The following is a 48,571-nucleotide window of genomic DNA, read 5'->3' on the forward strand; positions in this document are numbered from 1 at the left end:
AAAGTTTATCAACTGGATTGTCTTTGTCATCTGTAAAAGAACCACCCTTATCTGCAATAAAAGTAACTCTCTTATATCCATCTGGAATAGGATCATCCTTGTCCTTAACTTCAATAATTCTTACGTCCTTGTAGAAGAAATTAATTTCATCAAGTCCAGTTTCATTTATGCCAGCAAAAGTATCTGTATCTTCAAAGATATCGAAGAATAATTGTTGTTGTGGTTTGTCATTTAGAACCCAACCAGGAATTTTTCTGTAGTTTCTAGCATCATAGTGACGCTTGCCATTTACCACTGTTTCACTAGGAATAACGGCATATTTTTCTTTTATCTTTGAAAATTCTTCTTTATTCTTTGAAAGAAGTTCTTTATACGCCTTGCTCTTTTCTTCTGGAGTTTTGGAAGTATCATTTTTTATTTCTTGATAAGCAGCTTTAGCCTTTTCCATAAAGGCTTCAACTTCTGCTTTTCCTCTTTCATCAAGATAATTTACTTGGTAAACTCTTTCTTTAAATGGCTTGTAGAAAAATTCAAAGCGATTGTTCTTTTCCTTAGGATTATCAACTAAATCCCCTGTTTCAGGGTCATGAACTTTTTCTGGCTCAACTCTTAAAATTTGGTTGTAGGAGTTATCTCTATTAGTTTCATCCTTATAAGTTTTATAATCTGAATTTGCATTATAAAGTGCATCCCACTCAGCTTGTGGAACTAGCAAATATTTGTCACCCTGTCTACTTGCAAGACCTGTTGTATAAGATCCAACCCTTCTGTTATAAAGATTTTGTATTTCTTTAGATTCTTCCTCATAATTCAAATTTAAGAAGTGATGTATAGATTCAACTGTTATTAGGTCTTGTTTGTTCCAAATTGCTCTAAGATGAACATTAGATACAACTTTATTTCCAAAGTGATACATTTCAGGTACTTTATACAAGTCCTTATAACTTGTATCTTCAGTTTTGGTGTCAATTCCATTTTCATCTTTTGTGTATTTTACAAATTCCCAACCAGCAAAGTTGTAGCCAGGTCTTGTTGGTTCAATAATATTGTTGTTGGCATCTTTAGGTTCTTTTAAAGTCATCTTGTGGACAAGATTAAAGGTGTTGGATTCACCATCTACTTTTTCTGGATATGTGTGACTTACTCCATCTATTTCAAGTTTTTTAGATTCATTTGTAATATTTTCTGTGCTTAAGTTTCTTAAACTTCCACCATTTGGATCAAATTTTACCTTCCAAATAGTTTCTGGTTCTCCCCACTTAGCGTAAAGCACTTGGTCGTAATGAAGTTTTGTTTCCTTGCCGTCTTTTACCAAGTTTTCACCTGCAGGATCAAGTGCCCAGCCTAAGAAGCTCCAATCCTCTGGTACCCAATCTGGTTTTTTGGGTGCATTTTTTGTATCTAATTCCAAATCCTTTAATGGGAATTCATAAGGCACATCTAAAATATTACCTGCACCATATTCGCTGTCATTTTTTACTATCTTAGGGTCGTTATTTAATTTTAATTTATACTTGTTACGAGAATAGTTTGCAAAATTATAAGCATTTCTCCCCTCAAAGGATTTTGTACCCCAAGGAAATTTGTCGATGTATTCTATCTTGTCGGCGTCACTTCTAAAAGGTGTCTTTGCATTTCTCTCTGCATTTAATTCATCAAAAGATTTATCAAATCTACCTTTTGGCTTAACAAATACCCATTCTGCTTCCCTTGTCTCTTGTTTAAGGGTAAAGCCTTGAAGGTTAGGCAAAATGAAAGCATAGAAAGCATTGGTGTCACTCTTCCAATAGGAAAGATCATAATCTATTTGCTCCTTGCCCTCGAAATCGTCTTTTATAATATCAATGTGGTGGACAACGGACTCATCCCAGGATGTCGCTGCCAGAGAAATCTCATATTTTTCCCTATCTTCTGTTTGATTTTCTCCTAGGGGTATTTTATCTCCGTGACCCAGTCCTAAATCCTTTACATCTTCACTGTCGATAAAATCTTCCGCACTTAAGCGATAAGGCGGCGTGTCACGAAAAATTAGTTCTCCCGGTTCATTAACATTAATTGTCCAGCCTATTGGACCCATGTCTACACCCTCTGCACCACTAGCTGTTGGAAGACCTGAAATTTCCTCATCCCTTGGCCATATTTTATCTAAACTTTGGTTGAAGCGAGCATCTACTTTATAAGGAGATCCTTCTTTTCCTATGACTTGTCCATTTCTTGTTAAAGTAGGCCAATAGCTAGACGATGGATCCCATCCCTCTTCATTAGCTGCTGTAAAGTAAAGGGTATAGACTCTGCGGTCGTAGTAGACGTTATAGACAGTTTCTCCTGTTGATAGAACGGATTTTTGAACTGTAGGATCTTTTTCGGATGCGTTTTGCTTTTTAGTCAAGTCTTCATTTAAAAAATAATATCTTTCAAATTCTTCTTTGTTATCTTGAGCCTTTTCCAATCGTCCGTCATTTAGGTCCGGGAAGGTAATTCCATGTATATCCAAATCAGTAAGGTCTGGAGTAGAACCTGTTTCGGCATTATCTATTCTTCTTGCACCGATAAAGTCGTAACGATCACGCAAAGGAAGGGTGTCATCTTTATCATCATAATCTGGTTTTTCAGTCCAAAATTGGATAACATATTCAGCTGTCTTATTTTCAGTCCACTGAGCAGTAAAAGTAAGACTTTCTGCAGGCATGGCATATTTTATGCCATCTTGGAATTTTCCACCTGCTTCAAAATCTTCTTTTGTAATAAGAGTATCTTTAGGAAGAGTCTTCTTATTGCCATCAGCATCTGTATAAGTTATATCTTTATCTGCCTTCCAACCTTGTAACTCTGAACCTGCCTTTTTAATATCAAAATTTAATTTTGGAATTGTTTGTCCATAGATGAGAGTCATTCCTGGCAAATCAGTTCCACCATTGGAATCAAAATTCACATCATAAATAGCGCGGTTGTAACGCATTTCTATTTCAAAATCATTTGAATTTTGTGGAACTTGGGTTGTAAGGACATTGACTTCAGGAACATAGCCTTTAATTTGTTCTCCGTCTAAGGCTTTTATAGTGACAGAAGTTCCTGTAAGGCCGTTTTGAGTTGTGTAAATAAATTTATTATCTCCATCTCTCAAACCATATTCATCACGATTTTCTAACATTTGGAAAGTGTGTTTTATATTTATTGTTCCGCGTTTTGCCTTATAAAGATATGGATGTCTTCCAATGTATTCATTGACATCCAAGTTTCCCTTTAAGGCATTGTCTTTAATGTATTTGTAATTTACATGAAAGCTTTTTGTAGGCGAAGTATATCCATCAATACCTGGCAAATCTATTATTTTATCTATCTTAGATTTTTCTTCATCTGTCAAAACTTTTTGATCCTCATTGCCGTCTAAGTCAGTATATGTATATTCATCATCACCAACAGTAGCAATATAGGGTTGATAGCCAATGACTTCTTCATCATTTCTTGGCAATTTATAGTCTGCACGCATGGTATAAAGTTTTGGCATATCCGGATTTTTAACAATATCTTCTGCACTCTTTCCCTCTGCCTTTTTTTATTGTCACAGGTTCTTTGTTTAAATTCTGCTGAGAAGTTATTGTTGTTTTGTCATAATTTAAATCTGCTGCTAAAGCTTGTAAAGGAAAGGCTGTTATTAGCATCATAAAAGCTAAAAGTCCACAAATTCCTTGTTTAAAAAAACTTTGCAGCTTATTTTTTCTACTCTTCTTCATTTCTTCCTCCTTAGTTATATATATTTATTAATGCAATTATCCCAAGTCATAATCTCAATGCTTGGTATTTATCTTATGACATTATTATATTAAAGTGCAATTATTAAATCAATAGTTTTTCTGTATTTAATCAGAAATGTAACATTTTCCTAAAAGCTTAAAATCTCTTAAATATTTTATACAATTTTAATAAGAATTTTAGGCTAAATAAAAATCAAAAATATTTTTATTAAAGATTTGACTATTGGCATAAAAAGATATATATTATTAGCAGATGCACAATTCGAGTGCTAACGAAGAAAGGTGATTATATGCAAAATAAAAAATACAATGCTGAAACTGAAAGATTAATGGATTTAATGATAAATTCCATTTACACAAATAAAGAAATATTTTTAAGAGAACTTATATCAAACGCATCTGATGCAATGGACAAGATGTATTATATTGCCCTAAACAATGAGGATGTTAAGTTTAACCACGAAGATTATTTTATTAGAATCACTCCAAATAAGGAAAATAGAACTATCACTATTGAAGATGGTGGTCTTGGAATGACTGAAGATGAACTTGTGGAAAATTTAGGTACAATAGCAAAATCTGGCTCTCTTGATTTTAAAAATTTAAATAAAAAAGACGCTGATCATGAAATAATTGGTCAATTTGGGGTAGGTTTTTACTCTGCCTTTATGGTTGCAGATGAAATTTCTGTCTTAACTAAATCTTATAAAGAAGACCTAGCTCATCTTTGGAAATCCAAGGGTGCAGATGGTTACTCTATAGAAGACGCCAAAAAAGAAAATCACGGAACTATTATAAGTCTACACTTAAAGGAAAATACTGAAGAAGAAAATTATGACGAATTCCTTGATGAATACAAGATAAGAGATCTTGTGAGCCACTACTCCAATTACATCTCCTATCCAATTAAAATGGAAGTGGAAAAGAAAAGACCAGCAGCTGATGCAACAGAAGAAGATCCAAAATTTGAATCCTATAGAGAAGACGATGTGCTTAACTCATCTGTTCCTATGTGGAGAAAAAATAAAAATGAATTAAAAGATGAGGACTACAACAACTTCTTTAGACAAAGACACTTTGGCTTTGAAGATCCTCTTGCCCACATCCACATTTCTGTAGAAGGAATGATTTCCTTTAAGGCAATTCTATACATTCCATCAAGAAGACCTTTTGATTTCTTAAATCCAGATAAAAAAGGCGGACTTGAACTTTATTCCAATGGAGTTCTAATTATGGAAAAATGTGAAGACCTTCTTCCAGATTATTTAAACTTCGTAAAGGGTGTTGTTGATTCTGAAGATATTTCCCTAAATATCTCTCGTGAAATGCTACAAAAAACTCGTGAATTACAATTAATTAAGAAAAATATAGAAAAGAAAATCTTAGATGAACTTGCAAAAATCTTAAAGAATGACAGAGAAAAATACAGAGAATTCTTTAAAAACTTTGGAATTAGTCTAAAATCCGGTGCTTATGAAAATTATGGTGCTGACAAAGACAAATTAAAAGACCTATTTATTTTTGCCACAACAAAAAGAGAAGATGCAACTTTCAATGAATATAGAAAAGAAATGAAGCCAGACCAAGACTTTATTTATTATGCAAATGGAAATTCTATAGAAAGTATCAAGGATCTTCCACAAATCAAACACTTTATTGACGAAGACCTAGAAGTACTTGCTCTAACAGATCCAATTGATGAATTTGTCATCAAAATGCTAGAAGAATATGACGACAAAAAGTTTAAGTCAATTTCTGAAACTGATGAAGTAAAAGAAGAAGACGAAAAAAATCTTGGCGATTATATCAAGAAAATGAAAGACATTTTAACTGGCGAAGTTTCATCAATAAGAGAAAACCCAAACTTAAAAGATGACGCAGCTTATCTTTCAAGCAAGGGCGAAATCTCCATTGAAATGGAAAAAAACCCTAAGCCATATGCCAAACAATGGGGGCTTTAAGGCTGACAAGGTTCTAGAAATAAATCCAAAGCACCCTGCTGTAAAGAAATTAAAAGAAATGGACGAATCTTCCGAAGAATTTAAAACTTACACTGAATTATTATATGACGGAGCAAGACTTGTTGCAGGTCTAGACATAAAAGACCCAATTGCCTATGCAAGAAATGTTTCAAAGTTAATGTAAGAAATTTTTATTAAAAATAAATAAAATATTTAAGACAAAAACAAGGCTCTTTTCATTGTGAGAAGAGCCTTTTTTATGAGTTTTAATTTTAAAAAAAGCTGATATGCAAGATAAGTAAATCTACTCTACACATCACTTTTTTTAAAATTTATTTTTCAATTCTTTCATCATTTTTATCACTTTTTGATTTTTCTAAATTATCAAGTTTTTCTAAAATATTATTTAACTTTTCATTGAGAACAACAAAAACAATTACAATAAAAATATACATAGAAATAATTAAATCAGAATTATTTCCATTAATATTATGTCCAATTATAATTACTAATAAGAAATTTAAGAATAGGTATATGCACGTTTTTAAAATATATATCATTTTTCCTCCCTCATAAAAATATAGTATCTTTCTTAACTAGTAGTTTCTAACTCCTTAAATAATAGAGTGTAAATCTTTACTATAATTCATGATTTTAATTCATGATTTTTATGTAAAAACAAAAAAATATTTTCTCCTATAAGCAAGAAAAAATACAAGGCATTAAAATCATAAAGGTAGACAAAATTTTCTTGCAAATAATATTTTTTTATGACTATATAAATTGCAAGTATAAAAATTTCAATTAATAAAAATATTCCAAGAGTCTTTTTCGGTAGTTTGCATGAAAAATTAAAATAATAAGCAAGCATAAAACCCAAAATAAAATCATTAAAATTTTTACAATATCTAAGATAATCATATATTTTATGTCAAAGGTCGCTTGAATTCTCCCATTGATGTATCCAAGAACTTTTATGAAGATTAGATTTAACATTGGAAATAAGAATAATGATATTAAAAAATTTATATATTTTTTCAAATAATAGCTCCTTCCTATTACGACAATAATGTTTTTATCTAGATAATATTTTATTTATCCTTATATTCGCCGATAAAAGAATATGTCCTTTCCATAAAATCAAAAACTAAGTTTGGCACAGAATCCTTGTCCTTCTCAATTTTCATTCCATATCCAGCAATGATAGGTTCTTCAAAGTCATCAAACTTCATATATACTTGGTAACCAGTCCCAGCCTTTTTTAATTCATAAGTTCCAGTAAAGTCCATGGCATTAGTCCTATCAATCATGACAAAATTTTTATCTCCAAATTTGATAGCCACATCGTTACTTAACTTTTCTCCGTCATCTGTATTTATCATACTATCTAAAGTCCAATTTATTTCGCTAATTTTCTTATCTGGAAGACCTTGGTTCTTGCCTGTGCAAGCCGACAAAATTATTCCTATCATAAAAATTAATAATAAAATTTTTAAATACTTTTTCATATTTCCCTCCTCCTTCAATTCCTTTAATTCACAAAAGTTTTCTTACTTATATTTTAATTAAGATGAAATTTTATTGCAATCCCTTGTTAAAATTATAAATATTTGGATATAAATATAGTGTAAATTAAAGTAAATATTTTTTGGAGGTAATTACAATGGATATAACATTTGGCGGAGATAAAGTAAATCTAGAAGGTAAAGAAATCAAAGTTGGAGATATGGCTCCATCTTTTAAAGCAGTTAATAAAGATTTATCTGATTTTAATTCAGAAGATTTAAAGGGAAAAATCGTAGTTTATTCAGTTGCACCATCTATTGATACACCAGTTTGTGCTCTTCAAGCTACAACTTTTAACGAAGAAGCTACAAAATTATCTGATGATGTGAAAATTGTTACTGTAACTGTTGATTTACCTTTTGCACAAGAAAGATTCTGTTCAGTTAAGGGAATCGACAATGCAGACATTGTTTCTGACTACAGATACAAGGAATTCGGACAAAAATTTGGCTTCATGATGAAAGAATTACAACTTCTTGCTCGTGGCGTTGTAATTGTTGATAGAGATGGAAAAGTTGCTTACGTTGAATATGTTCCTGAAGTAACTAATGATGTTAACTTTGACAAGGCTCTTGAAGAAGTTAAAAAATTAAGCTAATATGACAAATATTAATTTAATCGTACTTGGAAAAATCAAGGAATCTTATTTTAAAGATGCCATAAATGAGTACAAAAAAATGCTTAAGTCTTACGCAGATTTAAGCATTTTTGAAATTATGGACGAACCCTGCCCCGAAAATTTATCAGAAAAAGACATGGAGAAGGTAAAAAACACTGAGGGCGAAAAGATTTTGTCAAAGATAAAAGACGATGCCTATGTAATTGCCCTTGCCATTGAGGGAAAGAGCCTTGACTCTTTAGCTTTTGCAGATAAAATTAATAATCTTATGATTGACGGTCACTCAAATATAACTTTTGTAATTGGAGGAAGTCTAGGACTATCTGATGAAGTTTTACAAAGAGCAAACTACAAGCTAAGCTTCTCCAAGATGACCTTCCCTCACAAACTTATGCGAGTGATCCTCATGGAGCAAATCTACAGGGCCTTCAGGATAATAAATAACCACCCCTACCACAAGTGAAGTTTTTATTAAATTAAATTTATTAAATCAAGTTTTTTCCTTTCACGACTTTCATCTTACAAATATTGAAAATTTAGCTAAGGCAAACAAAAAAGGACTCATGGGAGTCCTTTCTTTTACCATTTATTAAATTATTTGATTATATCTTTCCATTCTTCCATATTATCCTTTAATCTTAGATAAGTGTGGCTGTGGTAAGCTTCAACAAGTTCATAATAACCCCAATGTCCCTTATAAGACATGTCTTTGTAATTGTGAACTGTATCTTGATTTGCATCAATGAAATTCTTGTCAGGGTATCTTTCATACAATTTATTTAACATTGTAGCAACTTCTGCTCTTGTAATAGTATTGTCTGGTTTGAAAGTTCCATCAGGATAACCCTTAATTCTTTCATTGCCATAAGCTTGGTTAATTGCAGCTTCAAATTTGTGACCTTTCACATCATCAAATGGAGCAACTGTATTGTTTTTCTTGTCAATATGACTAATTAACTCAGCAAGTTCTGCTCTAGTGATCTTGTCGTTAGGTCTAACATTTTCGCCTTCTTTTTCTAACAAGTAACCAGCTTTAAAGGCAGCGTTGATAGCGCCATTGTACCACATATCTGCCTTAGTGTCTTTATAAATCTTAGAAGACTTGTCGCTTAAATCAAGTTTTTGAAGTCTTGCAACTACTGCAATTGCTTCTGCTCTTGTCATATCTCCATCAGGTCTAATAGTATCATCTGGATATCCGAAGATGTATTGATCATGAGTGTTAATAACTTCTTTAGTTTCAACTTCTTTTTTGTCAACAGATGCGTAAACTGGATAAGTTGGAGTATATTCGTGAATCTTTAGTTGTGGTTTAATCTCAGGTTCAGGAATTGGAGTAGGTTCTGGTTCTGGTGTAGGTTCCGCTTTCTTAGAGCATAATACTGTAAATGTTATATCTTCTAAATCTCCACCTTCTTGTGAATAAAGAAAATCCCTTCCACCTTCTTCTTGGATAGCTTTCCAATTTACAAAAAGAGAATATATATTTGTGTCATATTTTCTTCTTAGTTGTGAATCATTTAAAAGATTTGGTATAACTTCTCCAAATATTTCTGGATGTTTATCTAACATATAATCAATTGCCTCATTGACATTTGGATCTTCTTCATTAAAGTGGGTAACATTTTTCCAAGTATCATCTTGTACTACAACATCTTCACCAAATTTTTCACGCAATTCGTCTTTATATTCAGAAGCTACCCAATCGTCTACATCTGTAATAGTTCTGAAAAATACCTTTCCACCTAGTTGTCCTTTTACAGTGTATTTTTCTCCATAAACAGCTTCATCAGATAACTTTAGTCCAGGAATATTTATATAAAAATTAGAATCCACTTTTAAAACAGTATTGCTAAGGTCATAGATAGAAGGCATCATTTTCTTTGCTTCTTCTGTCAAAGGCATTTCTATTTTTAGCAAAGTTTCTCCAGTTTCAGGATCAGTACTTCTTTCAACTTTTGAAATGTAATAAACATTTTGTGATCCAAGTAATTCTAGTGAAGATTCATTTATATCTTCAGGAACTATGATTTCTTTTGGAAATCTTAAAGTACATGAAAATACACTTCCTAAATCAAGTGCTGGCCAAAATCTAAAAATTGGGTGTTCATTAAACTTTAATTCAGCATCTTCAAAACCAACAACACTAGCTGGATTTGAAACTGTATCTTTGATTTTTTGAACATTTAATTTTGTAGTAACATCGAACTTTTCATCTTTGTTAATTGAAAAATAATTATTACTTTCAGTTTCAGTTTTATTTCCTAAAATATCTCCATCTAGTTTTTGATTTACTGGAAAACCACCAAGTTCTTCTGGAAAATCAGATAAATCCATCGGATATAATTCATTAAATAAGCTAAGGATTCCTTTTCCATCTGCTTGAATTGCTTTGGATTTATCAACTAATCTTAAATTTTGTTCAACTTCTGGAACATAATCCATAATTGTGTCGCCTTTTTTATAATGAATTGTCATTGGAATGTCTACATTTAAAATATCTTCGTTCCTAATTTCACCATCTAAATTCAAAGCTATATCTGATTTTAATGTTTTGAATTTAGCCCTAAATATAAGAGTATTTCCTTCTATAATTAAATCTTGTGGATCATATACCTTTTTAAGAGATTCATTATTGGACCACTTAGCTGTAATTTCATCTTTGTTAAATTCCATATTTTTAGGTAACTTAACTTTAAGTTCATAATAAGAATTTTCAAGATTCCAGTCTGTTTGATCCCATTTTTCTTTTGCTTTATTCAATTGTTCTTTTTCAAAAGCAAATTCCTTTGAAATATCACCTTTAAACATTTCTTCTAATTTTTTGTCATCTTCGTCACTCCAAGGATCTGGAACCCAAATATTCATGACTTTACCAATATTTTTTTATAATAAAATCCTAAAATTCCTCCAGAGTTAAACTCATCACTCATTATCTTGAGTACATTTGTTTCGTCTTTGTCTTCAGTTATTTGCAGAAATGTGTTTACGTCTAAATTGTCCTTATCAGCAGTAAAGCCAACTTTATTTTGTTCTTCGAATTTCGCATCTTCAATATTACCAAATTGAATTTCTACCTTTCTTGACTCCTCAGCAAAGACATTGAAAGGCATAATGCCAACTAACATTACTAGAGCTAAAAATAAGCTCAATGATTTTTTAATTATTTTTTTCACTTTAAACCTCCTTTTATTAAAAAATCAAAAAGAGCAAGAAAATAAAGCTATTAAATAGCCAAATTTTCTTGCTCATAAAAATTTATATTCAAATAAGACGAAATTATCCTTTCGCCTGAATATACACTTGTAGTTGTCTGTCTGTCTGTCTGTCTGTCTGTCTGTCTGTCTGTCTGTCTGTCTTGATTTTAAAAATTCTATTCATAACTTGTCAAGTCCTTTTTTGTTTATAACATGAATATATCACTCTTACATTTTCTTTTCAACATTAAAAATCATTTATATATAAATATATAAAAAAACTTGCCAGGTCGGCAAGTTCTCTTTCTTATATTAAAGAATCTAAAAACATCATTAGGATAAATCCAAAGATGACTCCATAAGTCGCGGCTCTCTCGTAACCATTGGAGTGAGTTTCTGGAATAATTTCATCGCTTATTACAAAAAGCATTGCTCCTCCTGCTAGGGCAAGTATAAATCCAAGTGTTGATGAGAATATTGACACAAGCCAAACTCCCAAAAAGGCTCCAATGGGTTCAACAAGTCCAGTAAGTGTTGCTATTATAAAACCTTTTTTGCGAGAGTAACCTTCCCTCACAAGGGCAAGGGCAACGGCAAGTCCTTCTGGCATATTTTGTAATGCTATACCAAAGGCAACTGAAAGTCCATTGGACATATTTTCTCCACCAAAGCCAACTCCAGTGGCAAGTCCTTCTGGAAAATTGTGGATTGCTATTGCTATTACAAAGAGCCAAATTTTGGAAAGATTTTTTACATCCACTCCTTCATGTTTCTTGTCAATTAAATGCTCATGAGGTGCATACTTATCTATTAAATCAAGCATAAGTGCTCCGCAAAAAATTCCAAGACCTGTAACTATTACTCCCATCTTGCCACTTCCTGCTTCAAGACTCGGTATAATTAGTGAAAAGCAAGTTGCAGAGAGCATTACTCCAGCAGCTGCTGCGAGTAGTACATCTAGCACCTTTTGGCTCACATTCTTTGCAAAAAATATAGGGATTGCACCAACCCCTGTCATAAGTCCAGGCACGACACAGCCCAGAATAATAAAAGTTAAATTCATATAATCACCTTAATTCTAATTACTAAATAATTATATCACATTAAATCCTTACTTTTTCCAAAAAAATAAAGCACGACTGGCGTGCTTTTCTAATTTTATTTTTTATAAACTATTTACAGCTCTTCTTATACCGCCCGCTATTTCCTCTGCAAATCTTGAAACTTTGTCAAAAAGATCTCCTAGGTTGAAATTTCTTATTCCATTTAATATGAGATGTCTGTCGATTTTTTGATTTCCAATAAATATGGAAATATTAAAAAGTTTCATAAGGACAAGGATTAATACCACTATTCCCAAAATTTTTAAAGCTTTTTTCATTTTATCACCTAGGTCTTTAATTCTCTTTCAATTTCTTCATAATTTGCCATGAACTTCTTGCAAGCACTTAAAAATTTCTTGTTGTGCTTTAAGTGTTTTAGATGAAGAAGTTCATGCAAGACTACTGCTTCGATTTGCTCATAGGGTCTCTCTGCCAAATAGAGATTTATTTTTATATCTCCCCTCTTTGGATAGCAAGTTCCCCATCTCACTTTCATCTTCCGAATTTCATAGGAATTGGCATAAAGCCCTGTCATGGCTTCGTATTTTGGAAAAATTTCATCTAAGACTTTTTTTAATTCTCTTCTATAAATTTTTTCCAGATCTTCTTCTGATGTAAAGTTCACTTTTTCTCCAAATAAGTGATTTTTGTAGCGTCTTCTTCTCTTGTCATCTTCTTTTAGTTTCTCTATTGTTTCGAGGTTTTCCTCGATAAAGTTATTTATTTTTCTTTCGCTAATACTTCTTGGAGCTGATACTTTAATTATACCATCTTCTACTTTTATTCGAAGGCTCTTTATCTTTTTTCTGTTTATTTCTATATCCATTATAAAAGTGGTGACAAAAGTCTTGAGAAGGATTCTTTTATTTTTGTTATCCTAGATCTATTGGTATACATTTCTTTAGTTATCTCTGTGCATTTTTCCAAATCTTTTTTAAAGTCATCCTTTAATTTTTTATTTAATTCTTCATCATACAAGAAGGCATTGACTTCAAAGTTAAGTTCAAAGGATCTTATGTCAAAATTTGCTGTACCAACGCTTGATAAGTAGTCATCTGATATAACAATTTTTGTGTGAAGAAAACCTCCTTCGTATTGGTAAACATGAGCTCCCCATCTTATTAATTCTCCTAAAAAGGAAAGTGAAGCCCAGTGAACAAAGGGATGATCTTTTTTTGCAGGAAACATAATATTTACATCAACACCACTTAGGGCAGCAACTTTTATTGCTTTAAAAAGTCCTTCATCTGGTACAAAGTAAGGAGTTTGGATATAAAGTTCCTTTCTGGCAGAAGTTATAAGTTTTTCATATCCATTTCTTATGGAATCTGCCTTTGTGTCTGGTCCACTGGTAACTATATTTATATCTACTCCATCATCTATTTCATCAAAGATTTCAGTTGTGAATCCCTTTGTGTGTGCATCAGATGCAAATTTAAAGTCTAAGAAAAATCTCCAAGCTAGTCCATTGACTGCTGGTCCTTCAATTCTTAGGTGAGTATCTCTCCAATAACCCATAGGTCCCTTGGATATATATTCATCGCCAACATTAAATCCGCCAACGTAAGCAATTCTCTTGTCTATTACTACGATTTTCCTGTGGTTTCTGTAGTTCATGTGAGTGTTAACTTTATCTATAATTCCTGGGAAAAATATTGCAAATTTAACTCCAGCTTCTTTTAGGGACTTTCTATCCCTAAGTTTCATTTTCCTAACACCCATACCATCTACTAATAAGTAAACGTCAAGACCATCTTTGGCCTTTGACTTTAGTATATTCATAAATTCAGCGGAAATTCCATCTGATTTAAAAATATAGTATTGCACATAGATAGTGTGCTTAGCTTTTTTTAAATCTTCAAATAGGGCATCAAATTTTTCCACACCGTCATTATAAATTTTTATCTTGTTGTCAGTGTAGAGCATTTCATTTTCTGCCTTGTTAAACATCTCTACCATATCTAGATAATTAGATGTCCTCTTGTTAGAAAATCTAAAATCTTTATTTTTTAATTCTCTTAATTGAGCCTTAGATTCCTTGCTAAGGAGTTCATCTTTTTTACTCTTTCCACTAAATATCCTAGATTTTGATATGTCTTGTCCTATGAAAATATAGAGGATAAAACCTATAAGAGGCAAGAAGTTAATTGCCATTACCCACAAAAGAGTGGATATTGGCTTCTTGTTGTCAAATAAAATTATAAAAGTGGATACTAATACATTTATTATAAATAATATTGAATAAACTTGGGCGAAGTTTTTAAACATCCCAAAATATGCACTTAACATCTTCTTCTCCTCAATTAAAATTATTTATTTTTCTTTGATTTATATCTTGTTTGTGAATTTAAGATTTTCTTTCTAAGTCTAAATTCATTAGGTGTGATTTCTATTAACTCATCATCTTCAATAAATTCAAGAGCTTCTTCAAGACTCATTTTTCTTGCTGGAGAAAGTCTAAGAGCTTCATCAGAGCCAGATGCTCTTACATTTGTTTGTTTCTTTGATTTTGTAACAGAAACTTCGATTTCTACTCCCTTTGGAGATTCGCCAACAACTTGTCCTTCGTAAACATCTTCTCCTGGAACAACAAATAGAGTTCCACGTTCTTGGGCATTGTTAAGTCCATAAGCTGAAGCTGTTCCTGTGTCAAAGGAAACTATGGAAGCATTAACTCTTCTTGGAATATCTCCTTTAAATGGTACATAAGATTCAAAAATAGAATTTAGGATTCCAGAACCCTTAGTGTCAGTCATAAATTCAGTTCTATAACCAATAAGTCCCCTTGATGGAATTATAAATTCAAGTCTTTGATAACCACCATTTGGTTCAACTATATTTACAAGTTCACCTTTTCTTCTACCAAGCTTTTCTATAACAGAACCTGCATAAACATTGTCAACATCAATTGTTACTCTTTCAGTTGGTTCAAGTTTTTTGCCATTTTCATCATATTTATATAAAACTTGTGGTTTAGAAACTTGGAATTCATAACCTTCACGTCTCATGTTTTCTATTAAAACTGAAAGGTGAAGTTCTCCTCTACCACTTACCTTGAAGGAGTCAGTAGTGTCAGTTTCTTCTACTCTAAGTCCAACATCAGTTTGAAGTTCTTTATTTAATCTTGCCTTGATTTGTCTTGAAGTTAAAAACTTTCCTACTCTTCCTGCAAAAGGTGAATCATTTACAGAGAAGTTCATAGATATAGTCGGCTCAGAAATTTTTACAAATTCAAGAGCTTCTGTATCTTCTGTTGAAGTAATAGTATCTCCAATATTTATGTCCTCAATACCAGTTACGGCAACGATAGAACCTGACCTTGATGAATCTACCTCAACTCTGTCTAGACCTTCAAATTCATAAATTTGTGCAATTTTAATGTTTTCTTGGAAATCTGGCAATTCTTTATTAACTCTAACAAGTTTGTCATTTTCTTTAATTACACCTTGTTCGATTTTACCAATACCGATTCTTCCAATATATTCATTGTAGTCAATTGTAGAAATTAAAAGTTTAAAGGGTTCGTCATCTCTTTGTTCTGGACTTGGAATATATTTGATAATAGTTTCAAAAAGTGGGTCCATATTTTCCATCTTGTCGTCTAAGTCTAGTGCTGCAATGCCTTGTTTTGCAGATGCAAAAACAAAAGGACATTCAAGAACATCATCGTCAGCACCAAGTTCAATAAATAAATCAAGAACTTCGTCTACAACATCAAGTGGTCTTGCTTCTGGTCTGTCTACCTTATTTATGCAGACAATAACTGGAAGATTAAGTTCAAAGGATTTCTTTAAAACAAATTTCGTTTGAGGCATTGGTCCTTCAAAGGCATCTACTAATAAAACAACACCATTTACCATTTTTAAAACACGTTCAACTTCGCCACCAAAGTCGGCGTGTCCTGGTGTGTCAATAATATTAATCTTTACACCATTGTGATTCACGGCAGTGTTTTTAGAAAGAATAGTGATTCCTCTTTCCTTTTCAATGTCGTTAGAATCCATTACCCTTTCATTAACCTTTTGATTGTCCCTAAAAATACCTGATTGTCTTAGTAGGGCATCAACTAAAGTAGTTTTGCCGTGGTCAACGTGGGCAATAATTGCAATATTTCTAATATCTTCTCTTTTCAAAAATCTCATCTCATTTCTTCATGTTTCTATCCTATTTTAATCTTAAATAAAAAAAAGTGCAACATAAAATGACCTATAAACCGATATTTTCAAAGTTTATAGGTCATTTTTTTTAATGGTAACGACAATAGCAACGAGTTGCTATTGGAGTGGTCTTCACAGTGAAGCCGAGCCCAGCGATGGCTGAACTGATGAAGAAGCTTATGCAGGACACAAGTCTAATACTACTTATTAATGAGTATTAGACTTGTGACTCGCACTTATTTCTTGAATCTTTCAACTAATTCATCGAAAGTTACTTCTTCCTGATCTCCAGTCTTCATATCCTTCAAACTATACTTTCTTGACTTAATTTCTTCTTCGCCAAGTACTATTACATAGTCTACCTTTGTTTGGTCTGCATACTTAAATTTCTTTTTAAGTTTTGCAAATTCTGTATAAACTGAAACTTTTACTCCTTTTTCTCTTAATTCGCTGAGAAGTTTAATACCATCAGAAAGACAGTCATCCATAGGTATTATCAAAAGATCAACTAGAGATTTTTCTTCACTAGAAATAATTTTTGCTTCATTTAATTGGTAGAAAAGCCTAGAAAGTCCAATGGAAATTCCAACTCCTGGAAGAGTTTTGTCTGTGTAATAACTTGCAAGATCTTCGTATCTACCACCAGAGCAAACTGAACCAATTTTTGGATAATTATCAAGAGTAGTTTCGTAAACTGTTCCTGTATAATAATCAAGACCTCTAGCTATTTTTAGGTCAATGTCAAATGAGTCTTCATCTATGCCAAAATCTCTCATGTAGCCAACAACTTGAGTAATTTCGTCAAGTCCTTCAAGGAAGATTTCATTTTCTATATTTAAATCTCTAAGTTGCTCTAGGATTTCATCCACAGATCCACCGATTTTTATAAATTCTAGAATTTTTTCTCCAGAAGCCTTGTCAACTCCAGATTCAGATAATTCTTCTAGGACACTTTCTTCGCCAATCTTGTCGAGTTTATCCACAGTTCTCAAAACATTCATTGAGTCTTCGATGCCAAGTGAGGCAAAAAATCCCTTTAAAATCTTTCTATTATTTAGGTGAATTGTAAAGTCTGTGAATCCTAAATCTTTAAAAGTGTGGAAAATTACAACTGGAAATTCTGCATCATTTACTAGGGATAATTCTCCCATACCAATTGTGTCAATATCACATTGGTAAAATTCTCTAAAACGTCCTTTTTGAGCTTTTTCTCCTCTATATACCTTTCCTATTTGATATCTTTTAAAAGGGAAAGATAAATCGTTCATGTGTTCTACAGTATATCTTGCTAGAGGAACTGTTAGGTCAAATCTAAGACTCATGTCTGTGTCGCCCTTTGAAAATCTGTAAATTTGCTTTTCAGTTTCTCCACCGCCCTTTGCTAGTAGGACTTCAGATTTTTCTATAACTGGAGTATCTATTGGCAAAAAGCCGTGTTTTTCAAAATTCTTTCTTATTATGTCTTTCATCTCATTAAAGAGAATTTGATCCTTTGGAAGTAGTTCCATAAAACCTGGAAGGGTTGATGGTTTTACTATTGTCATGATATCACTCCTGTTTTATAAATTCTTATTTCTTCTTATAGTTATTATTAATATTTTTATTTTATCACATTTAGATATCTTTTTGTACTTTTGTATAGTATTATATGAAAGTTTTCTTTTTTCACAATATACAAGTGCTATTTTTTAAAATTTTTAAAATTTTATTTGCCCTTCTCTTTTGACTTGCGAGTTATTATCATTTATAATAAATTAGTTAATATTTATAACAATATTAATAGAAAATTTCAGGAGGAAAAAAGATGGAAAGAACGGTAATTGAGTTCGGCATGTTCGAAACTCTACTTCTCGGCGTATTAGCCATTTACTTGGGAGATTTCCTGAGAAAAAAATTCCCTGTCCTAGTTAAGTACTGTCTGCCTTCAGCAGTAATAGGCGGCACTATTGTTTCTATTATAACAATGCTTTTATACTATGCAGGAGTTATGGAACCAAACTTTGATTTCAAAACAGTTAACACTTTATTTTACTGCTTATTCTTTGCTGCCAGTGGAGCTGCAGCCAGCCTTTCACTTTTGAAAAAAGGTGGAAAGCTTGTAGTTATTTTTGCAGCTTTGGCTGCCATACTTGCTGCTTGTCAAAATGCAGTAGCACTAGGTGTTGGTAACTTACTGCATGTTCACCCACTTATCTCTATGATGACTGGTTCAATACCAATGACAGGTGGACACGGAAATGCTGCAAGTTTTGCACCAATAGCTGTTGATGCTGGTCAATCTGCTGCAATGGAAGTTGCAATTGCATCTGCTACTTTTGGTCTTATTGCTGGTTCTCTTATTGGTGGACCTTATGGTAACTTTATTGTCAGAAGATTTGGCTTTGAAAATCCAGAACTTGACAATCAAGCTACAACAATTGTAGATACTGCAAAAACTGTAATGATGAACAAGAAAACTGTGGTTTCTTCTGTCAATATGTTGGTTCTTGCTTGTGGTATTGGTCAATTAGTTTTCTTAGGTCTTCAAAAAACTGGAGCAAACATTCCAATTCACGTTTGTTGTATGCTTGGTGGAATTCTTGTAAGAGTATTTTTAGACAAGACTGGAAGAGCCGAAGATTCACTTCTTGAAGCAATTGATACTGTTGGAGATTTTTCTCTTGCACTCTTTGTTTCTATGTCAATTGTAAGTATGAAATTGTGGCAACTAGCAGACCTAGGACCTCAACTTATTGTACTTCTTCTTGCTCAAGTTGTTCTTGTTCTAGCATTCACATACTTCTTGACATTTAGGCTACTTGGCAAGAATTACGATGCAGCTGTTATGACTGTAGGTCACCTTGGATTCTCAACAGGAGCTGTTCCAGTTTCAATGACTACAATGAAAACAGTTTGTGACAAATATAGATTTTCTAAACTTGCCTTCTTTGTTGTTCCAGTAATTGGTGGTTTTATTTCAAACTTTACAAATGCACTAATAATTACAAAATTCTTGGACATTGCTACAAAAATGGGCATGGGTATGTAATTTAAAATTTAATAATTCTTAAATTATATTTGAAATTTATTTTTGAAAATGTAAAAGGGCTAGTAGTAAAAACTATTAGCCCTTTTCTTATTTTAAATTTTTATATTTATTTTTAATTAATTAGTAAAGTCCTGAAGCTTTTTCAGAAGTGTTAATGAAAATATTCTTAACTTGTGAATAAGCATCAAGCATCATCTTGTGGTTTTCTCTTCCAATACCTGATTTCTTGTAGCCGCCAAATGGTGCGCCTGCTGGAAGTTGGTTATAAGTGTTAACCCAAACTCTTCCTGTTTCGATTCCTCTTGCAACTCTAATTGCCTTGTTGATGTCCTTTGTCCAAACAGCACCTGCAAGACCATAATCAGAATCATTTGCCAACTTAATAACTTCATCTTCGTCCTTGAACTTAATTACAACTGCAACTGGTCCAAAGATTTCATCTCTTGCAACCTTCATATTGTTGTCAGCATTTGTAATAAGAGTTGGCATTGTGAAGTAACCATTTTCTGTGCCATTCTTTGTAGCTTTTTCGCCACCAACAGCAATAGTTGCTCCTTCTTTTCTTGCAACTTCTACATAACCAAGAACTTTTTCAGTTTGTGATTTATTTACTTGTGCTCCAACTTGAGTGTCTTCTTCCCAAGGTAGACCAACTTTTATATTCTTGAATTTTTCAATTGCCTTTTCAACAAATTCGTCGTAAATATTTTCGTGAACAAAAACTCTTGAACCTGCACAACATACTTGACCTTGGTTAAATAAAATTCCCATAGCAAGTCCATCAAGTGCAAGATCCATATCGCAATCATCGAAGAATATATTAGCTGACTTTCCGCCAAGTTCTAAAGTAGCAGGAATTAATTTTTCTGCTGCAGCACTTGCAATTTTATAGCCAACTTCAGTTGAACCAGTGAAAGCAAGTTTTGAAAGTCCTTCATGGTGTTGTAAATATTCTCCAGATTTAGAACCAGATCCTGTAACAACATTGATAACTCCCTTTGGAACAACGTCTTTTATTAACTTCATAAGTTCAAGTAGAGATAATGAAGTAGTTGAAGATGGTTTAATAACAACTGCATCTCCTGCTGCAAGAGCTGGAGAAAGTTTCCAAGCTGCCATTAAGAATGGGAAGTTCCATGGAATAATTTGTCCAACAACTCCAAGAGGTTCACGAAGAACAATGGATAGAGTATTTTCGTCAATAGCATTGGCAGTTCCTTCTTCAGCTAGGATTGCTCCAGCAAAATATCTAAAGTGTTCTGATGCTAGAGGAATATCAATATTTCTTGTTTCTCTAATTGGTTTACCGTTATCAAGAGTTTCAACCATTGCAAGATGGTCTGCATTTTCATCGATAATATCAGCAATCTTGTTTAGGATTTTTGCTCTTTCATATCTATTAGTCTTTTTGTATTCCTTGAAGCCTTCCCAAGCAGCCTTAACTGCATTGTCTACATCTTTTTCTGATGCTTGGGCTATGGATGATAATTTTTCGCCATCAGCTGGACAAAATACATCTAAGCTTTCTCCACTTTCACTTTCAACAAATTCTCCACCAATAAATAGGCCATACTTTTTATCTAAATTAATATTTGGTTTAGTCATTTTACACTCCTTATTTTACTTTAATGTATCATATAAAGCTCTCATATAAAAATTACCCCTCATAATTGATTTAAAACTTCAAAAATCTTATTTTTAATATTTTACTTAGCGAAAGTTTTTTCTCTTTTAGGCACTAAAAAAAGACCTTTTTCGGTCTTTTTCTTTGTTTTCTATTTGATTTTCTTTATCAATTTTACTTTTATTAAGTATCCCATTCTAAATATAAAATTTCTCCCCTATCTTCATCAAGTATTAGGGCAACAAAATTTCCATACATTCCTGCAAAAACATATTCCGAAGTCGGTTTAAAATAAATTTCATTTTTTAAATCAAGAGAAGGGTCAAAGCCTCTCTTTTTAACTTGTAAGTAACAAGTTTCTATTTGGGATAATTTATTTTCATCCTTTTCAACATAATAATCTTTTAAAGACTTTTTTATCTCTTCACTATCATTTTTATCAAAAGAAAATAAAACTGCCGCCTCGCCATCTCCGTGAAAACTTGGCTCCTTATAAAGTTCTCTAATTCTCTTTACAGATTTAGGAAATCTTATGCCAAATTCATTTTCCACTTCTTTGACAGACTGATCCCTATTGTCAGATAACAAAAACAAGACTGGAATTGCTGCAAGAAAAATTATAAACATTGCAATTAAAATTCTCTTAAATTTTTTATCAGTCATCTTCATCACCTTGATACCTTAAAATATCTCCAACATCACAATTTAAAACCCTACAGATTTCCGAAAGAGTAGAAAATCTTATAGCCTTTGCCTTATTAGTTTTTAAAATAGAAAGATTGGCAATAGTAATGCCTACTTCTTCAGATAATTCAGTCAATGTCATTTTATTTTTTGCAAGTTCTATATCCAAATCCACAATTATTTTTCCCATAATCTACCTCAAATCGTAAGATCATTTTCTTCTTTTAAGACAATTCCTTCCTTAATGAGATCAGCTAAAAGAAGAAAAATTTGTCCAACTAACATTGCCAAGATTCCAAGCCCAATAAAAATAAGATTTGTTATAGATCCATCTAGGTTAAAATTTGTATAAATAATTGCAAGGATTGACAGTAAAAAAATTCCAATAAAAGAAAGTGCAACTAGTTGAAGATCAAATAACATATTTGTATCAAAAAGCTTATCTTCTCCATATTTTTTAAGGGCAAAGAGCCCAAATAAAATTGCTATGATTAAAGCAATTATAATAGCTTCACACAAAAATAACATTGGATATTTCATGTTCATAAACATGGGATAAAGTTTAGCCATGAAATTTGAAGCCTTAATGAGTCCATAGGAAAGACTCATTAAAATAATAATTGCAAATACTAAAAGTCCACCAATAAATTTAACTCTAAAAGATTTCATAAGATCCTCCTTTTCTTTTATTATATAGAACTATTTAATGAATTACAATAAATATTTATCGTTTTTCGATAAATATTTTGTTTTAGATAGTTAAAATATCAAAATAAAAAAGTCTGCAGGATAAGCCACAGACTTTTTTGAAAAATTCTTATTTATTATTTATTTACTTTTCTTCATTTCATTTTTTAGAAGAGTTAATTCTTTTCTTAATTCTTCAATTTCTTTTTTAAGAGATTCATCTTCTTTTACTTTTTGATTTTCTTCTTTTAATTGTGTAATTTCATCTTTAAGAGCCTTGATTTCTTTTTCAGAATCAGTCTTTATCTTTGTAATCTTTCTTTCTAGACTTGATTTAGCTTTCTTTTCATCTGCAAATTCTTTAGAAAGTTCTTGAACTTCAGTCATAAATTCTTCTGCATCTTTAGCTGTTGCTATTGGAAAATCTGCCAATCTTTCTGCAAGTTTTTCTTTGTAAGAAAGCTTATTTTTTCAACTACATCTAAAATTTCTTGAACCTTTTCTTTGTATTCATTAGAATTTACAAGTTCCTTATAAGCTTTTTCAAAGTTATTCATATAGAATCTATAGAAATCTGCAAAATCTTCTAAAGAAGCTTCTGTTTCAAGCCCTTCTATATAAGCTCTTTGTGCCTTTAATGCTGTCTCTTGATTTTTCTTTTCAAGGAATAAATTAAAGTCTAAAAGTTTAAGTTCAAGGTCTAGATAATTTTGTAATTCTCTCTTAGATTTTTCCTTTTCTTCAGGGCTTATGCCAATAGTTGGCATTTCATAAATCTTGTCCAAAATTCCTTGATAAAATTCTTTTACATCAGCCACTAAAAGTTCTGGTCTATTTTTTATGGCATTTTCATAAAAATCAATAGATTTCTTAGAATTTTCTATAGCTGGTCTAATAAATTTTTCCAAATTAAAGTTTTCTAGAACTCTGTAATAACTGTCTGGAATTAATTTATAAAAATACTTTTTAGACATTTCAACTAACTCATCGCTATAAAGTTCAAAAAGTTCAATTAATTTGTTTTGTGCAGCTACAAGATCTAGGTCCTTATAAAAAATCACCATAAGCAAGATAAAGCTTATTCAAGAAGTCCATATTTTTCTTGTAAGATTCAATAGAATCTTGGTATCCTGGAACTTGTGCAAAGAATTCTCTAAAGTTTTCTTCAAACTTTTTATTCATTTCTGTGTAATTGTTAAAAAATTCCATTGGATTTTTAAAATTATTTGTGAACATATTTGCAGCAAAAGGATTATAATCTCCTAAATTAAAAGAATCCATGAATTTGCCATAAGCTTCCTTTTGCTTTTCAAATATATTTTTCTGCATCTCCATCATATCTTCAAAAAAATTATTATTATACATTTTTTTCCTCCTCTTAAATATCATCCACTAATTTCTTTAATACTATTCCACAAGTATTCTCAAAACTTTTGCTTTATTAAGTTATAACAATAAATGACAATATAGTCAAATAATGATTACCTTTTCCCCAAAAATATTTAAAATTTTACATATTGTTGACACTTTTTATATATCTCCTTATAAATATGTTACCCAATTAAAGCGTTTATAATTTATATTTCGTAACATATTTTATTTTAATCACACTTTTAGTAAAAAAGATTATTTTAATCATAAAAAGTGTTCATACTTTTCCCATTTTGCAAGCTTCCTTTATAATTCTTTGTCCTTATGTTATAATGTATTTAAGAAAAATTTTAATTAGGGGGAGGACGTACATATTATGGAAAAACCTTGGGAGTTTGATGATTTTATATTTGATGGCGATGTTCTAAAGGGAATGACAAGAAAGGGCAAAGACAAAATCAAGAATGAAGAATTATTTGATATGGTAGTGCCTACTGAAGGACCTGACGGAACAAAGATTAGAGTTATTGGAGAACAATGCTTCTTTAGAAGAAAACTTAACTCTGTTGTAATTCCTGAAACTGTTGAAGAAATTCACTACGAAGCTTTTGGAGTTAACAATCTTACAGAAGTTGAAATTCCTGATGGAATCAAAAAGATTGATGCTTACGCATTCTACAGAAACAAATTAACTGATGTTAAGTTACCAGAAGATCTAGAATACATCGGCGACAATGCATTCTCACTAAACCAAATTGGTGAAATTGCAATTCCTGATACAGTTGAATTCATTGGAGTAAGTGCTTTCTACAAGAACAACCTTACTGAAATCAACTTACCTAAAAACATCAAGGAAATCGACATGTATGCTTTCAGAAAGAACAACATCCGTGAAGTTAACGTACCAGCTGGTATAGAAAAACTTGATCACAGAGCTTTCGAAGAAAACACTGTTGTTAAAGAAGACTAAAATTTATATTTTTAACTGTTGTCTTAGGGCAACAGTTTTTTATTGCCTATTTTTATTATTTTTAAATTTTTACCTTTTAAATTTACTAATCTCTTATACTTTTTTTAATAAATTCCTACTGGCTTTTATTAAATTTTCTAAAAATTTTAACTTTATTCAAAATAAAAAACTGCCAAGCCTGACAGTTTTATAAAGAAATATATAATTTTACATCTCTATTTTTCTACCTATTTCCTTTTCAAGGGCAAGTTCATAAATTCGCTCTGCCGCAACTAGATCAAGACCGGCAAAACCAACTGTCTTAAACCAAGTTATCTCATCTTTTGATTCTCTTCCAACTTCCTCTCCCAAAATAAGATTGCCCAGCTCGTGAGAAATTTTTTCTTCTTTAATTTTTCCCTCTTTTATAGGAATTATTACATCACCAGCTTCTTTTATTACACCTTCATTTGTATCTGTAAAAATTTTATCAGCTCTTACAATAAATTCAGCAGGTGTTTCTTGCATATCCGGCCTATAAGATCCAACACTATTTATATGGACTCCTCTTTTTACTTTATTTCCATTGAAGACTGCTTTTTTAGAAGTAGTAACTGTTGTTATGATATCTACTTGACCCAATATCTTATCCATATCATTTACAGGAAGAATTTTTGCTCCATATTTTTTTAATTTTTCATCCATTTCTTTTGCAAAAGTTTCTGCCCTTTTAAAATTTATATCATACACATAGGCCTTCTTGATTTTTCTAACTGCAAGGACTGCTTCTAATTGTGTCGCAGCTTGTCCTCCAGTCCCTATTAATAAAAATTCTTTAGCATCTTTATTAGATAAAAGTTCTGTTGCAGCTCCAGAAACTGCTCCTGTTCTTAATCTCGTCAAAACTGTTCCGTCTAAAATAGCTTTAACAAAACCATTTGCCCTATCTATTAAAATCATTGTGGAAGGTGCACTTACAAGTCCTTTTTCAATATTTTGTGGATAGATATCAATTATTTTCATGCCAAGAGCATTTTTATCTTTAATAAAACCAGGCATAAAAATTGCAGTGCTAGAACTTTCTTTATCAACATCAATAACAGTTCTAAGAGGAATATCGGATTTCCCTTGGCTATAAGATTTTAGAGCTTCTTTGTCAGCTTCAATAATATCTTTTATATCAACTGCTTTTAAAATATCTTCTTCCCTTAAAATTAAAATCTCCATAAGTTTTTCTCCTTATTTTTTATAATATATAAATTAATTTTACTTAAACTTTTAAATTTCTTTTAGCTTTATATTTTTATAAAATATTTTATTAACTTCTAAAGATTATTATATCAGAAAATCTCCTACTATTTTTAGGCATAAAAAAGACGCCGACTCCTCGGCGCCTAAAATTTATATTTTTATTACATTCTATTAAGTTGAACCATTTCGTTAAATGTTTCAAGTTGAGTTTTAGCTTGACCAAAGTCAGTCATTTGTTGGTCATAACCCATCTTAATTAGTGGAATACCAGCTTTTTCGTAAGCTTGTTTTAATGATGGATATTCCATTTCTTCTGTATCGTTAAATGTCATCATGAATAGAAGACATCCGTCAGCATCGTTATCAAGAGCTAGGTCAACAACATATTTTGGTCTCTTCCAAATATCTGGATCGTAAAGAATTGGATCTTCGTCCATTCTTGCAAATTGATCAGCAAGAGCCATGTATGGATCTTCAATAGAAGTATCAACGTCAACTTTGAATCCTCTTGATTCACTTGCAACGTCATCTGCAACTACACAGATGTTGAAGTTGTCAAGAACTTCAAGAAGTGCTGGGTTGTCAGTGATGATACCAGAAGTTACTACTCTTGGTCCATTGCATTCTTCTTTTGGCATTGCTTTAAGAGCTTCAATAAGTTCTTTTAGCATCTTGTTGTGTTCATCTTTAAGCATGTGGAAAGAAGCTTTAAGAACGTTACATCTATCAGATGCTTTAATTGTCTTAGAGTAGTCACCACATAATTTAACAAATTCTCTCTTTAGAGCTCTGTTTTCGTTATATACTTCGAAAGCTTTCTTTAGATTTTCGTCAGTGATTTTAACATCACAAATTTCTTCTAATCTTTCTGCAGCTTGTTTAAAGATTTTTGCATTGTAAGTTTTACCAAAGTCTTCTTTTCTGTGTTGTGCGTGGTTTAAGAAAATCATTGGGATTTCTCTACCTACAGAAACTTTGTAGTTTTGAGAGAATGGTCTTAGTGTATCATCAAGAGTTGTAATCATTGATGCGCTAAGTCCGTCTAGTGATCCGTCAAGACCCATTTCTAGACATCTAAGAGCTAGTGAATAGTAGAATGTTGGGAAATATTCTTTAGCCTTATCAATTGGACCTTGTCCTCCCCAAACTCCGTAAGGTACTAGTCCACCTGCATAGATAATTTCTTCAGGTGCATAGTAAGGGAATACACCGACAACTTTTTTACCTTCAGCAAGGTACTTGTCAATTTGTTCTCTTCCGTTTTCTGCTATATGTTTAAATTCTTTTAATAATTCTTTTATATCAGTCATTTTGCACCCCTATTAAATTGTAGTCTTAGACCAGTCAGTTTCTTTAGTGTTTTCGAAATTAGTGTAAACATCTTCGCCCTTAGCAAGTCTGTCTGCTTTTCTTTCGTTCATAATTTCTACTAAACCTTGAACTCTTGTCTTGTATTGTTCTTGAGAGAAGTTTCTTTCGTCAGCTTGGTCACCGTCAAAGTGAACTACTGGAATATCAAGGTCTTCTCTCCATCTTCTTTCGATTTCAGGCATTGCTCCTGACCATGGTTTACAAGATCTATTGTAGTTAACAAGTGCTCCAGAAACTCCGTTTTCTTTAGCCATTGTTTCTCTCCATTCAACACCGTCTTCGATACATACTGAACAAGGTGCTTTACAGTAAGCTGCAGCCATTTCTCTAACAGTTGTGTATTGGAAACCGAAAGCAGGTGCATATACTACTGCAGTTACGTTAACACCATTTTGTTTTAATGGTTCAAATAGGTTTCTTAGTCCTGGCCAGCAAGGTATACCTTCAAATAGGATTCTGTGTTCTTCTGGGTATTCCCAAGTAGAAGTTCCTTCCTTAACTGATTGTTCATATTCTGCTGCTAGAAGTTCAAATCCTTCTGCTGCATCAATTTCACATCTTGCAGCTACAATGTCTGCCATGTGGTTAAATAGGTCAAATCCAGAAAGTGGAGATGGTTCATAAGCCATGTAAGAACATGCTTTAAGCCATGCTGCTGCAGTTCTGTTAGCAATTTGACAAGCTTCTTCGAATTTCTTTTCATCAAATTTCTTACCAGTAAGTTTTTCAAGTTGGTGAATAGCGTATTCGAATTGTCCCATTAAGTAATCAACTTTTTCTTCTGGTACATCAACTGTATTTTGGAATGGAATATCAATCATAATCATTGGAATATCGTGCATTCTTGCAATGTTTTCATACCATTTAGTCATCATGTTACAGATGTTGTTACAGCAAAGTACGAAGTCTGGTTGTGGCATCTTTCTTGAGTCAGTTGGTTCTCCAGCTGCATAAGCAAGTGAAATTCTTGCATAACCACAAATGTCGTTGTCGTATCCCATATCTTCAGCTGTTTGACAAAGTCTTAAACCGTCTTTTTTAGCTGCAGTTGTTGCTGCGTGGTTTTCTGGATATACTGCGTGTAGTCCAAATGCCTTTGCAAGTTCAATAGGGAATTTAGATGATGACCATCCAACTAGTTCTCCTCTTTTTTTAGCATCCCATGCTGCTCCGTAAACTCTATCTACTACATTTCTTAACGCTTGAGCTGCAGGAATGTTTCCTTCGATTGGTCTTGGTTTCTTACCAGGTATTTTTTGAATTTTTTCAGCCATAGTTTACCTCCTAAAATAAATTATGCATTAGCCTTTTTATCTTTTAATTTTTCCAATTTACATTTTTGATATCCAAATAGCGCTGCTCCAAGAGCACCATTTAGTTGACATAAAGGTGAAGTGTGGATCTTGTGTCCTGTATTATCTTCGAGAGCTCTAACCATACCCTCGTTTAAAGCAACACCACCTGTAAATACTATGTCGTCATTTAAACCAACCCTCTTTGCAAGAGAACCTACTCTTGCGGCAATTGATTGGTGAATCCCCTTAACTATATCTTCAATCTTCGTTCCACTTGCGAGTTGTGAAATAACTTCTGATTCAGCAAAAACAGTGCAAGTAGAAGAAATACTAACGTCTTTAGTAGACAGTTTGTCTAATTCTTCTAGCTTGGAAACATCTACTTCAAGAACTTTTGCGATTACATCTAAGAACCTTCCAGTACCTGCGGCACACTTATCATTCATAACAAAGTTTTCAAGCATACCATTATCTCCAATTTTTAGAGCCTTGGCATCTTGTCCACCGATATCAATGATTGTACGTACATTTGGGAATAAGAAGTACGCACCCTTAGCGTGACATGAAAGTTCAGACATTTGGAAATCTGCTTCTTCTAGTGAAGTTCTGCCATATCCAGTTGCCATAACATAGGCTATGTCCTCTCTTGTCAAGTTAGCACTCTCAAGAGTTTCTTTAATTGTTCTTGATGGACCACTTGTTCCAGCTCCAACATCAATACAGGAGCTTGAGATAATTTCCTTGCCATCCTTTAAAATAATACTCTTTGAGGCAGTCGAACCAATATCGACGCCCATTGTATAAATAGCTTCTGCCATACAATCTCCTCTTTAATTTTAACATTAATATCTTACTCTTCTTAATTCTACTATAATTATGTATCTTTGTCAAAATCACTAGAGGCTTGAAAGCCGAATTTTCAAGGATTCTAAGGGCTTGAGACTTTACTATTATAATAAAATAAATATTATTTTTTACTTATAGTAAGGCATATTGTCATATGCAAAAATATTGGATAATCCTTTTGAGATTATCCAATAAATTGTCATATTTTTTATATTATTTAATATTATTTAGTCTATCGTAATCTCTAATAATTCTTGGAGTAAGCATTTGATGAACTGGACAAATAGAATCTGGATCTTGGTAAGCACTTTCAGTGAAAGCAATAATATAGTTTCTCCAAAGATTCATATTTACAATTTCATCTACTAGACCATACTTAGCACAAGAGAATGGTTTTGATTTTTCTGCATAATCTTGAATCAAGTCGTTCATCTTGTCAATAGTAGGTTGAAGATCTTTTCCAGCTTTTTTATCTTTTGCAAGTCTTCTAGAGTACATTGCAGTAGCTGCTGTTTCCCCATTCATTACGTTGATTTCAGTTGCTGCAGTTCCAAGTGAGAATGCGTTAGTGTCATTACCTTGAGGTCCACCAAGTACATAGTGAGCTGCTGCAGTACCTTTTCTCATTGTAATTTCCATTTGTGGAAGATCAGAGTTTTGGATTGAATAAATAAGTGATTGACCAAGTCCTAGTAGTTCTGCCTTTTCAGCATCGTCACCAACGTCGATACCAGTAGTATCTTGTAACCATACTATAGGAAGTCTATCTCTAGCACAAAGTGTTACGAATTCATTCATCTTTATAAGACCTTGTCTATAAAGTTTACCACCAATTGAGATGTGTTTTGGATCATTGTAGTATTCTGGATAGCCCATTAATAGACCTTGAACGTTAGCTACAACACCAACTAAAAGTCCGTTAACTTTAGCAAGACCAGTTACCATTTCTCTACCGTATCCTTTTTTGTATTCCATGAATTCTGAACCGTCAAAAAGTCTTGCGATTACATCATAAACATCATAAGCTTTTTTACCGTTAAGTGGAATTAAAGAATACATGTCGTTAGGATCATATAGTGGATTCTTTGGATCATCTACTCTAAAGAATTCTCTATCAAATTTTGGAAGCATAGAAAGATATTTTCTAATACCTTCAAGTACGCCTTCTTCTTCAACATAACATTCTCTCATGAAACCAGTTTGAGCAAAGTGAACTCCAACTGATCCTGGAGGAGTAGTTTTCTTAGCGTTAGCAGTTTGATCTGCTATTTGATTTGCTCCTTCTTCGTCGATATATCCCTTAGGATTCATACCGCCAAGGATTCCAGCTCCACCAACAGCCATGTTTGCATCTTTATGTGCAATTATAATTGTAGGTGAAATTGAGTGGTATCCACCACCAGCTGGGTTAGTACCATAAATACCAACAATTACAGGAACTCCACATTGGTTAAGTCTTGAGTTTCTGTAGAATGGAGTACCGCCACCACGTCTGTTTGGATATACTTTTTCTTGTTCATCAAGTTTTACACCTGAACAGTTTAGTATATAAACTAGTGGAATTCTAAGTCTTTCAGCTGTATCTGATGCTCTTAGAAGGTCATCAGCTTGTCCTGCAATCCATGCACCTGCAAGTTTCTTGTTATCTGATGCAACGATGTAAACCCATCTGTCATCAACTTTTGCAAGTCCCTTAACAACACCAGTTGTTCCGTGATCATTGTCACCAGGGTTATAAATTGTATTTAGTGGGCACCAAGTACCTTCGTCGATAAGTTCAGCAATTCTTTGAAGTGCGGTCATTTCGCCACGTTCATTTACTTTTGCATCTGGTTTTCCAGCAGCAAGAGCTTTTTCAGCAAACTCTCTGATTTCTTCTTCAACTTCTCTTAGTTGATTGAAGTTATCTTCGTCTACTGCCCTCAAAGGATTCCCAATAGTCTTCATATTTTGGAAATATGAAGAAAGTGAATATTGAGTCATTTGTCCTCCTATTTTTCTATCTATCTATTTACTATTATTCTTCAACAGGTCTCTTTATAAAAGCTTCGCCTGGGTCGATTTCTTCTCTTATTAGTTTAATAACATCTTCATCTGGTTCTTCAAGTTCAACTGCACGAGATACATCAAGATCAAATCCAGTGTTTTCAAGAACATCTTCTGGTGATGAAGAAGGATAGTATCCTGCAAGATACATTTTCTTAGTATCTTCATCAAATTTTAAGATACCTTTATCAGTTACAACCATTTGTGGTCCAACATTTTCAGGAATACCTACTCTAGTTCTTCCACCAGGGCCGTCGATCCAACCTGGAGAAGTAATATAGTCAACTTTTTCTATAAATCTTCTCTTTTCGTGTTGCATCATGATAATTGTGTTTACATAAGTTGCAATACCGTTAGCTCCACCAGATCCTGTGAATCTTGTCTTAGGGTGGTGGTAGTCACCGATTACTGTAGAGTTAACATTTCCGTATGGGTCGATTTGAGCTCCACCGATAAATGCGATCATTCTCTTTTTGTCGTGTCTCCATTCGTTAGCTTGGAATCCAACGTAAGTTGCATTTGTCCAGTGAACACCACAGTGTGCCATAAATCTGTTGTCACCAACTGATCTTGGAACTTCGATTGGGTCACAGTCCATAAGTCCTGATTCTACGATTAGGTAACAGTTAGGAGCATAAACTGCTTTTGCAAGAGAAGCACCAATTAGTGGTAGTCCTGTACCTACAATTGCGATTTGACCATCTTTAATTTGTCTTGCAATTGTAACTGCTTGCATTTCTTTATTAGTGTAATTATCGTATCTAGCCATTATTTTTCTTCTCCCTTCTTTAGTACGTCTGTTGCGTATCCAAATCCTGGAACATTTCTAAGTCCTATAAGTCTTGTAGCACCAAGTTTGTTTAGGTATGATTCGTGATCGTCAACTCCGTATACCCATTCGTCTAGGAATGCATTGAAATCTTCTTCTGTCTTTGATTTAACATTGTACATTTTGTAGAAATCAGCATCGTAGTCATAATAGTCATAACATTGTGAAGGGTGAGCTCCAAATGGTGCGTGAACTACTGCATCAACACAGAATCCTGGAATTTTGTTGTCAGCTGCATCAAAGTTTTTAATGTATTCATCACTTACAAGTTCTTCGCAAGTTACGATAACTTTTTTAGCTGCAATTGCAATGTCAACATCGTGGAATGTGTTTCCAAGAATTCTTGTAGTTCCATCTGGAGCAGCCATTTGTACGTGAATTATTGCAGTGTCAATTTCTGGAACTGGTGCTGCAACAAGTTTTTCTCCTTCTTTGAATGGGTTTTCAACATAGATGAATTTGTCATTTGGAAGTTTGTCGATTTTTTGTCTTTCTTCTTTAGAGATACCCCATTCATCAACTAGACCAGAACCCATCATTAATCTACATGGTAGATATGGAAGTCCAAGTGCAGCTGCGTGAATTCTTTGCATTTCAACGTCTTGAGAGTAGTCTTCCATTAGAAGTTCTCCCTTTTCAATTGCTGCTCTAAATCTTCTAGATACGTTTGTATATCCTGAGTTAGCAGTGTAGCAATTTATGTATGCTTTTACTCTGCCAGCTCCAATTAATGTGTCCCAATCTCCTCCTGCAGGTCCTGCTTCAACGATAAAATCTTTTTGTCCTTGACGTAAGATTTCGTTTACTGCTGCGTAAGGCTTTCTGTTAGTTGTAAATCCCCCAAGAGATATTACGTCGCCATTTTCAACATATTTTGCTATGGCGTCTTTAAGATTCATTACTTTACTCAAGTTAAAACCTCCTTATTGTTCAATATATAACTTGATTGCATAAATATTCAGCTCACAATGGAGCTGAATGAATTAATGACTAAATAGAATTAAGAATACACCTGCTGCTACGGCTGAGCCAATAACTCCCGCAACGTTAGGTCCCATTGCGTGCATTAGTAAGAAGTTTGTAGGATTGTATTTTCTACCTTCAACTTGTGAAACACGCGCTGCCATTGGTACTGCTGATACACCAGCTGATCCAATTAGTGGATTAATTTTTCCACCTGTTGCTACATATAAAATTTTTCCAAAAATAACACCGCCTGCTGTTGCAAAACAGAATGCCATTAAACCAAGAGCAATGATTTTAATTGTTGCTGGTTGTAGGAAAGTTGTTCCGTCTGCAGTTGCTCCAACTGTTACACCAAGCATGATAGTAACAATGTTCATAAGAGCATTTTGAGCAGTGTCTGATAATCTATTAACTACTCCTGATTCCTTAAATAGGTTTCCAAGCATAAGCATACCAAGAAGTGGTGCTACATCTGGAAGAAGTAGTGATGTGAAAAGTACAACTACAACTGGGAAAATAACTTTTTCTAGTTTAGATACTTTTCTTAGTGATGTCATAACTGTAGTTCTTTCTTTTTCAGTAGTAAGTGCCTTCATAATTGGCGGTTGAATCATTGGAATAAGTGCCATGTATGAATAAGCTGCTACTGCAATTGGTGCAAGTAAGTGTGGTGCTAATTGTGATGTAGTAAAGATAGCTGTTGGGCCGTCTGCTCCACCGATAATAGCAATTGAAGCTGCTTCTGGTCCTGAGAATCCTAAAGCTATTGCAACAATAAAGGCAACATAAATACCAAATTGTGCAGCTGATCCTAAAATAAGTGAAATTGGATTAGCAATAAGTGGACCAAAGTCAGTCATAGTACCAACACCCATGAAAATTAGACATGGGAATAAGTTTGACTTAACACCGTTATACATAATAGCTAGAACACCTGATGATTGCCAAGGGTCTGCTACATCCATTAAGCCTGTTAGCGGTAAGTTTCTAAGAAGCATACCGAATGCAATAGGAAGAAGTAATAGTGGTTCGTATTCTTTTTTAACTGCTAGATAAATTAATATGAAGGATACGATAAACATTACGACATTTTGCCATTGCAAGGATGCGAACCCTGATTCGGCGAGTATTCCCTGTAATGTTTCAATTAACATATGTTTTTGACCTCCCTATTATTCAACACTTGCTAGTAATGCGTCAGTATCTACAGTTTCTCCCGCTTTTACATTAAGTGTTACTTTACCTGCACATGGAGCTACGATTTCGTTTTCCATCTTCATAGCTTCAAGAATAAGAATTACATCTCCTGATGCTACTGTGTCTCCATTGTTTACATTTACTTTAAGAACAGTTCCTGGCATTGGTGCAACTACATCTCCAGATCCGCCTGATGCTGCAGGTGCTGCTGCTGGTGCAGGAGCTGCTGCTTGAGGAGCTGGTGCTGCAGGTGCAGGTGCTGCTTGAGGTGCAGGAGCTGCTTGAGGAGCTGCTGCAGGTGCTGCTGCTGGTGCTGCTGTTAATGATGCTGGTGTAAGAGATGCATATCCTCCGCCAACTTTTTCAACTTCTACTTCAAAAACTTTTCCATCTACTTTAACTTGATACTTCATTAATTTCTCCTTTTCATAAATAATAGAATAATTTAAATAATTTATTTCTTTTCGTTTATAGATACGATTCTAAAACTTTCAACTCTTGATCTTTCTTGCATGCTGATCGCTCCAACTATTGCTGCTAAAAGTGCAGGGTCCATTGAATTATCAACTGGTGCTGCTTTCGGTGAAGACTTTTTCGCTTGACTTGCATTTGCCTTTGCTGGGTCTTCTTTACCTTGAATTGCTCCTACTACTTTAGTAATAATAACAATTGCTATTAACAAAGATATAAGAGCCAAGAATACAACACACAAACCTGTCAATGCCACTCCAAAAGCCTCGCTCATGGTAAGACTAACATCTCCTAACATTATCACACCTCCCCACGTGATTTCATATTACGGAATCCATTCCAGCTTTTAAGAATATTATAACAAAGACCTAAAATTAATTCAATTAAAAACAATATGTAACGTCAATTAATCAAAATCTTTTGCAAACTAATTATACATTAAAATATGGGCAAAATAAAGGAAAGCCTTTTTAATAAAATCTTCCAAATAAACAAATTTTAATTATTTTTAACTATTGATTACATTTGTTAAAAAAAGATTTAATAATATTTTATTTTTTATTAAATTTTAATTTTTGAGGCAAAATCTTTGACTATATGAAAATTCAAATATTTTATTTACCTTTTTCAAATAAAATCCTAAGATGACTTATCTTTTTGTAAAGTTATAATATCAATTAACTATTTTAAAATTTAAAAAATTTTTCACACTTAATTTTTATTTTATAAAGCATTTATATAAAAAAACTTCCCAAAAATAAATTCTGGAAGTTTTTATTCGTACAGATTATCTTTTAATATAGTAGGAATTTTAAATTCTTAAAATTATTGAAAGAAACTAAAAAGGGAGCAAACCCAAATGTTCAACTAATATTTTTACACCTAAAAGAATTAATATTATTCCACCAGTGATTTGTGCCTTGTCTTTTAAGGCTATTCCAAAAAACTTTCCTATTTGAACTCCAACAAAGGATATTGTAAAAGTTGTAAATCCTATAACTAAAACTGCTAGTGATATTTTTATTTCTAAGAAGGCAAAGGAAACCCCAACTGCCAAAGCGTCAATAGATGTTGCAATGGCAAGTACAAATAAATTTTTTATATCAAGCCTATCTTCTTCTATTGGACAAGTTTTATCTCTTGCTTCCCTTATCATATTTATTCCAATTATACCAAGAAGGATAAAAGCGATCCAATGGTCAATTGCTTGAAGTTTTTCTGCAAAAATCGAACCCAAAAGATAACCTATGTAGGGCATTAGACCTTGAAAAACTCCAAAGAAAAGGGCAATAACAAGAGATTTTTCTAAAAAGTTTTTCTTTATTGCAAGTCCCTTACAAACAGCTGCTGCAAAGGCGTCCATTGAAAGTCCAAGGCCTACTAAAAATACTGAAAATAAATCCATCTTCTCTCCCCAAAAAAAATAGATGCCAAAAAGCATCTATCTTTATCTCATTTTTTAAACAATTATTTTAATAGTTCGTCTAATCTATTTTTGTCAAAGCCAACGATTTGTTCATCATCAACGCAAATTACTGGAACACCTGTGTATCCCATTGCCATTAATTCTTGTCTTGCTTCCTTATCAGTTTGTACGTTTTTTTCTTCGAAAGATACTTCTCTTTCTTTTAGATAATCTTTTGCCATTGTGCAATAAGGGCAAGTGTTGCTTGTATATACTGTTACTTTACTCATTTTATTTCCTCCTCATTGTCTTTTTATTATACTCCAACTCTTAAAAAAATCAAATAATTTAAGACTACTTCTTTGTTTTATAGATAAAATTTACAAAATAGATAATATACTTTTATAAATCTTACAACTTGTGCTCTGCGTGTTCTAGTCCATCCTTAAATATACATAGGACGTGCTCATCATCTAGGGAATAATATGCCCTTCTCCCACGCCTTTTTACCTTAATTAGATTTTGTGATCTAAGTAGGGCAAGTTGGTGAGATATAGATGACTGACTCATATCTAATAATTCTGAAATATCAGAAACACAAAGGGACCCATTCATTAGAGCATAAATTATTTTTATTCTAGTTGGATCTGACAGGGCCTTGAAAATTTGGGATAAGTTTTCTATTAAATTTTCTTTTTCATTAAAGTTTGATATATCCTTTTGAACTTTTTCAGGAATATCATCTATAAAATTTCCCTTCATTATTTCATTACCCCACACTTTTAAAATTTACACTTAAAATTATAAATTCTTCTAAAGTTAAGGTTTCCGCCCTTCTACTTCCATCAATTCCGCTTAATTCAAGAGCTCTTTTTATATCATCCTTTGTATAAGGAAGTTTTGAATTTGAAAAAGAATTTACTAGAGTTTTTCTCCTAGTAGTAAAGGCTGCCCTAACTATTTTAAATAAGAAGTCTGTATCAAGATCTTCTCTTTCTTTCATCTTTAGGTTGACAACTGCTGAGTCAACATTTGGCTTTGGTATAAATACTGAACTTGGTACTTGAAATTTGTAATTACAATCTGTGTAATAATTTATAAAAACAGATAAAGATCCATAGTCCTTATTTCCCGGCTTGGCTGCAAGTCTTTTTGCAACTTCCTTTTGAACCATTACAGTAATTGAAATTAAATTCACTTTAGATAAAATTAATTTTTCTATTATTGGCGTAGTCACATAATAGGGAAGATTTGCCACAACTTTAAATGGCTCATCCCCAAATTCTTCTTCTGTCAATTTTTTTAAATCTAGGTCGAGAAAGTCGCCATAAATAACTTTAACATTATCCATATTTAAAGTTTCCTTGTGAAGTTCTCTTAATTTCTCATCAATTTCAACTGCCAAGACTTTTTTTGCGCGTAAGGCAAGTTCTTCTGTCATGGTTCCAACACCAGGACCAATCTCAAGAATGTTATCATTTTCATTTACTTCAGCCGCATCAGCAATTTTTCTAACTATATTTCCATCTATTAAAAAGTTTTGTCCCAGAGATTTTGTAAATCTAAAGCCGTACTTTGAAAGAACCTCTGAAAGTTTGCTGGGTTTATATAATCTATCTATGGGAGTTCACTTCCTTCATCGCTTCATCAAATTCTTCCCTGCTTATGCCAAAGGAATTTAATTTGTGAAGAGTCTTTTTACCATTTCCATATCCTATTTTTAGGATTTCCGAAAGCATTTCTCTTCTATTTTTTGAATCATCAAAATTTATTAATCTATTTTCTATTAAATCAGCCATAGTAAATTCCGAAGACATTTCTGTCTTTGTTGCTCTAGCTGCTTTTAGTGCTTTTAAGATTTCTTCTGGAGAGGCATTTTCAACACCAATATCTCCATGTTTTGTGGATACACTTTGAGAAAGGTAGGCATGTTTTGCAGAAGGGATTTCATCAGCAATCCTCTTTCTAATTTGAGAACCCATGTAGTCAGAATCCGTAAAAATTATTATTCCCTTCTTCTTATCCATTTCCTTTAAGAGATTTATTAACTTTCTTCCAAAAGCAAAGCCGTGAGTGGTTATAATTTCTGCATCAACTGCCTTTTTTATGGCAATTTCATCATCACGACCCTCTGCGACAATTACTTCTTTAATTGTCATTTTCATATTCCAAAAAACCTCTTTGTATTTTCTGCTGTCACTTTTTCTATTTCAGCTGGATCAGTCTGTCTTAAATCAGCAATATATTGGCAAGTAAACTTCACAAGTTTTGGTTCATTTCTCTTGCCCCTATAAGGGACTGGAGTCATATAAGGACAGTCAGTTTCAAGAAGAAGCCTATCTAATGGAACAACTTTCGCAACTTCCTTTGGAGTCTTTGAATTTTTAAAAGTAACTGCACCACCAAGTGCAATGTAGTCTCCCATCTTCATGTACTCTTCCATCATTTCTACTGATTGTGAAAAACAATGAATAAGAGCAGTGAAGTCATATTTTTCATGAGCTTCTTTTAAAATATCAAAAGTGTCCTTTGCTGCATCACGTGAGTGAATCACAATATTTTTGCCAAGCCTTGCTGCAATCTCAATTTGTTTTTTAAAGACTTCTTTTTGAACATCCCTAGGAGAATTGTCATAGTAATAATCTAGTCCAATTTCTCCAATAGCAAGAACTTTTTTATTTTTAGAAAGTTCTATAAGTCTTTTTTCCACTTCTTCATTATAAGAATCAGCTTCGTGAGGATGGACTCCTATAGCTGCGTAGATATTTTCATATTTATTTGCAAGTTCTACTGACCTTTCTGAAGAGGCTAGATCAGAAGAATTATTAATAACGAGTTCTATTCCATTTTCAGCTAGACTCTTTATAAGACTTCCCCTATCTTCATCAAAGGCAGGATCATCTAAGTGTACATGTGAATCTATCATCTTTTCTCCTAACTAAATTTAACTAATCTTTGCTCCTGATTTAATATCAGCTAAAGTTGATGCAAGGCTTAAATTATCTTCATCATCTGCTGCAGCAAGGATCATTCCCTTGGATTCTACTCCTCTTAACTTAATTGATTTTAAGTTAACAATCATTAGGACTTTCTTGCCAATTAAATCTTCTTTTTTGTAATAGTTTTTGATTCCAGAAACGACTTGTCTATCCATATCTCCAACTTTTAATTTTAGTACAAATAATTTGTCAGCATTTGGATGATCTTCTACATCAAGGACTTCAGCAACCCTAATATCAAGTTTATCAAAATCTTCTATTGTAATTTCTTCTTTTATATCTTCTTTATCCTTTTTATCTGTCATAGTTCTTGATTTTAGAAGAGCTGTATTTTCTTCATTGAACTTTTCAATTTCAGCATCAATATCAAGCCTTGGGAAGATAACTTCTCCCTTTTGTACCTTAGTTTCATCAGGAAGGAGTCCAAAAACTCTTGAATCTTCCCAATTTATATTATCATCAAGACCAAGTTGTTCTCTTATTTTTAGAGATGTTTCCTTTATAAATGGATAAATTAATACAGAAACAATTCTAAGACTTTCTGCCAAATTATATAAAACAGTATTTAGTCTGTCTTTTTTATCTTCATCTTTTGCCAATTTCCAAGGTTCAGTTTCATCAACATACTTGTTAGTTCTTCTAATAAGTTTCCAAATTGCTTCTAAAGCCACAGAAAATTCATAATGTTCCATTGCCTTTTCAACTTCGTCGACAACAGAAACTGCAAGATTTTCTAAATCATCGTCGACATCTTCTCTTATTCCCATATCCTTTATAATGCCATCATTATATTTAGAAATCATGGAAACAGTTCTTGAAAGTAAATTTCCAAGATCATTTGCAAGGTCAGAGTTAAGTCTTTGCATGAATTTTTCTATGTTAAAAGATCCATCAGATCCAAAGGAGAATTCACGTAACAAGAAATATTTAAGGGCGTCAACGCCGTAAAGTTTTATAATTGGTTCAGGATAAATAACATTTCCCTTAGACTTGCTCATCTTGTCGTTATCAAATAAAATCCAGCCATGACCAAATACCTTTTCTGGAAGTGGCAAATCAAGTGCCATTAAAAGAGCTGGCCATATAATAACGTGGAATCTAATAATTTCCTTTCCAACAAAATGAACACCTGCTGGCCAATAATCCTTAAATTTATTTTCATCGCTTCCATAACCAATCGCTGTCAAGTAGCAAGTTAGAGCATCAATCCAAACATAAACAACGTGCTTAGAATCAAAGGGAACTTTTACTCCCCAATCGAAAGTTGATCTTGAAACAGAAAGATCTTCAAGTCCGCCTTCGCCTTCGAAGAAGTTTCTAACCATTTCATTTTTTCTAAAGGCAGGTTCAATAAATTCTGGGTGATCTTCATAATATTTTAAAAGTCTGTCCTTGTATTTTGAAAGTCTAAAGAAGTAAGATTCTTCGTGAGTTAGTTCAGTTGGTCTTCCACAGTCAGGGCAAGTGTGGCCTTCTTCTAATTGAGCTTCAGTCCAGAAAGATTCGCAAGGTTTACAATAATATCCTTCATATTCGCCCTTATAAATATCTCCCTTGTCATAAAGCTTTTGGAAAATATTTTTAACATCTTCTTCGTGGTCTTTATCAGTAGATCTCACAAAATAATCGTAATCAATATCCATAATAGACCAAAGTTTTTTGATATTTTTGACTATTCCATCAACATATTCCTTTGGCTCCATGCCAAATTCTTTAGCCTTATCTTCTATCTTTTGACCGTGTTCATCAGTACCAGTAGTAAAGAAAACATCATATCCTTGCATTTTTTTAAATCTCTTAACACAGTCAACTGCAACAGTGCAATAAGTGTGACCAATGTGAAGATTATCACTTGGATAATAGATTGGCGTTGTCACATAAAATTTTTTATTACTCATAAAACCTCCATAAAAAACCCAATCCAATGGGATAAGGTCTTGGCAAAATCTGTCAATATTCCGATAATTTTCTATATATATTAGAATAATTATAACTGAAGTCGCCTATAAAATCAATTTCAAGGGTCTAATTTATCAACTTTAACTTACTTTTGGGAAGAAAAAATAGATTTTTAAAGCCAAATTTATAATATTGATGTATAATAAGTAATTGTTTCTTAAAATATTTGAAGATGTTTTTATTTACATAGGAGGTTTTTATGAAAAAAAGTTATTTAAGTGGCATAATTTTTTCTGCTTTTATTGCTGTTTTTGCCTACTTCTTGGGCAAAAAATTCCCAGTAGTTGGTGGACCTGTCTTTGGGATTTTACTTGGCCTTATTTTAAATAATTTCAATAGACCAAATTCACTCGAAGCTGGAATTAAGTTTACATCAAAAAAGATTTTACAATATGCCGTAATTCTTTTGGGTTTTGGTTTAAATCTCAGGGAAGTAATTGTCGTTGGAAAGTCATCTCTTTTAATAATTTTATCCACAATTTCTACTGCCCTTATTATTTCTTATCTTGCAGCAAAATTTTTAAAGATCGATTCTAATATTGCAACTCTAATTGGAGTTGGTTCGTCAATTTGTGGAGGCTCTGCCATTGCCGCAACTGCTCCTGTAATTGATGCAAAGGATGAAGATGTTGCGACTTCTATTTCTGTAATATTTTTGTTTAATATTATCGCAGCTTTAATTTTCCCCACACTTGGGGTAAAGCTTGGCATGACTCACACAGGTTTTGGCATGTGGGCAGGCACTGCTATTAACGATACTTCTTCAGTCGTTGCAGCGTCTGGAACTTGGTCAACAATGTTTAATGACGACACTGCTCTAAATTATGCAACTATTGTAAAATTAACTAGAACTCTTGCTATTATCCCAATAACTTTAGTTCTTGGAATAATAAAATCAAAGGAAAACACTAAAAAAGTTAGCATCTTAAAAACTTTTCCAACTTTTGTTTTATTTTTCCTACTTGCATCAATTTTGACAAGTTTACTTCCACTGTCTAATACTTTCTTGTCAGCAATGAAGTTTTTGTCTAAGTTTTTTATAATTATGGCAATGACAGCAATTGGCCTTAATACAGATATTAAGAAATTAATTTCTCAAGGTGGCAAGGCAATAATTGAAGGAGCTCTATGTTGGATAGGCATAATTTTTATGAGCTTATTTATGCAAAACTTGCTTGAAATTTGGTAATAATTTCATATTAATTTTTTGCAGCCTTAAAGGGCTGCTTTTTTTGGGCAAAAAATAAAGACCCTCTCGAGTCTTTAAAATTTATTAAAAGAAAAATTTATAAAATCCTTATAAAACCATAGATAAGAATTCTCTCGCCCTCTCAGTTTTTGGATTTGAGAAAAATTCCTTTGAGTCTTCGTCTTCTGCTATGACTCCCTTGTCCATAAAGAGAACTCTATTGGAAACGTCTCTTGCAAAACCCATTTCATGTGTTACAACAAGCATAGTAAGTCCTTCATCTGCCAATTCCCTCATTACATTTAAAACTTCATTAACCATCTCAGGGTCAAGAGCTGATGTTGGCTCATCGAAAAGAAGGACTTCTGGGTTCATAGCAAGAGATCTTGCAATTGCAACTCTTTGCTTTTGTCCACCAGATAGTGATGTTGGTCTTGCATCTCTGAATGGATACATGCCTACTTTTTCTAAAAATTTGTCGGCAACTTTTACTGCCTCTTCACGAGATTTTTTTAGGACTTTTACTTGTCCAATGACGCAGTTTTCAAGAACAGTCATATTGTTAAAAAGATTAAAGGATTGAAAAACCATTCCCACATTGGTTCTATAATTATTTATAGAAGAAATATTTTCTAAGATATTTTCTCCATGATATCTTATTTCTCCAGAGTCTGGTTCTTCCAAGAGGTTAATACATCTTAAAAGAGTTGATTTTCCTGATCCAGATGATCCAATTATTGAAACAACTTCGCCCTTTTGAACTTTGAAATTTATTCCCTTTAAAACTTCATTTGCTCCAAAACTTTTGTGTAAATTTTCTATTTCAAAAATGCTAGTCATCTCACACCTCTTCCTTGACTTCTATAACTTCTGCTGTTGATTGAGATCCATAAATTTTATAAGTTCCATCTCCATCTAGTTTCTTTTCAATAAGTTTCATAATTTGGCTCACACTTACAGTTAATACTAAATAAATCAAAGCTGTTATAAAGAAAACTTCGAAATATCTTAGATAAGTACCTGCAGCTGACTTTGAAATGAAAAATAATTCTGAAACAGAAATTACATTTAAAACTGATGAGTCCTTTATATTTACAATAAATTCATTTCCAACTGATGGGATTATATTTCTAATAGCTTGTGGAAGGACAACTTCTGTCATTGTTTGCCAGTGTGTCATTCCAATGGAAAGAGCTCCTTCTGTTTGTCCCTTGTCAATTGAAATAATTCCACCTCTTATGATTTCTGCCATATAAGCTCCAGTGTTTACTGAAACTATTATTAAAGCTGAAGGCATGGCTGCCATATTTAAATTAAAATATTGTAGAGAACCATAGTAAAACATCATGGCTTGTACCATCATTGGTGTTCCTCTTATGACTTGAATATAAATTGTTATTATGGCATTTAAAATTTTAAGTCCAAGTCTTTTAAAAGCTGAAGATTTTTTATTTACTTTTGTGGTTCTAACTATTGCAATTAAAAGACCTATTAAAAAACCAATTAATGTACCCACAACGGCAATTATAATTGTGTTTATAGTCCCCTCAACAAAAAGGGGACCATATTCTTTTAATAAAAATCCTATCCATCCGAAAAAACTACTTGGCATCTTTTATCTCCCAGCCTTATCTTATTCGCCTAGTGGTTGGTTAACCACAGCTTCTTCCATTATACTTTGTCTTTCTTCTTCAGAAATTTTTGAAAGTGCGTCATTTACCTTTTCTAAAAGTTCAGTATTTCCTTTCTTAACTCCAACTGAAATTGAAGTGTCATCAACCGAAGTTTCAAATCCCTTGCCTTCTTCAAAGGCTACAAAAGTTAAGTCGTCATTTGCAGCAACTGCTGATAAAGCCCCTGGTCTTTCAGAAACATATCCATCAATTTTTCCACTTCTAATGGCAACTATCATTGCTGGGAAAGTTTCTAGGGCAGTAGATTTATTTACACCTTCAATTTGGTCAATTACTTCATAGTGGAAAGTGTTAAGTTGACCAGTTATATTTGCACCTGCAAAATCTTTTAGGCTACTTGCATTGGAATAAGCTCCATCTTTTTTAACTACAATTACAAGATCTGATGTGTAATAAGTATTTGAAAAGTCAAGAGTTTCTCTTCTTTCTGCTGTTGGACTCATGCCTGCTATAATTAGGTCAATCTTTCCAGAAGTTATTGCTGGAGTAAGTCCATTCCATTCAGTTTTTACAATTTCCAAATTTTTGTCCATAGAGTCAGCAATTTTCTTTGCTATTTCAACATCATATCCACCTGCATAACCACCAGATGCAATTTTGTATCCATTTTCTTCACTAGTTTGTGTCCAGTTAAAAGGTGCGTAGTCACATTCCATTCCAACTCTTAAAGTATCAGAATCAGCTGGTGCTGCTGCTCCATCTCCCTTTGAATTACATCCTGTTAAAAGCATTGTGCTTGCTAAAGCGCCTACTAGTAAAAATCTTGCTACATTCTTTCTTAAATTCATGATATACCTCCGTAAAATTCTTCGGTAACTATCAAAAAGTAATAAAAAAACAGTCTGGAAAACCAAACTGTTAAAAATGTCTAAAAATAAGACAAAGTATTTAACCTTAGATAGCTCCCCACATATTTGTGACAGTCATGCAAATATTCTCTGCATGCCCAGCATATTATTTATAACCAATAATATACTTCGGCGAATTTTCCTTTCATCTCTTGTCACTGCATGGTCTTGCTCAAAGAGATTACTGATAAAGTTCGCGCCTCTATCGTATTTTTCAATACAATTTATTTAATTGTTTCATCAATTATATATAGGAGATTTATAAAAGTCAAGGACAATTTTAATTTTTGTGACATTTTCTATAAATTTATTTGCTTTTTGTGTTTTCACAGGATTAAAAATCCAAAAATTTTATAAATACAAAAAAAGACTCCCAAAAGGGAGCCTTTAAAGTTATATTATAAACTTATTTCCACATGTCAACGTCAGAAGTTGAGTTTAGTCTTTCTCTATCGTGAGTGTTTGCTGCATCAAGAATGTTGTAGTAAGCCCAGAATCCTTCACTAACATCAGAGAATTTGTTTAGTGATGAAGTGTTCACATTGTTAAGTGAATTTTTGTTTGTATTTCTGTTAAATACAGAGTTTAGGATTGTAACAGCTTCTGCTCTTGTTATTTTTGCATTTGGTTTAAAGCTTCCATCTGGATAACCACTTACATTTTTGTTTCCATAAAGTTTGTCAATTGCGTCTTTTGCCCAGTGATCTTTAACATCTTGGAAGTCAGAAGAAGAATTCTTTTCGTTCTTAACATATCCAGAAATCATTTGTGCAAATTCCGCTCTTGTGATGCTTTCATTTGGTTTAAATGTTCCATTAGGGTAACCAGAAATTAAATTCTTTGCAACAACATAGTTGATTGCTTTAGAATACCAATCGTCATTTGCATCAGAGAATTTTGTCATTGAGCTTGTTCCAAAGTTAGTTCCACCATTTAAAAGTGTAGCAAACATTTGAGCTGCTTCTGCTCTTGTAACATTATCTTGAGGTTTAAATGTTCCATCAGGATATCCCTTGATATATGAGATTGCCTTAACTTGTTCAACTTCATTTCTTGTAACTTTGTAATCAATTTTACTTACTTCTTTGTCCTTGTCTTTAGCTTCAACTTTTATAGTTTCGCCATAGATTAGGGCTCTATCTAAGAAAGCAGTAAATACTCCAGCATTATTTACAGCAGTTGTACTGATTTTCTTTCCAGATGCATCGTAAACTGTGATTTCGTCACCAGTGTTTGCAGTACCCTTTACAAGTTTTTGTCCTGCAAGAGCTTCTGTAACTTTAAGCTTTTTATTTTCTACTTTTTTAGAATCAGTGTAGAATCTTAAATCATCAAGTTCTCTTTCTCTTATACTTTCACTTAAAACAACTGTGAAGTATGAGTTTTTGTCAGTTCTAAAGCTTCCAAGTAGTTCGCCATCCATATAAACTCTTATATTTTCAAAAGGATGATTTTTAATAAATCCGCTCAAAGTTCTACCCATAAGTCTAAGATCAGTTGCATCTATTTTTGATCCTTTGATGTCCTTGTAGTTGTCGTTTTTAACTTCTACATCTTTTGAATATCCGTATTCATTTTCAGCGTAAATTATTACGCTCTTACCTTCCTTGATGTCGTATTTAAAAGAGAAATCTCCGTCTTTATCAGCTCTTCCAATATATTTAGAGTTTCTAAATTCTCTATAATAGTCATCTCTAACATAAATTTTTGCATCAGCTGAAGTTTCGCCCTTGATATAAGTTCCATCGTATCTTACATTTCTAAGGCTTAGTTTTTCATATCTTCTTCTATTTTCTTCTTTTTCCTTTTCTTGGTCTTTTTTATATTTTTCTAATTCTTTTTCAGCTTTTTCTTTTGCTTCTTTTTCTTCTTTTGCTTTCTTTTCTGCAGCTTCCCTAGCTTTTTCAGCTTCTTCTAAAGCTTTTTCAGCGTCTGTTTGTTTATTTTTTTCATTTGTATCTGTCACTGAAGAACCTGGTTTTTTATCTGTTTCTGTACCTTCATTATTTGCGAAAGCAGATACTGGAATTGATGCTGCTAAAACTCCTGCAAGTGCAAGTGTTAAATATTTCTTACTATATGGTTTCATAATTTTCCTCCTAATTAAAATATAAAATATTCTCCTATTTCATACTATGTTACTGAGTTTAAATCCTATTTGTGATAAAAAAGTGATAATTTGTAGTTAACTAGCTAATTTAACATTTTCTTAACAATTTGTAATAAATGAGAAATAAAGATTTTCATTAAAAAGGACCTGCCTAAGCAAGTCCCATATTTTATTTAACTTTAACAAACAAGTCGTCTGCTTCTACACCGACTAAAATTGTGTCCCCGTCCATGACGTCGCCTTTTATTATCATCTTAGAAATTTTTGTTTCAAGAGCATGAGAAATATATCTCTTAACTGGTCTTGCTCCATATTGAGGACTGAAAGATGCATTTAAGATAAAGTCCAAAGCTCTGTCTGTAACTTCAATCTTGATATCTCGATCATCAAGTTTTCTTTCAACTTCTCTCACACTTTGCTTGATGATTCCATAAATTTCACTTCTTTGAAGAGGCTTGAACAATACAATTTCGTCGACCCTATTTAAAAATTCTGGTCTAAAAGATCCGCGGAGGTCACTCATAACATTATTTCTTGCATCTTCTTTAATTTTTCCTTCTTCGTCAATGCCGTCTATTAAGAAGTGAGATCCAATATTTGATGTCATGATTATAACTGTATTTTTAAAATCAACAGTCCTACCTTGATTGTCAGTAAGTCTACCGTCATCAAGTACTTGCAAAAGAATGTTAAAGACATCTGGATGAGCCTTTTCAATTTCATCAAATAAGATAACTGAATATGGTTTTCTCCTAACTGCTTCAGTGAGTTGTCCGCCTTCATCGTAGCCAACATATCCTGGAGGAGATCCCACAAGTCTAGATACAGAGTGTTTTTCCATATACTCAGACATATCTATTCTTATCAAATTTCTCTCATCATCAAAAAGTGTTTCTGTAAGTGCCTTTGCTGTTTCAGTCTTACCTACACCGGTTGGTCCCAAGAAAATAAAGGAACCTATTGGTTTGTTTCTGTCCTTTAAACCAGCTCTAGCTCTTAGGACTGCATCAGACACAAGTTCTATTGCCTTGTCTTGACCAATAACTCTCTTGTGAAGAATGTCTTCTAAGTTTAAAAGTTTTTCTCTTTCAGTTTTATTTAATTTTTCTACTGGAATTCCAGTCCATCTGCTTACAACATAAGCTATTTCATCTTCTGTGACTTCTTCTTTTACCATAGAAGATTCATCTTTTTTAGATTTTTCTCTATTTGCAAGCTCTTCTTTTAATTTTGGAAGAGTGCCATATTTCAATTCAGAAAGTTTTTCAAGGTCATAATTTCTCTCAGCTTCTTCAATTGCATGATTTGTATCTTCAATTTTTTTCTTTATGTCCTTTGTTGAGTCAAGTTCTTTCTTTTCTGCTTCCCATTTTGATTTTAATCTATCAAATTCA

General features: G+C 32.8%; 46 protein-coding genes, 1 pseudogene and 1 riboswitch. Of the genes and pseudogenes, 6 read left to right on the plus strand and 41 right to left on the minus strand.

Annotated features, from left to right (window positions below):
• Together HGPT_RS08225 and HGPT_RS08230 are read right to left on the minus strand one after the other, a co-directional pair.
• On the minus strand, positions 1 to 3,472 hold a 3,472-nt coding region (locus HGPT_RS08225), incomplete at its 3' end, for an InlB B-repeat-containing protein (RefSeq protein WP_218914869.1).
• A gap of 46 nt (positions 3,473 to 3,518) precedes the next feature.
• A complete protein-coding gene (locus HGPT_RS08230; RefSeq protein WP_019139369.1) occupies positions 3,519 to 3,734 on the minus strand; it encodes a hypothetical protein in 216 nt (71 codons plus the stop codon).
• Between the two features lie 311 nt (positions 3,735 to 4,045).
• Here HGPT_RS08230 and htpG point away from each other — a divergent pair.
• Positions 4,046 to 5,900 (plus strand): annotated as a pseudogene (gene htpG / locus HGPT_RS08235) (molecular chaperone HtpG).
• A 148-nt stretch (positions 5,901 to 6,048) separates the two neighbouring features.
• Here htpG and HGPT_RS08240 read toward each other — a convergent pair.
• Together HGPT_RS08240 and HGPT_RS08250 are read right to left on the minus strand one after the other, a co-directional pair.
• Positions 6,049 to 6,276 carry a hypothetical protein gene (locus tag HGPT_RS08240; RefSeq protein ID WP_019139370.1) on the minus strand — a complete coding sequence of 76 codons (228 nt, stop codon included), beginning with the start codon at positions 6,274 to 6,276 and terminating at the stop codon, positions 6,049 to 6,051.
• A gap of 531 nt (positions 6,277 to 6,807) precedes the next feature.
• A complete protein-coding gene (locus tag HGPT_RS08250; RefSeq protein ID WP_019139372.1) occupies positions 6,808 to 7,224 on the minus strand; it encodes a hypothetical protein in 417 nt (138 codons plus the stop codon).
• Between the two features lie 155 nt (positions 7,225 to 7,379).
• On the opposite strand from HGPT_RS08250, the gene tpx reads away from it, so the two are divergent.
• Together tpx and rlmH are read left to right on the plus strand one after the other, a co-directional pair.
• Entirely contained in the window at positions 7,380 to 7,880 is a 501-nt protein-coding gene (tpx, locus tag HGPT_RS08255; protein WP_019139373.1) for a thiol peroxidase, read from the plus strand.
• 1 nt (position 7,881) lies between these two features.
• The gene (rlmH, locus tag HGPT_RS08260; protein WP_019139374.1) at positions 7,882 to 8,364 is read left to right on the plus strand and encodes a 23S rRNA (pseudouridine(1915)-N(3))-methyltransferase RlmH; all 483 of its coding nucleotides are present in this window, start codon (positions 7,882 to 7,884) and stop codon (positions 8,362 to 8,364) included.
• 131 nt (positions 8,365 to 8,495) lie between these two features.
• Here the strand turns inward: rlmH and HGPT_RS10220 are convergent, their stop codons facing one another.
• From HGPT_RS10220 to hisS, 8 genes are all read right to left on the minus strand, one after another.
• Complete coding sequence (locus tag HGPT_RS10220; protein ID WP_019139375.1) at positions 8,496 to 10,769, minus strand: S-layer homology domain-containing protein; 2,274 nt, start codon at positions 10,767 to 10,769, stop codon at positions 8,496 to 8,498.
• Positions 10,766 to 11,077 (minus strand): hypothetical protein, encoded by a 312-nt coding sequence (locus tag HGPT_RS08270; RefSeq protein ID WP_019139376.1) that lies wholly within the window; start codon positions 11,075 to 11,077, stop codon positions 10,766 to 10,768. Before HGPT_RS08270 ends, HGPT_RS10220 begins: the two co-directional genes overlap by 4 nt.
• A gap of 328 nt (positions 11,078 to 11,405) precedes the next feature.
• A complete protein-coding gene (locus HGPT_RS08275; protein ID WP_019139377.1) occupies positions 11,406 to 12,161 on the minus strand; it encodes a ZIP family metal transporter in 756 nt (251 codons plus the stop codon).
• A gap of 102 nt (positions 12,162 to 12,263) precedes the next feature.
• Entirely contained in the window at positions 12,264 to 12,479 is a 216-nt protein-coding gene (locus HGPT_RS08280; RefSeq protein WP_019139378.1) for a hypothetical protein, read from the minus strand.
• A gap of 8 nt (positions 12,480 to 12,487) precedes the next feature.
• Entirely contained in the window at positions 12,488 to 13,027 is a 540-nt protein-coding gene (locus tag HGPT_RS08285; protein ID WP_019139379.1) for a YgjP-like metallopeptidase domain-containing protein, read from the minus strand.
• The gene (gene cls, locus HGPT_RS08290; RefSeq protein ID WP_019139380.1) at positions 13,027 to 14,490 is read right to left on the minus strand and encodes a cardiolipin synthase; all 1,464 of its coding nucleotides are present in this window, start codon (positions 14,488 to 14,490) and stop codon (positions 13,027 to 13,029) included. Before cls ends, HGPT_RS08285 begins: the two co-directional genes overlap by 1 nt.
• Positions 14,491 to 14,510: 20 nt before the next feature.
• Positions 14,511 to 16,343 carry a translational GTPase TypA gene (gene typA / locus HGPT_RS08295; protein ID WP_019139381.1) on the minus strand — a complete coding sequence of 611 codons (1,833 nt, stop codon included), beginning with the start codon at positions 16,341 to 16,343 and terminating at the stop codon, positions 14,511 to 14,513.
• A gap of 251 nt (positions 16,344 to 16,594) precedes the next feature.
• Complete coding sequence (hisS, locus tag HGPT_RS08300) at positions 16,595 to 17,902, minus strand: histidine--tRNA ligase (RefSeq protein WP_019139382.1); 1,308 nt, start codon at positions 17,900 to 17,902, stop codon at positions 16,595 to 16,597.
• Between the two features lie 260 nt (positions 17,903 to 18,162).
• Between hisS and HGPT_RS08305 the strand changes: the two genes are divergently transcribed.
• Positions 18,163 to 19,386, plus strand: a complete 1,224-nt coding sequence (locus HGPT_RS08305) for a sodium/glutamate symporter (RefSeq protein ID WP_019139383.1) — start codon at positions 18,163 to 18,165, stop codon at positions 19,384 to 19,386.
• Positions 19,387 to 19,506: 120 nt separating this feature from the next.
• On the opposite strand, the gene HGPT_RS08310 is transcribed toward HGPT_RS08305, so the two are convergent.
• The 7 genes from HGPT_RS08310 to HGPT_RS10235 all read right to left on the minus strand — a co-directional run bounded on the left by HGPT_RS08310 (position 19,507) and on the right by HGPT_RS10235 (position 23,746).
• On the minus strand, positions 19,507 to 20,991 hold the full coding sequence (locus HGPT_RS08310) for an aldehyde dehydrogenase family protein (protein ID WP_019139384.1): 1,485 nt from the start codon (positions 20,989 to 20,991) through the stop codon (positions 19,507 to 19,509).
• Positions 20,992 to 21,193: 202 nt separating this feature from the next.
• Positions 21,194 to 21,673, minus strand: a complete 480-nt coding sequence (locus HGPT_RS08315; protein ID WP_019139385.1) for a hypothetical protein — start codon at positions 21,671 to 21,673, stop codon at positions 21,194 to 21,196.
• The gene (locus tag HGPT_RS08320) at positions 21,666 to 21,884 is read right to left on the minus strand and encodes a helix-turn-helix domain-containing protein (protein WP_019139386.1); all 219 of its coding nucleotides are present in this window, start codon (positions 21,882 to 21,884) and stop codon (positions 21,666 to 21,668) included. The genes HGPT_RS08315 and HGPT_RS08320 overlap by 8 nt, the downstream gene beginning before the upstream one ends.
• A gap of 8 nt (positions 21,885 to 21,892) precedes the next feature.
• On the minus strand, positions 21,893 to 22,363 hold the full coding sequence (locus tag HGPT_RS08325; RefSeq protein WP_019139387.1) for a DUF2975 domain-containing protein: 471 nt from the start codon (positions 22,361 to 22,363) through the stop codon (positions 21,893 to 21,895).
• Between the two features lie 159 nt (positions 22,364 to 22,522).
• Positions 22,523 to 22,813, minus strand: coding sequence for a hypothetical protein (locus tag HGPT_RS10225; RefSeq protein WP_019139388.1), 291 nt, complete (start codon positions 22,811 to 22,813; stop codon positions 22,523 to 22,525).
• Positions 22,795 to 23,445, minus strand: coding sequence for a poly(R)-hydroxyalkanoic acid synthase subunit PhaE (locus tag HGPT_RS10230; protein ID WP_019139389.1), 651 nt, complete (start codon positions 23,443 to 23,445; stop codon positions 22,795 to 22,797). Before HGPT_RS10230 ends, HGPT_RS10225 begins: the two co-directional genes overlap by 19 nt.
• Positions 23,429 to 23,746, minus strand: coding sequence for a hypothetical protein (locus tag HGPT_RS10235; protein ID WP_019139390.1), 318 nt, complete (start codon positions 23,744 to 23,746; stop codon positions 23,429 to 23,431). The genes HGPT_RS10230 and HGPT_RS10235 overlap by 17 nt, the downstream gene beginning before the upstream one ends.
• 382 nt (positions 23,747 to 24,128) lie before the next feature.
• On the opposite strand from HGPT_RS10235, the gene HGPT_RS08335 reads away from it, so the two are divergent.
• Positions 24,129 to 24,722 (plus strand): leucine-rich repeat domain-containing protein, encoded by a 594-nt coding sequence (locus HGPT_RS08335; protein WP_019139391.1) that lies wholly within the window; start codon positions 24,129 to 24,131, stop codon positions 24,720 to 24,722.
• A 207-nt stretch (positions 24,723 to 24,929) separates the two neighbouring features.
• Here the strand turns inward: HGPT_RS08335 and HGPT_RS08340 are convergent, their stop codons facing one another.
• From HGPT_RS08340 to metG, 17 genes are all read right to left on the minus strand, one after another.
• A complete protein-coding gene (locus HGPT_RS08340) occupies positions 24,930 to 25,928 on the minus strand; it encodes an ornithine cyclodeaminase (protein WP_019139392.1) in 999 nt (332 codons plus the stop codon).
• A 185-nt stretch (positions 25,929 to 26,113) separates the two neighbouring features.
• Positions 26,114 to 27,262 carry a 2-hydroxyacyl-CoA dehydratase subunit D gene (locus tag HGPT_RS08345; RefSeq protein ID WP_019139393.1) on the minus strand — a complete coding sequence of 383 codons (1,149 nt, stop codon included), beginning with the start codon at positions 27,260 to 27,262 and terminating at the stop codon, positions 26,114 to 26,116.
• A gap of 12 nt (positions 27,263 to 27,274) precedes the next feature.
• Positions 27,275 to 28,597 (minus strand): 2-hydroxyacyl-CoA dehydratase subunit D, encoded by a 1,323-nt coding sequence (locus HGPT_RS08350; RefSeq protein ID WP_019139394.1) that lies wholly within the window; start codon positions 28,595 to 28,597, stop codon positions 27,275 to 27,277.
• Positions 28,598 to 28,617: 20 nt separating this feature from the next.
• Positions 28,618 to 29,436: an acyl-CoA dehydratase activase gene (locus HGPT_RS08355; RefSeq protein ID WP_019139395.1), complete on the minus strand. Its 819-nt coding sequence runs from the start codon at positions 29,434 to 29,436 to the stop codon at positions 28,618 to 28,620.
• A 241-nt stretch (positions 29,437 to 29,677) separates the two neighbouring features.
• The gene (locus HGPT_RS08360; RefSeq protein ID WP_019139396.1) at positions 29,678 to 31,447 is read right to left on the minus strand and encodes an acyl-CoA carboxylase subunit beta; all 1,770 of its coding nucleotides are present in this window, start codon (positions 31,445 to 31,447) and stop codon (positions 29,678 to 29,680) included.
• A gap of 34 nt (positions 31,448 to 31,481) precedes the next feature.
• Positions 31,482 to 32,279 (minus strand): glutaconate CoA-transferase subunit B, encoded by a 798-nt coding sequence (gene gctB / locus HGPT_RS08365; RefSeq protein WP_019139397.1) that lies wholly within the window; start codon positions 32,277 to 32,279, stop codon positions 31,482 to 31,484.
• Entirely contained in the window at positions 32,279 to 33,250 is a 972-nt protein-coding gene (gene gctA, locus HGPT_RS08370; RefSeq protein WP_019139398.1) for a glutaconate CoA-transferase subunit A, read from the minus strand. The genes gctB and gctA overlap by 1 nt, the downstream gene beginning before the upstream one ends.
• A 72-nt stretch (positions 33,251 to 33,322) precedes the next feature.
• A complete protein-coding gene (locus HGPT_RS08375) occupies positions 33,323 to 34,459 on the minus strand; it encodes a sodium ion-translocating decarboxylase subunit beta (protein ID WP_019139399.1) in 1,137 nt (378 codons plus the stop codon).
• A gap of 18 nt (positions 34,460 to 34,477) precedes the next feature.
• Complete coding sequence (locus tag HGPT_RS08380; protein WP_019139400.1) at positions 34,478 to 34,915, minus strand: biotin/lipoyl-containing protein; 438 nt, start codon at positions 34,913 to 34,915, stop codon at positions 34,478 to 34,480.
• Between the two features lie 41 nt (positions 34,916 to 34,956).
• Positions 34,957 to 35,271, minus strand: coding sequence for an OadG family protein (locus tag HGPT_RS08385; RefSeq protein ID WP_019139401.1), 315 nt, complete (start codon positions 35,269 to 35,271; stop codon positions 34,957 to 34,959).
• A 540-nt stretch (positions 35,272 to 35,811) separates the two neighbouring features.
• Positions 35,812 to 36,378: a manganese efflux pump MntP gene (locus tag HGPT_RS08390; protein WP_040542948.1), complete on the minus strand. Its 567-nt coding sequence runs from the start codon at positions 36,376 to 36,378 to the stop codon at positions 35,812 to 35,814.
• A 62-nt stretch (positions 36,379 to 36,440) separates the two neighbouring features.
• Entirely contained in the window at positions 36,441 to 36,668 is a 228-nt protein-coding gene (locus HGPT_RS08395) for a glutaredoxin family protein (RefSeq protein ID WP_019139403.1), read from the minus strand.
• A 121-nt stretch (positions 36,669 to 36,789) separates the two neighbouring features.
• Positions 36,790 to 37,140 (minus strand): ArsR/SmtB family transcription factor, encoded by a 351-nt coding sequence (locus tag HGPT_RS08400; RefSeq protein ID WP_019139404.1) that lies wholly within the window; start codon positions 37,138 to 37,140, stop codon positions 36,790 to 36,792.
• Between the two features lie 7 nt (positions 37,141 to 37,147).
• A complete protein-coding gene (rsmA, locus tag HGPT_RS08405) occupies positions 37,148 to 37,999 on the minus strand; it encodes a 16S rRNA (adenine(1518)-N(6)/adenine(1519)-N(6))-dimethyltransferase RsmA (protein WP_040542935.1) in 852 nt (283 codons plus the stop codon).
• Entirely contained in the window at positions 37,992 to 38,543 is a 552-nt protein-coding gene (gene rnmV, locus HGPT_RS08410; RefSeq protein WP_019139406.1) for a ribonuclease M5, read from the minus strand. The genes rsmA and rnmV overlap by 8 nt, the downstream gene beginning before the upstream one ends.
• Complete coding sequence (locus HGPT_RS08415; RefSeq protein ID WP_019139407.1) at positions 38,540 to 39,304, minus strand: TatD family hydrolase; 765 nt, start codon at positions 39,302 to 39,304, stop codon at positions 38,540 to 38,542. The genes rnmV and HGPT_RS08415 overlap by 4 nt, the downstream gene beginning before the upstream one ends.
• Before the next feature lie 18 nt (positions 39,305 to 39,322).
• A complete protein-coding gene (gene metG / locus HGPT_RS08420) occupies positions 39,323 to 41,275 on the minus strand; it encodes a methionine--tRNA ligase (protein ID WP_019139408.1) in 1,953 nt (650 codons plus the stop codon).
• Between the two features lie 260 nt (positions 41,276 to 41,535).
• On the opposite strand from metG, the gene HGPT_RS08425 reads away from it, so the two are divergent.
• Positions 41,536 to 42,525, plus strand: coding sequence for a YeiH family protein (locus HGPT_RS08425; protein WP_019139409.1), 990 nt, complete (start codon positions 41,536 to 41,538; stop codon positions 42,523 to 42,525).
• A 108-nt stretch (positions 42,526 to 42,633) separates the two neighbouring features.
• Here the strand turns inward: HGPT_RS08425 and HGPT_RS08430 are convergent, their stop codons facing one another.
• The 5 genes from HGPT_RS08430 to HGPT_RS08450 all read right to left on the minus strand — a co-directional run.
• The gene (locus HGPT_RS08430; RefSeq protein WP_019139410.1) at positions 42,634 to 43,365 is read right to left on the minus strand and encodes an amino acid ABC transporter ATP-binding protein; all 732 of its coding nucleotides are present in this window, start codon (positions 43,363 to 43,365) and stop codon (positions 42,634 to 42,636) included.
• A 1-nt stretch (position 43,366) separates the two neighbouring features.
• The gene (locus HGPT_RS08435; RefSeq protein ID WP_019139411.1) at positions 43,367 to 44,137 is read right to left on the minus strand and encodes an amino acid ABC transporter permease; all 771 of its coding nucleotides are present in this window, start codon (positions 44,135 to 44,137) and stop codon (positions 43,367 to 43,369) included.
• A gap of 21 nt (positions 44,138 to 44,158) precedes the next feature.
• The gene (locus HGPT_RS08440) at positions 44,159 to 45,007 is read right to left on the minus strand and encodes a transporter substrate-binding domain-containing protein (RefSeq protein WP_019139412.1); all 849 of its coding nucleotides are present in this window, start codon (positions 45,005 to 45,007) and stop codon (positions 44,159 to 44,161) included.
• Between the two features lie 103 nt (positions 45,008 to 45,110).
• Positions 45,111 to 45,280: riboswitch (Lysine riboswitch) on the minus strand.
• 193 nt (positions 45,281 to 45,473) lie between these two features.
• Positions 45,474 to 47,156: an S-layer homology domain-containing protein gene (locus HGPT_RS08445; protein ID WP_019139413.1), complete on the minus strand. Its 1,683-nt coding sequence runs from the start codon at positions 47,154 to 47,156 to the stop codon at positions 45,474 to 45,476.
• A 190-nt stretch (positions 47,157 to 47,346) separates the two neighbouring features.
• A partial coding sequence (locus HGPT_RS08450) for an AAA family ATPase (protein ID WP_040542937.1) occupies positions 47,347 to 48,571 on the minus strand: 1,225 nt, incomplete at its 5' end.

The organism is Peptoniphilus timonensis JC401, assembly GCF_000312025.1.
GTDB classification, from domain to species: Bacteria; Bacillota; Clostridia; order Tissierellales; family Peptoniphilaceae; genus Peptoniphilus_A; species Peptoniphilus_A timonensis.

What these genes read in the sequence shown, in the direction of transcription:
- HGPT_RS08415 (WP_019139407.1), bottom strand. Translation starts at nt 39,304, where the DNA reads ATGATAGATTCACATGTACACTTAGATGATCCTGCCTTTGATGAAGAT.
- HGPT_RS08355 (WP_019139395.1), bottom strand. Translation starts at nt 29,436, where the DNA reads ATGGCAGAAGCTATTTATACAATGGGCGTCGATATTGGTTCGACTGCC.
- HGPT_RS08400 (WP_019139404.1), bottom strand. Translation starts at nt 37,140, where the DNA reads ATGAAGGGAAATTTTATAGATGATATTCCTGAAAAAGTTCAAAAGGAT.
- HGPT_RS08440 (WP_019139412.1), bottom strand. Translation starts at nt 45,007, where the DNA reads ATGAATTTAAGAAAGAATGTAGCAAGATTTTTACTAGTAGGCGCTTTA.
- HGPT_RS08240 (WP_019139370.1), bottom strand. Translation starts at nt 6,276, where the DNA reads ATGATATATATTTTAAAAACGTGCATATACCTATTCTTAAATTTCTTA.
- HGPT_RS08250 (WP_019139372.1), bottom strand. Translation starts at nt 7,224, where the DNA reads ATGAAAAAGTATTTAAAAATTTTATTATTAATTTTTATGATAGGAATA.
- HGPT_RS08280 (WP_019139378.1), bottom strand. Translation starts at nt 12,479, where the DNA reads ATGAAAAAAGCTTTAAAAATTTTGGGAATAGTGGTATTAATCCTTGTC.
- HGPT_RS08340 (WP_019139392.1), bottom strand. Translation starts at nt 25,928, where the DNA reads ATGGAGATTTTAATTTTAAGGGAAGAAGATATTTTAAAAGCAGTTGAT.
- HGPT_RS08380 (WP_019139400.1), bottom strand. Translation starts at nt 34,915, where the DNA reads ATGAAGTATCAAGTTAAAGTAGATGGAAAAGTTTTTGAAGTAGAAGTT.
- HGPT_RS08390 (WP_040542948.1), bottom strand. Translation starts at nt 36,378, where the DNA reads ATGGATTTATTTTCAGTATTTTTAGTAGGCCTTGGACTTTCAATGGAC.
- HGPT_RS08230 (WP_019139369.1), bottom strand. Translation starts at nt 3,734, where the DNA reads ATGAAGAAGAGTAGAAAAAATAAGCTGCAAAGTTTTTTTAAACAAGGA.
- HGPT_RS08445 (WP_019139413.1), bottom strand. Translation starts at nt 47,156, where the DNA reads ATGAAACCATATAGTAAGAAATATTTAACACTTGCACTTGCAGGAGTT.
- HGPT_RS08435 (WP_019139411.1), bottom strand. Translation starts at nt 44,137, where the DNA reads ATGCCAAGTAGTTTTTTCGGATGGATAGGATTTTTATTAAAAGAATAT.
- cls (WP_019139380.1), bottom strand. Translation starts at nt 14,490, where the DNA reads ATGTTAAGTGCATATTTTGGGATGTTTAAAAACTTCGCCCAAGTTTAT.
- HGPT_RS08350 (WP_019139394.1), bottom strand. Translation starts at nt 28,597, where the DNA reads ATGGCTGAAAAAATTCAAAAAATACCTGGTAAGAAACCAAGACCAATC.
- HGPT_RS08335 (WP_019139391.1), top strand. Translation starts at nt 24,129, where the DNA reads ATGGAAAAACCTTGGGAGTTTGATGATTTTATATTTGATGGCGATGTT.
- typA (WP_019139381.1), bottom strand. Translation starts at nt 16,343, where the DNA reads ATGAGATTTTTGAAAAGAGAAGATATTAGAAATATTGCAATTATTGCC.
- HGPT_RS08385 (WP_019139401.1), bottom strand. Translation starts at nt 35,271, where the DNA reads ATGTTAGGAGATGTTAGTCTTACCATGAGCGAGGCTTTTGGAGTGGCA.
- HGPT_RS08315 (WP_019139385.1), bottom strand. Translation starts at nt 21,673, where the DNA reads ATGACTGATAAAAAATTTAAGAGAATTTTAATTGCAATGTTTATAATT.
- HGPT_RS08395 (WP_019139403.1), bottom strand. Translation starts at nt 36,668, where the DNA reads ATGAGTAAAGTAACAGTATATACAAGCAACACTTGCCCTTATTGCACA.
- HGPT_RS08310 (WP_019139384.1), bottom strand. Translation starts at nt 20,991, where the DNA reads ATGACTAAACCAAATATTAATTTAGATAAAAAGTATGGCCTATTTATT.
- HGPT_RS08425 (WP_019139409.1), top strand. Translation starts at nt 41,536, where the DNA reads ATGAAAAAAAGTTATTTAAGTGGCATAATTTTTTCTGCTTTTATTGCT.
- HGPT_RS08320 (WP_019139386.1), bottom strand. Translation starts at nt 21,884, where the DNA reads ATGGGAAAAATAATTGTGGATTTGGATATAGAACTTGCAAAAAATAAA.
- HGPT_RS08275 (WP_019139377.1), bottom strand. Translation starts at nt 12,161, where the DNA reads ATGAATTTAACTTTTATTATTCTGGGCTGTGTCGTGCCTGGACTTATG.
- HGPT_RS08285 (WP_019139379.1), bottom strand. Translation starts at nt 13,027, where the DNA reads ATGGATATAGAAATAAACAGAAAAAAGATAAAGAGCCTTCGAATAAAA.
- HGPT_RS10220 (WP_019139375.1), bottom strand. Translation starts at nt 10,769, where the DNA reads ATGAATATTTGGGTTCCAGATCCTTGGAGTGACGAAGATGACAAAAAA.
- gctB (WP_019139397.1), bottom strand. Translation starts at nt 32,279, where the DNA reads ATGGCTAGATACGATAATTACACTAATAAAGAAATGCAAGCAGTTACA.
- metG (WP_019139408.1), bottom strand. Translation starts at nt 41,275, where the DNA reads ATGAGTAATAAAAAATTTTATGTGACAACGCCAATCTATTATCCAAGT.
- HGPT_RS08430 (WP_019139410.1), bottom strand. Translation starts at nt 43,365, where the DNA reads ATGACTAGCATTTTTGAAATAGAAAATTTACACAAAAGTTTTGGAGCA.
- HGPT_RS08325 (WP_019139387.1), bottom strand. Translation starts at nt 22,363, where the DNA reads ATGAAATCTTTTAGAGTTAAATTTATTGGTGGACTTTTAGTATTTGCA.
- HGPT_RS08375 (WP_019139399.1), bottom strand. Translation starts at nt 34,459, where the DNA reads ATGTTAATTGAAACATTACAGGGAATACTCGCCGAATCAGGGTTCGCA.
- HGPT_RS08345 (WP_019139393.1), bottom strand. Translation starts at nt 27,262, where the DNA reads ATGACTGATATAAAAGAATTATTAAAAGAATTTAAACATATAGCAGAA.
- tpx (WP_019139373.1), top strand. Translation starts at nt 7,380, where the DNA reads ATGGATATAACATTTGGCGGAGATAAAGTAAATCTAGAAGGTAAAGAA.
- HGPT_RS08305 (WP_019139383.1), top strand. Translation starts at nt 18,163, where the DNA reads ATGGAAAGAACGGTAATTGAGTTCGGCATGTTCGAAACTCTACTTCTC.
- hisS (WP_019139382.1), bottom strand. Translation starts at nt 17,902, where the DNA reads ATGACAATAGTAAAACCATCAACCCTTCCAGGTTTTATGGAACTACTT.
- HGPT_RS08360 (WP_019139396.1), bottom strand. Translation starts at nt 31,447, where the DNA reads ATGACTCAATATTCACTTTCTTCATATTTCCAAAATATGAAGACTATT.
- rlmH (WP_019139374.1), top strand. Translation starts at nt 7,882, where the DNA reads ATGACAAATATTAATTTAATCGTACTTGGAAAAATCAAGGAATCTTAT.
- HGPT_RS10235 (WP_019139390.1), bottom strand. Translation starts at nt 23,746, where the DNA reads ATGTATAATAATAATTTTTTTGAAGATATGATGGAGATGCAGAAAAAT.
- HGPT_RS10230 (WP_019139389.1), bottom strand. Translation starts at nt 23,445, where the DNA reads ATGGTGATTTTTTATAAGGACCTAGATCTTGTAGCTGCACAAAACAAA.
- rnmV (WP_019139406.1), bottom strand. Translation starts at nt 38,543, where the DNA reads ATGAAAATGACAATTAAAGAAGTAATTGTCGCAGAGGGTCGTGATGAT.